Genomic DNA, 57,671 nt, shown 5'->3' on the forward strand with positions numbered 1-57,671 from the left:
TTATGGTTCATGGTATATGAGTGAAAAAGCAAGATTCACTAATGGTAATCAACCAATTGCTGTTAGAATATTAGGACCGTTTAGAAGTTGCCCACACGCTTATGATTTTCAACCTGGTGGTTATTGTGATTATGATGAAGTGATATTACAAGACGAGCATGTATGGGTTGGTTACGATTGGAAAGGACAACGTTATTATTTACCTATTAGAGAATGGAATGGTGTAGTGCCTCCTAATCAAGGATTAGGTGACTTATGGGGAACGATTAGTTAAAAAAGGTTCCATTAAGTGGAAATAATATGTTATGCTATCTATGGATTTCAATCCAGTTTAGTTATAAGATATTTTGAATCCTTACTTTTTTCTCTATTTAGAGGTAGTCCTAGCGACTACCTCTTTTTTTGTATAAAAAATAGTATTAGGGTTTCATTAATTAGAAATAATATGTTATATTACTCATGGATGAGAATCCAACTTGTTTAGTTATAAGAATTATTTTTCGTAAGAACCTTACTTTTCTTTTTCCTTTCAGGGTAGTCCTAGTGACTACCTCTTTTTTTGTATGAAAAATAGTGTTAAGGTTTCATTTGGTAGAAATAAATGTTAAATTATTGTTGTGGGATATTTTTCCACAAAATATAGGCAGTTTCGCCTCATTCTTTGTTATATACTTTGTAGAAGGCAGTCCTCGTGACTGTCTTTTTTTAAAAAAATATGATATATTAATAAACATAAAACCAAAACTTTTTACATTTAGGGTGTCCATTTTGTGGACACCTCTTTTTTTATGTGAGAGTTTTACAATACAAAAAAAGAGCGCTATCTTGTACCGAGAAAAGACAAGATAGCGCATTGCAGTTTAAATATCACAGAAAGGAATGATTTTTTAAGTTCACCTTAAAATATAAAGATGAACTACACAATCATACCAAAATATTTACACAAAATAAACCAAAAAAAGAAAAAAATAGTTGGATGCTTTCTTAATGTGTAGTATAATTGTATTTGTAAGTTAGTTAATGACTTACGAACTTCAAGTGAAGGGAGGTTAAAACCTTGGTTTACTTGATAGAAAAAGCGCTAGAACAACCGATATCATTACTGATACTAGTTCTTCCAGCGCTTATAAAACAACTAAGAATATGGCATCTAAATTATCTAAACATCACTAAAGATAATTAAGACAAGTAATCAACTGGAGCCTTAGGGCTCCTCCCTACACTTGAAGTATATAATAAATTTTGGAGGTTTTCAATTATGACAGGACAAATGTATTTATCATTGTTTATATTAAGCCTACCATTGTTACTATTCATAGGAAGAAAAACGCATTTTTATTATTTAGATAAAAAGAATGGACGTAGATAATATGAGTGACTACAAATTAAAAATAATTGAATTGATCGAGAGTGATATAACAGGGTATCAAGTTTTCAAAGATACAGGGTTAAGCCAAACGGTTATGTCGTCCTTAAGAACTGGTAAGCGTGATGTTGATAATTTAAGGTTGGGAACAACCGAAAAGCTATACGAGTACGCATGTAAAGTGTTATAATACTAATGAGGAAACAGTGTGTAACACTGGCATACTATCATTTGGTATGTATGTTTTATTATGTGTAGAGGACTTGCTTGCGTTTAGCAGTAAGAAGCTGACTGCACCGTTTACTTTTAACCACCCATACATGTCACTGGGTGGTTTTTCTAGTATGTTTCTAGTGATTTTCTAGTTTTGTGACTGACATTGATGTCACTCGCAAATATGCTATAATTAAACAGAAATTGCGGTACACATCTGCGGAGTGTACTTGAGGTAACTGTTGCTGACGGTTGCTTTATTTTTGAGTCACTTAGGATAAACTTATTATAAATTGAGGTATTACATATGAATTGGAAATTAGAAACAGATGTAAATTATTATGTTAAAGATTATTTAGATAAATTAGGATTAGAAAAATTAAAAGATTATAATGATGAAACATCAATGTCTGATTATATGAAAGAGGCCTTAAAAGGAAGCGCGAAGACCGAAAAGAAAACGCGTTTTGGAACACCTGATTTTCATATAGAAAAATATAACATTCCAGTTATTATTGAAAACAAATTAAATTCGAAAAAACTCAAAGTAATTAATAAAACAGGTATAAAAGATGATGAAAAATCAATATCGAATTATGCTGTTAATGGCTGTCTACATTATGCGAGAAATATGATAAAAAGTAATAAATATAGAGAAGTTATAGCTATTGGAATTGCTGGAGACAACAAAGACAATGTAACGATAGATATTAGCTATGTTTTTGGTAGTTCAAAAGATACATACAAGCATGTTGATAATTATACAAACCTAAATTTTCTAGAAAGTCAGAAAAGTTTTGAAGAGTTTTATAATGATGCTATTTTAACTGAAACAGAAAAACACGGAATTCTAATTGATAGTAGAGCAACATTACAAAAATATGCAAAACAATTAAATAGATTAATGCACAATCATAATATAACAGCACCACAAAGAGTTTTGTATGTTTCAGGTATGCTTTTGGCAATGCAAGATATTAATGATAATAGAGGGAATTTAATACAAAAAGGGTTAGAGCCACATGAATTAAAAGGTCTTCAAACAGATACAAAACGTGATGGAAAAGTTATTATTGATCAAATAAAAGAATATTTGCATATGAAAAATATTGAAAGCGGAAAAATGCAATTAATGATTTCTTCTTTTCAAGAAATATCCAAAGATAAACAAAGAGATGAAAAAACAACTTTAGATAAAGAAGTTAGTAAATTACTAAATTCCGAGAGTAGTACTAATAAGCAAATATTCACTTTTATTTATGAGAATATTTATAGTTCTATAGATTCAATGACAGGACATATAGATATTATGGGCGAAATGTATTCAGAATTTCTTAAATATGCTTTAGGTGATGGTACAGAATTAGGGATAGTATTAACGCCACCTTACGTAACTAAAATGATGGCGGAATTACTCGATGTCAAAAAAGAAAGTAAAGTAATGGATTTAGCAACTGGAAGTGCAGGATTCTTGATTAGTTCTATGGAATTAATGATTGAACAAGCAGAATTAGAATATGGAAAAAGAACTAATGCAGCCGAAGAAAAAATAAAAAATATTAAAAGTAATAATCTATTAGGTATTGAATTGAATGCAGAAATGTATACTCTTGCAGCAACTAACATGATATTACGTGGAGATGGTTCAAGCAATATAAAAAAAGCCAATACATTTAATACTCCCAAAAGTTTATATGAAGAATTTAAAGCTACAAAACTGCTGTTAAACCCTCCTTTTAGTTTTAAAGAGAATGGAATGCCATTTATTGAATTTGGTTTAAATAATATGGAGAAAAACGGAGTTGGCGCTATAATTATTCAAGACAGCGCTGGTACAGGTAAATCAGTAAAAACTAATAAATCTATTCTAAAGAAACATACACTTTTAGCGAGTATAAAAATGCCCAGTGATTTATTCCAACCTATGGCAGGAGTACAAACAAGTATATATATATTTGAAGCTAAAAAACCGCATGACTTTGATAAAACAGTTAAATTTATAGATTTTAGGAATGATGGATATAAAAGAACAGCCAGAGGGATACAAGTTAAAGACTCACCTATAGAAAGATATCGTGATATATTAAAAATATACAAAGCGGGTAATAAAGCAAAAGTTAGTGAGAAATTATGGAATCTTAATAAGATTTATATAGAAGACTTTATTGATGATTCAGGTGCTGATTGGAATTATGAACAGCATGTAAAAATTGATAACATACCTCAAATAGAAGATTTTAAAAAAACAGTATCTGAATTTTTATCTTGGGAAATTAGTCAAGTTATAGAAGGAAGAAAACACACGGGAAAGATGTAAGCCCTCGTTTAACAAAATTTAAGGAAGACTTTACTAAAAGCGGGGGCAAATTTACAGAATTTAAAATAAGAGAACTATTTAAGAAAATTAAAACTAAACCTTTGAATTATAAAGCCAGGGATTTAAATAAACAACAACATAGTGAATTTGAAATACCAGCTTTAACAGCAGGTGTGGAAAACCAAGGACTAGCTTATTATGTTCCAAAGGATAATGCTACCATTTTAAATAATGTAATAAGCGTATCTGCAAACGGTGCAAACACGGGAAGGATGTTTTACCAACCACATAATTTTACTGTACTTCAAGATAGCTATGCTATAGAATTCATAAAAGATAAGATCTCTTCAAAAAGTTACTTATATTTACTTGCATGTCTAAATAAGACTATAAGTAACCGCTATGATTGGTCTAATAAAGCGGGATGGAATAGAATAAAAGATGAATCTATAATTTTACCAACTATTAATAATGATATTTGTTTTGAATACATGGGAAAATATATCGAAGAATTGGAAGCAGAACGAATCGAAGAATTAGAAGCATATTTACAGGTGACTGGACTATCTGATTATAAAATCACAAAAAAAGAAGAAGAAGTGCTTGACAAATATTATTCTATGGCCCAAAATTCTAGAGCAGAGCAGAGCAGAGCAATAATGACATTTAATTCTAAAGAATTATTTGGTGATGCTACTAGGGGTAAACGTTTAAAAAGCGCAGACCGTATTCATGGTGACTTACCATTTATTACAGCAGGTGAGTCAAAAACAGGTATTTCTGATTATATAGGTAATGATGTACAAATATTTAATCTAAACACTATTACAATAGATATGTTTGGGTCAGCTAAATATAGAAATTTTAAATATGGAGCAGACGACCATGTAGCAGTAATAAATACTTCTAAATATAATTTAAATGTAGGCTTATTTTTGACAACTGCCTATAATAAAACTGCAAATACAGGTGCATTTTCATATGCCAGAAATTTTTATGCAAAAGATGCAGATAATTTAAATTTATCTTTACCTGCTTGTGAAAACAAAACTCCTGACTATAGATTTATGGAGCAAATAATTAAAATAATTAAAAAACAATATATTAAAAAGATTATGAAATATTTACAATTTAAAACTGAAATAACCAAAAATGTAGTTCGAAATTAAATGTATATTTGACTCATTTGCAAATTTAATTTAACCGTATCTTAACTGGTACGGTTATTTTTATGTTATAATATACCTAACGATAACGTCTTAATCGATACTATATTCTACTAGTCACGTTAATATGAGCGTGGCTTTTTATATGTATAATATGTTACAATTTTATACGGAGTTCCCCAACTCCATAATTGCTTACATTCAACAGTTATCTTCTACCACACTCTTAATTGAGTGTGGTTTTTTTATTTAGGGACTCGGGTCCCTAAAAAGTCCCTAAAAATTGGTTTTATATGGTGTGTTATTAATAGACAAAATAAAAAGAACCCCGTCGTTATGGGATTCTTAATTTTAAAAAGTGTTTAATTTTTGGTTATTAGCGTCCTGGGAGGGATTCGAACCCCCGACCGATGGCTTAGAAGGCCATTGCTCTATCCAGCTGAGCTACCAGGACATTTTTTAACACAAGAATTATTATAGCTAAATAATCAGTAATTAGCAATAGTTATGGCATAAAAAATGTTTATATTTTTCACTATAGTAGTGTTATTAAACAGAAAATCAACTCAAACTTCATTAGGGTTAAGGTTCAAGGCCAATTAAATTGAATACAATTCAGTTTAGTGTGCCTAACTGTTTGATTTTGTAAGCGATTTAACAGTTTTGAGCTCTAATTGTCTAATTAAGAATAAATCTCCAAATAATTGCGTACAAGTTATATAGTATAGATAACAAAACGATAGATAAACAACACGACATCAATAACAACAGTTTTTGAAAGTAACTTTTGAACTATAAATATTAAGGAGTGTTTATTGTGGAAGGTTTAATCAAAGCAATTAAAGATACTGTTGAAGCTGGCGTTAATAACGACGGCGCGAAATTAGGAACGAGCATCGTAGGCATCGTAGAAAACGGTGTAGGTGTGTTAAGTAAATTATTCGGATTTTAATTATAAAAATATCTAAATAAAGGGAGTTTTGAATTATGACAAAATTAGCAGAAGCAATCGCAAACACAGTACAAGCAGCACAAGGACATGACGGCGCAAAATTAGGAACAAGCATTGTAAGCATCGTAGAAAACGGTGTAAGTGTATTAGGTAAATTATTCGGATTCTAAGTCGAAACTAAAAAAACTAAAAAAATCATAAACAATAAAGGAGATTATATACTATGACAAAATTAGCAGAAGCAATCGCAAACACAGTACAAGCAGCACAAGGACATGACGGCGCAAAATTAGGAACAAGCATTGTAAGCATCGTAGAAAACGGTGTAAGTGTATTAGGTAAATTATTCGGATTCTAAGTCGAAACTAAAAAACTAAAAAAATCATAAACAATAAAGGAGATTATATACTATGACAAAATTAGCAGAAGCAATCGCAAACACAGTGAAAGCAGCACAAGGACATGACGGTGCAAAATTAGGAACAAGCATCGTAGGCATCGTAGAAAACGGTGTAAGTGTATTAGGTAAATTATTCGGATTCTAAGTCGAAAATCTAAAACTACAAAATCATAAACAATAAAGGAGATTATATATTATGACAAAATTAGCAGAAGCAATCGCAAACACAGTACAAGCGGCACAAGGACATGACGGCGCGAAATTAGGAACAAGCATCGTAAGCATCGTAGAAAACGGTGTAGGTGTATTAAGTAAATTATTTGGATTTTAATTCATTTAACTATCATTGACCAGGGCAAGCGCTCTGGTCTTTTTTACGTTAAATAAGCAATGTGATGTAAAGTTTGTTATTGTAAATAGAGACTATATGGAACAAGGGAGATTTCAATGACTTACAAAACAATATTATTAGATTTTGACGATACGATAGTTGATTTTTATGATGCAGGAGAGAAAGCATTTTACAATATGGCTAAGCATTTTAATCACAATCCAACAAAAGATGATTTTTATCACTTTAGAAAGGTAAACCAATCTCACTGGGAGGCATTTCAAGAAAATAAGTTAACTAAAGAAGAAGTATTAACACAAAGGTTTGTAAATTATTTTAAAGATTATCAAATAGAGGTAGATGGTAAACAAGCTGATCATATATTTAGAGATGAATTAGCTAAAGCGAAACCAAGTTTCTTTGATGATACTTTAGAAACAATAGATTATTTAAGGGAAAATCACAATATATATATCGTTACGAATGGTGTGACAGAAACTCAACAACGTCGTATAGCACAAACAACATTTAACGAAACATTAAATGGTATATACATTTCAGAACAAACTGGTTTTCAAAAGCCAATGTCAGAATTCTTTGATTACATATTTAAAAAAATAGGTGAACAACAGAGAGAAAGCGCAATAATAGTAGGAGATTCATTAACATCAGATATTTTAGGCGGCTATAATGCACGAATTGCAACATGTTGGTTTAACTTGAGAGGTAAAGAAAATCAAACATCAATTCAACCTGATTATGAAATTAAATCACTTAAGGAATTAATTCATATTGTTGAATAGGTTAAAATAACAGGATATAAGTGTAATAATAAAAGCACGAAGATGAATTTACTCAATTTAAAATCAACTTCGTGCTTTTCGCTTAGGATCAATATATTTATTTATATTTATTTGTATCTTTACGGCTGCCAAATTAAAACATCATGGCCTTCTGGGTTCTTTGCCTTAACGTCTGTGAAGCCTTGGTTTTCAAAATATGATTTTGAGTTATTTCTTGCAATGGCTTTAATAGGAAGATTAAATGATTTCGCAAAATCGATTAATTGTTTAGAATAACCTCTGTTTTGATATTTTTCTAATACTTCTAATTTCCATAATAATAGATAATCATCACAATCAGGGAAGTATGATTCTTCTACTTCACCTTTATTTAATAAGGCCATTCTTGCAGCTAATTTATCACCTACAAATATGCCATAAAATGGCGAGTCAGAACTTGCATCAATCATTTGCCCATTAAATTCTTCAACCATATAAAGATCTTTATTACCAAATTCTCTGAAGTCTTCAAATAACTCATCTGTTTTGTAATTAATTTCTAATCTTTTTACGTCACTCATCATTTTGTCCCCCTTTATATCTTTCTTATATTATACCTTAAACTATATGTTTTTTTCATCGATTTATACTTTATATCAATAATGAAATGTTAAATATCATACATTGGTATTGAATGGAATTTAAGTTATTCAAATATTTTATAAGCCGTAAAATTGTCAGAAGTGAGTATAGTCTTTATACTATATTAGGAATAGTGATACTTAAGGAGAAAAACAATGGACTGTAAAATAGTAAAATTAAACAATGATGACCAGTTTATTTCCAAGATAATAAATAGTGATGACAAGCTCATGCCATTTTACCAATATGATGCGATGTCAAAAGATAGTTACAAAATAAAAATGGGTGCATCTCCAAATGGCAGGGAAAAAAAGCTTGCTGAAGTGATTCAATCATATATGAAAGATTTAACAATGACAGATCAACAAGAAGCGTATATGACATCATTAGCTAATGGAGCTAAAGTTGTTATTGGGGGACAACAAGCTGGTTTATTTGGTGGTCCTTTATATACGATTCATAAAATATTTTCACTCATTACATTGAGTCAACAATTAACGAAAGAATATCAACAAACGGTGGTCCCTATTTTCTGGATTGCTGGAGAAGATCATGATTTTGATGAAGTAAATCACACTTATGCATTTAACTCACAAGATGCACAATTGCACAAAGTTAAATACCACACAATGACACCACCGGAAAGTAACGTTTCACGGTTTGATCCAGACCAATCGCAAATGATAGAAGTATTAAACGATTATTTTAAACAGTTAAAAGAGACAGAACATAGTAAAGATATATATCAAATGTGCATGAATATCATTGAAAATCATCATAATTGGACAAACATGTTTAAAGTACTTTTACATGAAATCTTTAAGGACTATGGTGTGCTATTCATCGATGCACAAAATCACGCATTAAGACAATTAGAAAAACCACTATTAAAAGAAATGATTTTGAAGCATCAAGAAATTGATGAAGCATTTAGAAATAATCAACAACAGACTTTAGACAATGGTTTCTCACAAATGATACAAACTGATACAAATGTTCATTTGTTTTTGCATGAAGATGGTATGCGCCAATTATTAACATATCAAGATGGTGTATTTCATCTAAGTAAATCGACACGCACATATAGTCAGCAACAATTGTTGGATATTTTAGAACAGGAGCCTGAAAGGTTTTCAAATAATGTAGTAACGCGACCAATAATGGAAGAGTGGTTATTCAATACAGTGGCGTTTATTGGTGGTCCTAGTGAAATTAAATATTGGGCAGAATTACATGATGTATTCCAGCTCTTAAATATAGAAATGCCCATTGTAATACCTAGAATGAGAATAACGTATTTATATCATCGAACACAGAAATTATTGAGTCAATATCATCTTCAGTTGGAGCATGTTATTGCAAATGGAATTGAAGAAGATAAACAGAAGTTTATTCGTGAACAAGCCTCCGAGACATTCTTAAATGAAATTGAACATATGAAACAACAACAGGAGCAACTATATCAATCCTTATTTAATGAAGTGAAAGGGAACACGGATAACGAAAATCTAGTAACTAAAAATAATGAGATTCATCAAAGACAATATGATTACTTGAAAAAACGTTACTTGTTAAATATTGAACGTGAAAATGATATTAGCATGAGACATTTTAGAGAAATTAACAATCATCTCCATGTAATGGGAGGATTACAAGAAAGAATATGGAATCCACTTCAAATTATGAATGATTTTGGGAAAGATGTGTTCAACCCCTCCACCTATCCACCACTTTCTTACACTTTTGATCATATAATTATAAAAGACTGATATAACAGGGATTAGACCCGCTTTATCTAAAAGATAAGGCGGGCATTTTTTTATAAAATCAAATATTTTGAACTATTTTTACATAATTAGTGGAGGATAGTGGGGAGATGTGGTAAATTATAGATAAGGTGAGGTGAGAAAAAATGTTCATGGGAGAATACGATCATCAATTAGATACAAAAGGACGTATGATTATACCGTCCAAGTTTCGTTATGACTTAAATGAACGTTTTATTATCACCCGAGGCCTTGATAAGTGTTTATTCGGCTATACTTTAGAAGAATGGCAACAGATTGAAGAGAAGATGAAAACCTTACCTATGACAAAAAAAGACGCACGTAAATTTATGCGTATGTTCTTCTCTGGTGCTGTTGAAGTAGAGTTGGATAAGCAAGGGCGTATTAATATTCCTCAGAATTTAAGGAAGTACGCTAACTTAAATAAGGAATGTACAGTAATAGGTGTTTCAAATCGTATAGAGATTTGGGATAGAGAAACTTGGAATGATTTCTATGAAGAATCAGAAGATAGTTTCGAAGATATTGCTGAAGATTTAATAGATTTTGATTTTTAAATTGGAGGTATGACAGTGTTTCATCATATAAGCGTAATGTTAAACGAAACCATTGATTATCTAAATATAAAGGAAGATGGTGTGTATGTTGACTGTACGTTAGGTGGAGCAGGACATGCCTTATATTTATTAAATCAATTAAGTGATGAAGGTAGACTTATTGCAATTGATCAAGACTTAACTGCCATAGAAAATGCTAAAGATGTTCTAAAAGAACACTTACATAAAGTCACTTTTATACACAGTAATTTTAGAGAATTGACACAAATATTAAATGAATTAAACATTGAAAAAGTTGATGGTATTTACTATGACTTGGGTGTTTCAAGCCCTCAATTAGATGTACCAGAAAGAGGCTTTAGTTATCATCACGATGCGAAATTAGACATGCGTATGGATCAAACACAATCATTGTCCGCTTATGAAGTAGTAAATGAATGGCCATATGAAGCATTGGTAAAAATTTTCTATCGTTATGGTGAAGAAAAGTTCTCAAAACAAATCGCAAGAAGAATCGAAGCGAATAGGGAAAAACAACCTATAGAAACAACATTAGAATTAGTAGAAGTTATTAAAGAAGGTATCCCTGCTAAAGCGAGAAGAAAGGGTGGACACCCTGCTAAAAGAGTGTTCCAAGCAATTCGAATTGCAGTTAATGACGAATTGTCTGCATTTGAAGATTCAATTGAACAAGCAATTGAGTTAGTGAAAGTTAACGGACGTATATCTGTCATTACATTCCATTCATTAGAGGATAGATTATGTAAGCAGATGTTTCAAGAGTATGAAAAGGGACCCGATGTACCAAGAGGGTTACCAGTGATTCCAGAAGCGTATACGCCAAAATTAAAACGCGTTAACCGAAAACCGATCAAAGCAACAGACGAAGATTTAGACGACAATAACCGAGCGCGAAGTGCGAAACTACGTATTGCAGAAATATTAAAATAAGGAGCAATTCAACATGGCTGTAGAAAAAGTTTATCAACCATATGATAATGCAACACAAACCAGTGTTCCAAAAAGACAACCGCAAACCTCTCCACAAAAGCAAACCGTTAAACGTAAAGTTGTCGTTCAACTTACGAAATTTGAGAAGATTTTATACATAACACTAGTCTCTGTTATTGCTATGATTAGTATATATATGCTATCTTTAAAAATGGATGCGTATGATACGCGAGGAAAAATTGCAGATTTAGATCATAAAATCGAACAACAATCTAGCGAAAACAGCGCCTTAAAATCTGAAATTAAGAAAAATTCTTCATACGAACGCATTTACGACAAGGCTAAGAAGCAAGGTATGAGCCTCGAGAACGATAATGTAAAGGTAGTGCGTAATAATGGCGAAACGAAAAATTAAAATTAAAAAAAATAAAATAGGGGCAGTCCTGCTAGTTGGTTTATTCGGACTGCTCTTTTTTATATTGGTTTTAAGGTTTTCATACATAATGATTACTGGACACTCGAATGGACAAGATTTAATTATGAAAGCTAACCAAAAGTATTTAGTCAATAACCAAGAACAACCAGAACGCGGTAAAATCTATGATAGAAACGGTAAAGTCTTAGCCGAAGATGTTGAGAGGTATAAAGTTGTTGCTGTTGTCGATAAAAAGGCAAGTGAAAACAGTAAGAAACCACGACATGTAGTAGATAAAAAGAAAACAGCCAAAGAATTATCAAAAATAATAGATATGAAGCCCGAAGAAATTGAAAAAAGATTAAATCAAAAAAAGGCCTTCCAAGTTGAATTTGGACAAAAAGGTACTGATTTAACATATCAGGATAAAGAAAAATTAGAAAAGAAAAATTTACCAGGTATCACCTTATATCCTGAGACAGAAAGATTCTATCCTAATGGTAACTTTGCGTCTCATTTAATAGGTATGGCACAAAAGGACCCAGATACTGGTGAATTAAATGGAGCTATGGGTGTTGAAAAAATATTCAATAGTTACCTAAATGGTACTAAAGGTTCACTTAAATATATTCACGATATTTGGGGATATATTGCTCCGAATACAAAATCGGAGCAACAACCTAAACGTGGTGATGATGTTCATTTAACTATAGATTCAAATATTCAAGTCTTTGTAGAAGAAGCATTAGACGGAATGGTTGAACATTACAATCCTAAAGATGTCTTTGCAGTTGTTATGGATGCGAAAACAGGTGAAATATTAGCATTTAGTCAGAGACCTACATTTAACCCGGAAACTGGTAAAGATTTTGGGAAAAAATGGACTAATGACTTGTATCAAAACACATACGAACCAGGTTCGACATTCAAATCTTATGGATTAGCAGCAGCTATACAAGAAGGTAAGTTTAAACCAAACGAAAAATATGAATCTGGACATAGAGATATTATGGGTTCACGTATCTCAGACTGGAATAAAACAGGATGGGGCAAAATCTCTGAAACACTAGGATTCACATATTCTTCTAATACATTAATGATGCACCTACAAGATGAAGTAGGTACAGATAAAATGAAATCTTGGTATGAACGTTTCGGTTTTGGTAAATCTACCAATGGTATGTTTGATGGAGAAGCTACCGGACACATCGCTTGGGAAAATGCATTACAACAAAAAACATCTGCATTTGGTCAATCAACTACAGTGACACCAGTGCAAATGATTCAAGCACAATCAGCCTTTTTCAATAATGGAAACATGTTGAAACCGTGGTTCGTAAGTAGTATTGATAACCCGATTTCGAAAAAGAACTTCTATAAAGGCGAAAAAACTTATGCTGGTAAACCAATCACTAAAGACACTGCTAGCAAAGTTGAAACCGAACTAGACAAGGTAGTGAATAGTGAAGATAGTCACGCTAAAAACTATCGTGTAGATGGTTATGATATCGAAGGTAAAACAGGTACTGCCCAAGTAGCAGATTCAGAAGGTGGCGGTTACGTTAAAGGTGAGAACCCATACTTTGTTAGCTTTATCGGGGATGCACCTAAGAAAAACCCTAAAGTCATTGTTTATGCAGGGATGAGTTTAGCTCAGAAAAATGACCAAGAAGCCTATGAAATGGGTGTAAGTAAAGCATTTAAACCTATTATGGAAAACACATTGAAATACTTAAATGTCGGTAAATCTAAAGACGATGCTTCTAAAAATGAATTTAGTAAAGTACCGAATGTAGAAGGGCAATCCATCGACAAAGCCAAGGATAGTTTGAATGCTAAGTCTCTTAAACCAGTTGTCATTGGCAGTGGTAAAAAAGTTAAATCTCAATCAGTAGATGCAGATACAAAAACTTTACCAAATAGTAAAGTATTGTTAGTAACAGATGGAGATTTGACTATGCCAGACATGAAAGGTTGGACTAAAGAAGATATCTTAGCTTTCCAAGAGTTAACAAACATCAAAGTTAAAACAACTGGAAGCGGATTTGTTTCAAAACAATCAGTGACGCAAGGTCAAAAGCTTAAAAAATCTGACAACATAGAAGTGACGCTTTCTGCTGAGTCGACTGACGGTACAACAGATGAAAGTAGTAAACAATCATTAGATAAGTCTAGTGATAAGAAAGATAAATCTAAGGAGAAAGATTCAAGCTCTAGTTAAGACAACATAGATATTAAGCATGTGAGGAAGAGATTGGGATTGATTTTATCCCGCTCTCTTTCTTAATATGTTGTGATTTAACATATAAAAATTGAACCAAAACTGATAAAATATTAAAGGTTATAGATTAAAGATACATATAATAAAATATGTAAATTGACGGATAAAAGAAAAGGAGATCATTATGATTTTTGTATATGCGATGTTATCGCTTCTAATAACTTTTGTACTTGTACCCATACTTATTCCAACGTTAAAAAGAATGAAATTTGGACAAAGTATTCGAGAAGAAGGACCACAAAGCCACATGAAGAAAACGGGCACACCGACTATGGGTGGCTTAACATTCTTAATTAGTATTATTATTACTTCAGTAGTTGCCATTATTTTTGTGGATCACTCGAATCCAATTATTTTATTATTATTTGTGACATTAGGATTTGGATTGATTGGTTTTATCGATGATTACATCATTGTTGTTAAAAAGAACAATCAAGGTTTAACAAGTAAACAAAAATTCCTAGCTCAAATACTTATTGCAGTTATATTTTTCGTGCTAAGTAACGTGTTTAATTTAGTTAACTTCTCAACAACATTACATATTCCATTTACTGACGCTGGCATCCCACTTTCATTTGCCTATGTCATCTTTATCATCTTTTGGCAAGTTGGATTTTCAAACGCAGTAAATTTAACAGATGGACTTGATGGTTTGGCAACCGGTCTATCAATTATTGGCTTTGCGATGTACGCTATCATGAGTTTTGTATTAGATGCACCTGCTATTGGTATCTTCTGTATTATCATGGTATTTGCTTTATTAGGATTTTTACCATATAACTTAAATCCAGCTAAAGTATTTATGGGAGATACTGGTAGTTTAGCACTTGGTGGTATTTTTGCTACCATTTCAATCATGTTAAATCAAGAATTATCACTTGTATTTATTGGTTTCGTATTTGTAGTAGAAACACTATCAGTTATGCTACAAGTTGCATCTTATAAATTAACTAAAAAACGTATTTTCAAAATGAGTCCTATTCATCACCATTTCGAATTATGTGGTTGGAATGAATGGAAAGTTGTAACTGTATTTTGGTCAGTCGGTTTAATTACAGGTCTAATTGGCTTATGGATTGGAGTGCACTAAGATGCTAAATTACACAGGATTAGAAAATAAAGAAGTATTAGTCGTAGGCTTAGCAAAAAGCGGTTATGAAGCAGCAAAATTATTGAGTAAATTGGGTGCGAAGGTAACAGTTAATGATGGTAAAGACTTATCTCAAGATGCACATGCTAAAGATCTAGAAGCGATGGGTATAAAAGTTGTAAGTGGTTCACATCCTACGTCATTACTAGATAATAATCCCATTATTATTAAAAACCCAGGTATTCCATATACTGTATCTATCATTGATGAAGCAGTGAAAAGAGGATTAAAAGTACTAACTGAAGTGGAATTGAGTTATCTTATTTCAGAAGCACCTATTATTGCAGTTACAGGAACTAACGGTAAAACAACAGTAACTTCACTTATAGGAGACATGTTTAAAAACAGTAGACTTACTGGTAGATTGTCAGGCAATATTGGCTATGTTGCTTCGAAAGTAGCACAAGAAGTAAGTTCTAAAGAGTATTTAATTACTGAATTATCTTCATTCCAATTACTCGGTATAGAACAATATAAGCCTCATATCGCAATTATCACTAACATTTATTCTGCACATCTAGATTATCATGAGTCACTTGAAAATTATCAAAATGCTAAAAAGCAAATATACAAAAATCAAACAGAAGATGATTATTTAATTTGTAATTATCATCAGCGTCATCTTATCGAATCAGAAAATTTAAAAGCTAAAACATTGTATTTCTCAACACAACAAGAAGTTGATGGTATTTATATTAAAGATGGCTTTATAGAATATAAAGGCGTACGCATTATAAGTGTAGAAGATTTAGTTTTACCAGGAGAACACAATTTAGAAAATATTTTAGCTGCAGTGTTAGCTGCAATCCTAGCTGGTGTACCGATCAAAGCGATTGCAGATAGTTTAACTACCTTCTCAGGTATTGAACATAGACTACAGTATATTGGTACTAATAGAACAAATAAATACTACAATGACTCTAAAGCTACAAATACGTTAGCTACTCAATTCGCACTTAATTCATTTAATCAACCTATCATTTGGTTATGTGGTGGATTAGATAGAGGTAATGAATTTGATGAATTAATCCCATATATGAAAAATGTCAGAGTGATGGTTGTATTTGGTGAGACACAAGAAAAATTTGCCAAGTTAGGTAATAGCCAAGGTAAATATGTCATTAAGGCTACAGATGTACAAGATGCTGTAGATAAAATCCAAGATGTCATTGAGCCTAACGATGTTGTATTATTATCTCCTGCATGTGCAAGTTGGGATCAATACAACACATTCGAAGAACGTGGTGAGAAATTCATAGAAAGTTTCCGTGCACACTTGCCATCATACTAAAAGGGCGTGAAATCATATGGACGGTAAAACAAATAAAAACAACCATAACAAGCAAACGAATCACGAAAATAATCAAAATGATGATTTAAGTATGTTCCGTAGAAGTAACGACTTTAGAACTAGAAAAAGGAAGAAGTTTAAAGATAAAGTTGACGATGAGCAATCATTTTCATCGAGTTTTGATGACAATGACAAAGAGAGAAAAAATAGGAACAACAATGAAATGGATTCTAGGCAATATGAAGATCATAATACTCATCAGTATGAACATTATGGCCAAAATCAACCTGATGCGGAATCTAAGCACACCACTCAAGAATTGGAACAGTCATATTCAGATGATTATCATGAAACTGAACGTGACATAGAGAAGAATGAATCGTCAAATGATATAAACAGTACTGCAACTAAGACCAAAACAGCTACTAAAAAACATAAAAATAAAGATAAAAAATCTAAAGAGAATTGGTTTCAAAAGTTAACAGGAAAGCCAAAGTCATCTGATAAGGAAGCTAAAACCGATCGCAAACAACAGGATTACGATAGTAAGGTGACACAATTTAATTCACCTACATTAGAAGAAAAAAGAGCACAACGTCGACAACGACAAAAAAGAATTCAATATACAGTCATAACAGTATTGGTGTTATTAATCGTGATATTTTTACTTTATATGTTTACACCATTAAGTAAAATTTCTAATGTGAAAATTGAAGGTAATCATAATGTGAGTAAAAGTCAGATAAATAAGGCATTAGATGTAAAGCCAAGCTCACGTATGTATACATTTAGTAAAAGTAAAGCTCGGAACAATTTGAAAGAAAAAGAATTAATTAAAGATGTTAAAATAACAAAAGTAATACCTAATACATTAAATGTAAACGTAACTGAATATCAGGTTGTTGGCTTGGAAAAATCTAAAGATAACTATGTACCTGTGTTAGAAGATGGCAAAGAATTAAAAGATTATAAAGGCGATATTTCACATGATGTACCAATTATCGATGGATTTAAAGAAGGCAAAAAAGAAAAAATGATACAAGCACTATCTGAAATGTCACCTAAGGCAAGAAATTTAATTGCAGAAATAAGCTATGCGCCAGATAAGAATAAACAAAACAGAATTAAAATTTTCACTAAAGATAACATTCAAGTGATTGGTGACATTACAACTATTGCGGATAAAATGAAGTATTATCCTCAAATGTCAGAATCATTATCTCGAAGTGATTCTGGCGACTTAAAAACAGATGGATACATTGATCTCTCAGTAGGTGCATCATTTATTCCATATAAAAATAGTACAGGTGCACAATCAGAATCTGAACAAAGTGTATCGCAAACATCACAGAAAGAAACAGATGCTAAAGAAGAACTTCAGAGTGTGTTAAATAAAATTAATAAAGATTCAAAAGAAAATAATTAAAAAATTTTGATATTAGTATGTGTTTATAGTTCACAAGCTTATCAACGTATTGTAAACTAAACATAGTGTATTTTAATAGTAACTTGTCAGGAGGTGCCTATCTATGGAGGAACATTACTATGTAAGCATAGATATTGGTTCATCAAGTGTTAAAACAATAGTAGGCGAAAAATTTCACAATGGAATAAATGTGATAGGTACAGGACAAACCTATACAAGCGGTATAAAAAATGGTTTAATTGATGACTTTGATATTGCTAGACAAGCTGTCAAGGATACAATTAAAAAGGCTTCTATCGCTTCAGGTGTAGACATCAAAGAAGTATTCTTAAAATTACCTATCATAGGAACTGAAGTGTATGATGAATCAAATGAAATAGAATTTTATGAAGATACTGAAATTAACGGAACTCACATTGAATCTGTACTTGAGGGTATTAGAGATAAAAATGATGTTCCTGAAACAGAAGTGATTAACGTTTTCCCAATTCGATTTGTTGTAGATAAGGAAAATGAAGTATCAGATCCAAAAGAATTAATCGCAAGACACTCACTTAAAGTGGATGCTGGCGTTATTGCTATTCAAAAATCAATTTTAATTAATATGATTAAATGTGTTGAATCATGTGGTGTAGATGTATTAGATGTATATTCTGATGCATATAACTACGGATCAATCTTATCAGCAACTGAGAAAGAACTTGGCGCATGTGTGATTGATATCGGTGAAGATTTAACACAAATTGCCTTCTATGAACGTGGCGAATTAGTAGATGCTGATTCAATAGAAATGGCTGGTCGTGATATTACTGATGATGTGGCACAAGGTTTAAATACGTCATATGACACGGCTGAAAAGATAAAACATCAATATGGACATGCATTTTATGATTCAGCTTCAAGCCAAGATGTATTCACAGTAGATCAAATTGATAGTGAAGAACATGTTCAGTATACTCAAAAAGATTTAAGCGACTTTATTGAAGCAAGAGTTGAAGATATATTCTTCGAAGTATTTGATGTATTACAAGAGTTAGGTTTAACTAAAGTTAACGGTGGTTTCGTTGTAACAGGTGGTTCAGCTAATCTATTAGGCGTAAGAGAATTATTACAAGATATGGTTAGTGAAAAAGTGAGAATTCACACACCTTCACAAATGGGAATTAGAAAACCAGAATTTTCATCTGCGATTTCTACTATTTCTAGTAGTATCACTTTTGATGAGTTATTAGATTATGTTACAATTAATTATCATGATAATGAGGAATTTGAAGAGGAAGTTATCGAATCTGATGAAAGAGATACTGACTCTAAATCAAGCGGTTTCGATTGGTTCAAACGCAAATCGAACAAAAAAGATGTTTATGAGGATGAGCCTGAAGCACCTCATGAAGAATATGACGACCGCGAAGCTCATCTAGAAGAAGATCATCATAATGCTCAAGGTAAAGACAAAGAAGAAGGTAAATTTAAAAAACTCATGAAATCTTTATTTGAATGATTATTGGCCATTAAAACTAGGAGGAAATTTAAATGTTAGAATTTGAACAAGGATTTAATCATTTAGCGACTTTAAAAGTCATCGGTGTAGGCGGCGGCGGTAACAATGCTGTAAACCGTATGATTGACCACGGAATGAATAATGTAGAATTTATCGCTATTAATACGGATGGACAAGCTTTAAACTTATCTAAAGCTGAATCAAAAATCCAAATTGGTGAAAAATTAACTCGTGGATTAGGTGCTGGTGCTAACCCAGAAATTGGTAAAAAAGCTGCTGAAGAATCACGCGAACAAATTGAAGATGCTATCCAAGGTGCAGATATGGTATTCGTAACTGCAGGTATGGGTGGCGGTACTGGTACTGGTGCTGCTCCTGTAGTAGCTAAGATTGCTAAAGAAATGGGAGCATTAACAGTTGGTGTTGTTACTCGTCCATTTGGTTTCGAAGGACGTAAACGTCAAACACAAGCTGCTGCCGGCGTTGAATCAATGAAAGCTGCTGTAGATACATTAATCGTTATTCCTAACGACCGTTTATTAGATATCGTAGACAAATCAACACCTATGATGGAAGCATTTAAAGAAGCTGACAACGTATTACGTCAAGGTGTACAAGGTATCTCTGATTTAATCGCTGTATCTGGTGAAGTTAACTTAGACTTTGCTGACGTTAAGACAATCATGTCTAACCAAGGTTCAGCATTAATGGGTATTGGTGTTTCATCTGGTGAAAATAGAGCAGTTGAAGCAGCTAAAAAAGCAATTTCTTCCCCATTACTTGAAACATCAATTGTTGGTGCTCAAGGTGTGCTTATGAATATTACTGGTGGCGAATCACTTTCATTATTCGAAGCACAAGAAGCTGCGGATATCGTACAAGATGCTGCAGATGAAGATGTAAATATGATCTTCGGTACAGTAATCAATCCAGAATTACAAGATGAAATTGTAGTAACAGTTATTGCTACTGGATTTGAAGATAAACCATCATCTCAAGGTCGTAAAGCGTCTAGTACTGGATTTGGTTCAAGTGTAAATAGCACTTCATCAACTTCTTCAGTTGGTAAAGAAGAATCAATGAGCAGTTCTGCATCAAGTTCATCATCTGATAGTGTGACTGAAAGAAGTCATACGACTAAAGACGATGATATTCCAAGCTTTATCAAAAACAGAGAAGAAAGACGTTCAAGAAGAACAAGACGTTAATCGTATCTTAACCATAATATTTAAAGTCATCAGAATTATTTCTGATGACTTTTTAATTTATTTGAATAGTGATTTTTAAATAGTCGTTGAAGCATAATTTAATTGTTTTTAAAATAATTAGTTTTAAGAATAAAAATAATAGTTTTAATTTAAATACGAATAAGAATGCTATATAATAGTTCTATAAAACATATTTAGACACTTTAATCGTTATTAATGAAAATTCATACTTAAGGTTGTGAAATAGTTGACTGAAAAATTTATAAAACAAAATCATTTTTTAGCATATAAAGACGATAAAATGACACATACTACTCTTGGTTTTACGACACGTGAGGGTGGCTTAAGTATGTATCCTGAAAAAGCCTTTAATATGGCTAGATATGTTGATGATCGACAAGAAAACATTACACATCATCAAACCATATTAGCTAATATGATTGGCTTCCCCCGTAATGAATGGGTTTTTCCGATACAAACACATGAGAATAAAATTGCTAAGATAACATCGATTGATAAAGGTGTAAATATTGATGCTATTACGAATGATTTACATGGTATAGATGGATTGTATACATATGAGCCCAATATATTATTAACGATGTGTTACGCAGATTGTGTGCCTGTTTATTTCTATAGCGAGAAGCATCATTATATTGGACTCGCTCATGCAGGTTGGCGTGGTACATACGGAGAAATCGTTAAAGAAATGGTTCGACATATTGATTTTGATTTAACTGACTTAAATGTAGTTATCGGTCCAGCTACATCTAATTCATATGAGATTAATGATGATATTAAATTGAAATTTGAAAGTCTAGATATTGATACAACTCAATTTATTGATACACGTGATAGTGATAGACACGGTATAGATTTAAAAAAGGCCAACTCATTATTATTACAAAGTGTAGGTGTACCGGAAAGTAATATTTATATTACAGACTATGCTACATCTGAAAACTTAGATTATTTCTTTTCTTATAGAGTTGAAAAAGGACAAACTGGACGAATGTTAGCCTTTATAGGAAGAAAGCAAGGTGATTCATAATGCGTGAAGTGAAAGAGAATCTCGCACAAATCAATTCAGAAATCAATGACCATAGAGAAAAAAGTAACATTTCAACTCAGCCTAACGTGATTGCAGTAACAAAGTATGTTACAATAGAGCGAGCTAAAGAAGCATATCAAGCTGGAATTCGACATTTTGGAGAAAATAGACTTGAAGGGTTTAAAGAGAAAAAAGAAGCATTACCAAAAGATGCTGTACTTCATTTTATTGGCTCTTTACAATCTAGAAAGGTTAAAGATGTCATCAATGATGTTGATTATTTTCATGCTTTAGATAGAATGAGTTTAGCTAAAGAAATTAATAAGCGTGCCGAGCATACAATATCTTGTTTCTTACAAGTGAATGTTTCAGGTGAATCATCCAAACATGGGATTAGTTTAGATGAAGTAAATGCTTTTATTGATGAAATTAAACAATTCGAAAATATAAAAATAGTCGGTTTAATGACGATGGCACCATATACAGATGACGATGGGTACATACAGTCATTATTTAGAAAATTACGAACAAAAAGAGATGAAATTAAACAACTCAATTTAGAATATGCACCATGTGAAGAATTGTCGATGGGTATGAGTAATGACTATCCAATTGCAATTGAAGAAGGTGCAACATTTGTGAGAATTGGGACTAAACTTGTAGGAGAATAGGAGTGAGCCCCTTGGCTTTAAAAGATTTATTTAATGGATTTTTTGTTGTTGAAGATGAAGAAGAAGTGGAAGTACCTGAGGAACGTGAACCTGAGCGTGATCGTAAACCAGAACGTGAAGTAGAATCGCCAAAAGAACCTGTGCAACAACCAGCAGCATCTAAAACAAGTGCGATTAAATCTGTACCTCAAAAAAGTACATCAAGATATAATACAACTTCGGAAGAAAGGAATTATCGTATGAGTAATAATTCTAAATCGAATACAAGAAATGTTGTAACAATGAATAATAACGTTCAATCAAATTATGCTACACAAGAAAGTTCAAAAATGTGTTTATTTGAACCACGTGTTTTCTCAGATACACAAGATATCGCAGATGAATTAAAAAATCGTCGTGCGACATTAGTTAACTTACAACGAATCGACAAAGTATCTGCAAAACGTATCATTGATTTCTTAAGTGGTACTGTTTATGCCATTGGTGGCGATATCCAACGTGTTGGTACAGATATTTTCTTATGTACGCCTGATAACGTCGAAGTTGCTGGTAGTATTACAGATCATATTGAAAACATGGAGCAACATTACGAATAAGGAGCTAACGTATGGACATTGGATTACTTAATACAATTTTCCAATTTATCATTTGGATTGTCCAAATTTATTATTTTGGTATGATTGTATATTTCTTTACATCTTGGGTACCAAGTATACGTGAATCTAAATTTGGTGAAATACTGGGAAAAATTTATGAACCATTTTTAGAACCATTTAGAAAAATCATTCCTCCGATTGGAATGATTGATATTTCATCAATTGCTGCAATTATAGTATTAGTTTTATTCCATAGAGGACTAGTAACTATTTTTAACATGATTTTAGCTTATTTAGCGAGATAGTTAGAATAAACAGCAATATAGATATGATGATCATAAACGAGGTGATTGGAAGCATTCCATGTTGCCTCGTTTTATTATTGTTTAGATATAAAAATGATATTTTAAATAAATCACATTAAATTTAAGTGAGGGATGAGCAATCGATATTTATCAACATTTTAGAAAAGAAGAACAAAGCATGATTGATATTTTAATTGATAAATGTGAACAAGCTGAACGTCACTATTCGCCTGTACTAACCACATTCCTAGACCCAAGAGGGCAATATATTTTAGAAGTGATAGTCGGCAGTTACGAAGATTTGAAAGTATATTTTAATGGTGGACCGAGAGCAGAACGACAACGTGCCGTGATTGCACCATCATATTATGAACCAGATGAAAGTGACTTTGAACTCACATTAATTGAAATAGATTATCCTGAAAAGTTTGTAACTATTCAACATCAACACGTTTTAGGTACGTTGATGTCTTTAGGAATCGATAGAAGTCAACTTGGCGATATCATTGTTGGAGAACGTATTCAATTTGTTTTGACAAAAGCATTAGAATCATTTATTATGTTAGAATTCACTAGAATCAAAGGTGCTACAATTAAACTTAATTCTATTCCGTTGAAAGATATGATACAATCAGAAGAGAATTGGAAGATTCACAGTTCAACAGTGAGTGCACTTAGACTTGATGTTGTATTAAAAGACATGATTCATAAATCAAGATCTATTGCGAAACAACTTATAGAGAAGAAGAGAGTCAAAGTGAATCATACCATTATTGATTCACCAGATTTTCAATTAGAAATGAATGACTTACTTTCCATACAAGGATTCGGAAGAGCTCAAGTAACCGATATTGGTGGAAGAACGAAAAAAGATAAAATACACATAACCTATCATACATTATTTAAATAGTGTAAAATTAAGGAGGATACACAATGCCTTTTACACCAAGTGAAATTAAAAGCAAAGAGTTTACTCGTGTGAAAAATGGTTTAGAACCTACTGAAGTTGCAAACTATTTAGACCAGTTAAGTACTGAAATAGAACGTTTAAAAGAAGATAAAAAACAACTTGAAAAAGTCATCGAAGAAAGAGATACTAATATTAAGTCTTATCAAGATGTTCACCAATCAGTTAGCGATGCTTTAGTACAAGCTCAAAAAGCTGGTGAAGAAACAAAATTAGCAGCGAATAAGGATGCAGAGGCAACAATTGCTAAAGCACAAGCGCAAGCAGACCAAATTGTTAACGATGCAATCGAGAAAGCACGTCGCTTAGCTTTCCAAACTGAAGATATGAAACGACAATCTAAAGTATTTAGATCACGTTTCCGTATGCTAGTTGAAGCGCAATTAGACTTATTGAAGAATGAAGATTGGGATTACTTATTAAATTATGATTTAGATGCTGAACAGGTCACTTTAGAAGATATTCATCATTTGAATGATAACGATTTAACAGAAGAAGAAAAAGCTATGAAAAATAATGCGCAAAGTCAATCACAATCAACACAAACTTCAGAGACTACATCAACGTCTCAAAGCGATTCAACAAGTACAAGTCAATCCGAATCAACGAGTTTAAAATAATAATTAAATTTGAAGTCAGACACGTAAGAAACACTACACTTATTACAGCGAATTAGGAAATGGTGTGAGCCTAATATAAGACTGTTTCTTATATCACTGACTGATAATGATGAATAAAGAACCAAGAGAGAACTCTAAGTTGAGTTAATCAGGGTGGTACCGCGGTATAACCGTCCCTGTTAATTGAACTTAGAGTTCTTTTTTATAATTAGGAGGAATGAAAGTATATGAATTATAAAGATACGTTATTAATGCCCAAAACAGAATTTCCAATGCGAGGCGGTTTACCAAATAAAGAACCAAAAATCCAAGAGCAATGGGATGCAGACAATCAATATCAAAAAGCTTTAGAGAAAAACAAAGGTAATGCCTCATATATTTTACACGATGGACCACCATACGCGAATGGTAGTTTACATATGGGTCATGCATTAAACAAAATTATTAAAGACTTTATTGTACGTTATAAAACAATGCAAGGTTTTTATGCACCATATGTTCCAGGTTGGGATACACATGGTCTTCCAATTGAACAAGCATTGACTAAAAAAGGTGTAGATCGTAAAAAAATGTCTACAGCCGAATTTAGAGAAAAATGTAAAGAATTCGCTCTAGAGCAAATTGAAATTCAAAAGAAAGATTTCAAACGTCTAGGTGTACGTGGTGACTTTAACGATCCATATATCACATTGAAACCTGAATATGAAGCTGCTCAAATTCGATTATTCGGTGAAATGGCAGAAAAAGGACTTATTTATAAAGGTAAAAAGCCAGTCTATTGGTCACCATCTAGTGAATCATCTCTAGCAGAAGCGGAAATCGAATATCATGATAAACGTTCAGCATCAATTTACGTTGCATTTGATGTTAAAGATGATAAAGGTGTAGTAGATAAAGATGCTCAATTCATTATCTGGACAACTACACCTTGGACAATTCCTTCTAATGTTGCGATTACTGTTCATCCGGAATTAAAATACGGACAATACAATGTAAATGGCAAAAAATATATTATTGCTCAAGCATTAGCTGAAACAGTAGCAGAAGCTTTAGAATGGGATCAAGATACGATTCAACTTGAAAAAGAATTTACAGGTAAAGAATTGGAATATGTTGAAGCACAACATCCATTCTTAGATCGTACTTCATTAGTTATTAACGGTGAACATGTTACAACTGATGCTGGTACAGGTTGTGTTCATACAGCACCTGGACACGGGGAAGACGACTACATTGTTGGACAAAAATATGATTTACCAGTGATTAGTCCATTAAATGATAAAGGTGTCTTCACTGAAGAAGGTGGACCTTTTGAAGGTATGTTCTATGATAAAGCGAATAAAGCAGTAACAGACTTATTAACTGAGAAAGATGCATTGTTAAAATTAAACTTTATTACGCATAGTTATCCTCACGATTGGAGAACGAAAAAACCAGTTATCTTCCGTGCAACACCACAATGGTTTGCATCTATTAATAAAGTGAGACAAGACATTTTAGATGCAATTGAAGATACTCAATTTAAAGTAGATTGGGGTAAAACACGTATTTATAATATGATTCGTGACCGTGGTGAATGGGTAATTTCACGTCAACGTGTTTGGGGCGTACCACTTCCTGTGTTTTATGCAGAAAATGGTGACATCATCTTGACCAAAGAAACTGTAAATCACGTTGCAGATTTATTTGAACAACATGGTTCTAATATTTGGTTTGAAAAAGAAGCCAAAGATTTATTACCTGAAGGCTTCACACATCCAGGTAGTCCAAATGGTGAATTTACGAAAGAAAATGACATCATGGATGTTTGGTTTGATTCTGGTTCATCTCATAGAGGTGTGCTTGAAACACGTCCAGAATTAAGTTTCCCAGCTGACTTATACTTTGAAGGTAGTGACCAATACCGTGGTTGGTTTAACTCATCTATTACAACTTCTGTTGCTACAAGAGGACAAGCACCATATAAATTCTTATTATCTCATGGTTTCGTTATGGACGGAGAAGGTAAGAAAATGAGTAAATCATTAGGTAATGTCATCGTTCCTGATCAAGTCGTTAAACAAAAAGGTGCTGATATTGCACGTCTTTGGGTAAGTAGTACAGACTATTTAGCAGATGTACGTATTTCAGATGAAATCTTAAAACAAACATCTGATGTATATCGTAAAATCAGAAATACATTAAGATTTATGTTAGGTAATGTGAGTGATTTCAATCCTGAAACTGATAGCATTGCTGAAGCGGAGTTATTAGAAGTAGATCGTTATTTATTACATCGTTTACGTGAATTTACTGCAAGTACAATTAACAATTATGAAAACTTTGATTATCTTAATATCTATCAAGAAGTTCAAAACTTTATTAATGTTGAATTAAGTAACTTCTACTTAGATTATGGTAAAGATATTCTATATATCGAAGAACGTTCTTCACATAAACGTCGTAGTATGCAAACAGTACTTTATCAAATCTTAGTTGATATGACTAAGTTGCTTGCACCAATTTTAGTGCATACAGCAGAGGAAGTTTGGTCACATACACCTCACGTTAAAGAGGAAAGTGTTCACTTAGCTGATATGCCTAAAGTTGAAGAGGTAGATCAACAATTATTAGATAAATGGAATACATTTATGAATTTACGTGATGATGTGAACCGTGCTTTAGAAGCAGCACGTAATGAAAAAGTAATTGGTAAATCATTAGAAGCTAAAGTTGTGATTGGTAGTAATCAAGACTTTAATGCTACAGAGTTCTTACAACAATTTGATGATTTACAACAATTATTCATTACGTCACAAGCGGAGGTTGTTGATCAAGTTGATAACGGCGTATCATATCAACATGGTGACATCCGTATTGAACATGCAGAAGGTGAAAAATGTGAAAGATGTTGGAACTATAGTGATCAATTAGGTTCTGTTGGTGAACTAGATCATTTATGTCCACGTTGCCAAGAAGTCGTTAAAACACTAATTTAATCGTTAATGTAATATTCAAACTGTTAGCAAAGTCGAATGATTTTGCTAACAGTTTTTATTTTGCAACGACTTGAGACAGTATGGGTATAAATAAATCGTATTGATAAGCATTGCAATTAAGTTGCTTTTGTTTTGATTTTTTTTGCATAATATTTAAAATATGAGTCATAATTCATAAGTAAAGATAGTTATATAGATAAGTTATTTTGAAAGAGGTACATGGAATGTTTCATAATAAAGATGCAAATTTTGTCAACGGAATAACGATTAATGTGAGAGATAAAGATGCGCTAAAACCATTTTACGAACAGATTTTAGGATTTAATATTGTCAATGAAACGATGACAAGTATTCAATATGAAGTGGGCATGTCAAACCATTTTATTACTTTAAATGAAATTGCTAATGGTAGAGAACCTCTAATGTCAGAAGCTGGGTTATTCAATATAGGCATTATGCTGCCTTCATTATCGGATTTAGCTGATTTGTTAGTACAATTAAGCGACTATGAAATCCCGGTAAATGGTGGGGAACAAAGTGTAGCCACATCTCTATTTATCGAAGATCCAGAAGGAAATGGTTTGAAGTTCTATGTCGATCAAGATTTTGAAGAATGGCATTATGAAGATGACAAAGTGTTACTTAATATCGTACCAATTAATGTACCACGTTTATTAAATGAAGTATCAGATGAAAAATGGCATGGTATACCAGATGACGCAAAAATAGGTACCTTGCATTTGAAGTCGATTCGTATTTCTGAAGTTAAACCATACTATTTCAATTATTTTGGTTTGGAAGAATCTGCGTATATGGATGATTACTCGCTCTTTTTATCCTCACAACATTATCATCATCATTTAGCACTAAATCAATGGATTTCTGGAACCAAACGGGTGGATAATGCACATTCTTATGGCTTAGCGCTTGTAGACTTTCATTATCCTGAAACGACACATTTAAATATCAAAGGACCAGATGGGATATACTTTAGATTTAATTTTATAAAAGAAGCGTGATGAAGTGAAGAAAAGTATTGTTTGGATGTTATTTATTACGATTAGCCTAACGCTAGCAGCAATTTTTGATGGTTTGAATAATCAAGATATGACTGAACCTAAAAATCATTTATTCGATTTTAATCCGATGAAATATAATACGTATCAAAAAGGACAATGTACATATTATGTTTTCGATAAGGTGAGAGAAGACCATCATCAAATTGCAAACTCTTGGCATGACGCTAAAGATTGGGCGAAAAATGCTAAAAAAGATCAATATAAAGTCAATCAACATCCTAAAGAAGGTTCGATTTTACAGACGACTGAAGGGAAATATGGTCATGTAGCCTATATTGAAAAAGTGAACGAGGATCAATCATTATACATTTCAGAAATGAATTTTAAAAAGCCATATGAAATATCAAATAGAACTATACCAGCGAATGACGTTGATCAATATCAATATATTCATACTAAAGAAAATCAACATATATCCTAATGATGAAATGAGTGCAGGCTAGGATATTAATATATTTCAAGTTACATTCATATTTAGGCAGTAGTTGACTTACACATGCGTATTGACTCATGTGTTCAAATTAAGCTTTAGAGGTATACATGAACTAAAGTTCATGCATAAAACCGTCTAAGTAATAAATTACAAAGACGGTCTAATGTACTAAGCTTTTTCATTTCAAGTCAACCTTGCCGTGAGGACGGGCCCCAAACATAGAGAGTTTCGAAAAGAAAATCTACAGACAATGCAAGTTGGGGATGGACAACGATAAAGAAATACTTTTTCTTTAGAAATTAGTATTTCTTATGCATGAGTTTCACTCATGTATTTCTATTTTAAAGTACACATTAGCTGTGGCAAATGCGTAAGAACCACTTCATCATAAATGATTAGTGTTTCTTTATTATTTCTGCCTTACTCCTATATGTTTTAGCAAATATTTATTATGAAGCTAACCTGTTTTTATACTCTTGTTTAAGATATAATGAAAGTTGTTGTAAAAAGTGATGAATGGTTCTGAATGGAGGAACATGAATGAAAAAGAAATATTATGTCGGTATTTCATTACTCGTAGCCTTTTTAATCATAGTCATTGACCAAGTGACAAAATGGATTATTGCTAGTTCAATGAAAATAGGCGATTCTTACGAAGTGATACCCAATTTTTTAAATATAACGTCACATAGAAATAATGGTGCTGCTTGGGGAATATTAAGCGGTAAAATGTTCTTCTTTTATATTATTACAGTGATTATTTTAATTGTGCTCGTATTGTTCTTTATAAAAGAAGCGCAATATAATTTATTTATGCAGTTAGCGATAAGTTTATTATTTGCAGGTGCTTTAGGAAATTTCATTGATCGTTTATTAAATGGAGAAGTTGTTGATTTTATTGATACAAATATTTTTGGATATGATTTTCCTATCTTCAATGTAGCCGATTCAAGTTTAACAATTGGTGTGATATTAGTCATTATTGCACTACTTAAAGATACAACAAATAAAGGTTAGGAGGTCTGATTATGGAAACGTATGAATATACGATTACAGATAGTAATCATGTTGGACAGAGATTAGATAAAGTATTACCAGAATTAAATAGTGATTGGTCACGTAGCCAAATTCAAGATTGGATTAAAGAAGATCTTGTGAAAGTTAATGACAAAGTGGTCAAACCCAATTATAAAGTGAAGCAAAATGACAATATCGTTGTGACTGAACAAGAAGTCGTTGAAGCAGATATCACACCGGAAAATTTAAATCTTGATATATATTATGAAGATGATGATGTAGCTATTGTTTATAAACCAAAAGGGATGGTAGTTCATCCATCACCAGGCCATTACACTGGTACGTTAGTTAATGGGTTGATGTATCAAATTAAAAATTTATCTGGTATTAACGGTGAAATTCGTCCAGGTATCGTGCATCGTATTGATATGGATACATCTGGTTTATTGATGGTTGCTAAAAATGACATTGCACACCGTGGTTTAGTTGAACAATTAATGGCTAAATCAGTTAAGCGTAAATATGTTGCATTAGTTCATGGTAATATTCCACATGACTATGGAACAGTGGATGCACCTATTGGACGTAATAAAAAAGACCGTCAAGCGATGGCAGTAGTAGATGATGGAAAAGAAGCAGTAACACATTTTAACGTTTTAGAACATTTTAAAGATTATACTTTAATAGAATGTGAACTCGAAACAGGCCGTACGCACCAAATTCGTGTGCATATGAAATATATCGGTTTCCCATTAGTTGGAGACCCTAAATATGGTCCTAAAAAAACATTAGATATTGGCGGACAAGCCTTACATGCAGGTGTAATAGGATTTGAGCATCCAGTTACTCATGAATATATTGAAAGAACAGCAGAGTTACCTCAAGAATTTGAAGATTTATTAGCCGATATTAGAAAAAGAGATGCCTAGAAAATGGCATAAAAATAATAAATACTATCACAGCTCTTAAATGATATCCCATTGTCATTTAGGGGCTTTTTTATAATCAAAAGAAATATGTTAAATAATGTAGAAAGTTCATTTATAGAGTAATCATAAAATGAGTTTTAGTTTCTATAGAATAAAATATATGAACATAACATGTAATATGCTATGATATGTTGAAAACAAAGTGAAAGTAGGAACAAACTTTATGGAAACATCGTATCAACCTCGACATTTACAAGAGAAAAGTGCGGGATTTCATGAATTATTTTTTGATTTAATATTTGTTTATGCAATGCAGAAGATGGCACATGTCATTTTAAATGTACATGGGGGGACCATATCATCTGAATTATTTTTAAAGTATATCATTATGAGTGTGTTTTTATGGATATTATGGTCGCATCAAACATTTTATACAAATAGATTTGGAGAAACGACAACTAAAGATGTCATATTTATGATGTTTAACTTGTTTGTATTAGTATTTTTATCAAATAGTTTATATCCTGATTTCGAAAAAACATTCTTTCCATTCTTTCTATGTATTGGAATTCTATATTTGAGTATAAGTATTCAATATAGTTTACATTTAAATAAAACAAAGCATAAATCTGATTATAAAACGTGTCAGGCATTTGCAATTGTTGCATTAATCGTTGCAATCCTTTCATTAGTATCTCTTGTATTACCAAAAAGTATTCATTATATTCCAGGGTTTTTAGGATTATTTATTGCTTCAACAGGCTTGATTCCATACCGAAAATATTTATATCAATCACCTGTGAATTTATCACATTTAGTTGAAAGATTCTCGTTGTTGACGATTATTATATTTGGTGAGGTTTTAGTTGGTTTAACATCTATATTAGTATTGAGCATTTCAATTATATTTATATATTTCAATTTTTAATCGTTGTAAGTTTATTCGGAACATATTGGTTAGTGACTGAAAGTCATATTAATTTACATCAAACGACCATTGGTTTCCAACTCGTTTATACACACTTATTAATTAATATCGCATTAGGTATTTTAAATGCTGCTGTTATTTTTAGTGATTCTCATCAGTTAAGTTCAAAGTTTGAAATCTGTATGATGCATGGTAGTATTTTATTATTTTATATTGGTGTTTGGATTAATACGACATATTTTCATAAAGAACTTAAAAACATCAAATATATTATTATCGGCGCAATACTGTTGGTTTTATCATTTATCATTAGTATGATTTTTAATGGTTATCAAGATGTAATGATTATCAGTATCGCAATTGCAAATACTTTAGTTATGCTTTTGTATTATAAAAATATAAAAAAACGTACCAAGTCTGTGATTAAATAAAATACCGCTAGCGATGCAAATGACATAATATAGTAAACATTTAAAAAATGTTAATCAATCAAGTATTTTATTAGAAAAGACGTTGACTATTTGCAACTTTAGGATTAAACTAATAACAGTTTAAATATAAAAGTAGTCTTTAAAGATAAGTCCAGAGAGGCTTCAAAGACATGAAAATGATACTGATATACATGATTGTTATTAATTTAATGAGATGATAACTAACGATCAATCATTGAATGATTGCATAACAAACAGTTAAGAATATGTGTGGAATATTGTTTAGTTACACTAGGGCTAAATTGATATCACGCATTATCTATATATCAACCTCATGTCTTTGTTAAAGACGTGAGGTTTTTTTGATATGAATAAGAGATAGAGGTGAGACAATGTCTGAACGTATCATAATGGATGAAGCAGCAATTCAACGTACAGTTACTCGAATTGCACATGAAATATTAGAGTATAACAAAGGTACTGAGAATTTGGTATTACTAGGCATTAAAACACGTGGTGCATATTTAGCTTATCGTATTCAAGAAAAAATAAATATGATAGAGCAACAACTTGTACCAACAGGCACAATTGATATTACACAATTCCGTGATGATATCGATCATGTTTCGAAGCAATCATTCGACAAAGCTTTTGAAATAGATGTAGATATTACAGGAAAAGTTGTTATTATCATTGATGACGTCTTATACACTGGAAGAACGGTTAGAGCGTCATTAGATGCCATCTTATTACATGAGAGACCAATTAAAATTGGATTAGCTACGCTAGTTGATCGAGGCCACAGAGAGCTTCCAATTCGCGCAGATTTTGTAGGAAAAAATATACCAACTGCACGCGATGAATCCGTTAAAGTGTACTTAACTGAAAAGGATTCAACTAATGCAGTTATAATAGAATAATATCCCTTTTAAAGCAGTACGAGAGACTGAAAAAGGTGAAATGAATATATGAGCAAAGTAGTTACAATAGAATTATTATGTTAACTACTGTATTTAAATAGCTTAAATACTTCATATCATTCGCTTTAGTCTCTTTGCATAACTGTATGTAAAGAGATTTTTTTATGAAAGGAAATGAATCACCATGGAAAATGAACAAATGTTTGAAAGAACGGTACAACCAGTATTAGATGTACAAGACAAACCAAAGCCAGCACAGTGGGCGTTTTTAAGCTTGCAACACTTATTTGCAATGTTTGGATCGACAGTACTTGTACCATTTTTAACCGGACTGCCTATTTCAGCAGCATTATTAGCATCAGGAATTGGAACTTTGTTATACATACTTATTACCAAAGCTAAAATTCCAGCATATTTGGGATCTAGCTTTGCATTTATCACACCAATCATTACGGGATTAAGTACACATAGTTTAGGAGACATGTTAGTCGCACTCTTCATGAGTGGTTTAATGTACGTCATTATTGGTTTCTTAATGCGTTTTAGTGGGACAGGTTGGTTGATGCACTTATTACCACCAGTTGTAGTTGGACCTGTCATTATGGTCATTGGATTAAGCCTTGCACCAACTGCAGTTAACATGGCAATGTATGAAAATTCTGCAGACATGAAAGGTTATAACTTAAGCTATTTAGTCGTTGCATTAATTACGCTGATTGTAACAATCGTTGTACAAGGATTCTTCAAAGGATTCTTATCATTAATTCCTGTATTAATAGGGATCATAGTGGGTTATATCGTCTCTATCTTTATGGGATTGGTTAAATTTGCACCGATTGCAAAAGCAAAATGGTTAGCATTCCCGGATATTTACTTACCATTTAAAGATTATGTACCTTCCTTCCATTTAGGATTAGTGCTTGTCATGATTCCAGTTGTATTTGTAACTGTCAGTGAGCACATCGGACATCAAATGGTAATCAACAAAATTGTAGGTAAAAACTTCTTTAAAGATCCAGGTTTAGATAAATCAATCATAGGTGACGGTGTATCCACAATGGTTGCAAGTATTATAGGTGGACCACCAAGTACAACTTATGGTGAAAACATTGGTGTATTAGCGATCACGAAAATTTACAGTATCTATGTCATTGGTGGTGCTGCAGTCATCGCAATCGTACTTGCATTCATTGGTAAATTTACAGCACTTATTTCTTCCATACCAACACCGGTTATGGGTGGCGTGTCAATATTATTATTTGGCATTATCGCAGCAAGTGGTTTAAGAATGATTGTAGAAAGCAACGTTGATTTTGCTAACAATAGAAACTTAGTGATTGCATCAGTCATCTTAGTTATTGGAATAGGAAATTTATTAATCAATTTAAAAGGTATCGGCGTTAACTTACAACTTGAAGGAATGGCATTATCAGCTTTATCAGGTATTATCTTAAATTTAATCTTACCTAAAAAATAGTTAGATATTCTGAGGAGGCAAACAATGGAACATTTATTATCAATGGAAGATTTATCAAACGATGAAATTTATAGCTTAGTCAAAAAAGCAAGTCAGTTTAAATCTGGAGAAGTTAATGTACCACAATACAAAGATCATTTTGTAGCTAATTTGTTCTTTGAAAATTCAACAAGAACAAAATGTAGTTTTGAAGTTGCCGAACAAAAACTAGGATTGAATTTAGTTAATTTTGAAACGAGTACGTCGTCTGTACAAAAAGGAGAATCACTATATGATACTTGTAAGACATTAGAAAGTATTGGTGTAAACTTGTTAGTAATCAGACACTCTCAAAATGCATATTATGACGATTTGGAAGGACTAAATATACCTATTGCCAATGGTGGTGATGGTAGTGGACAACACCCGACTCAAAGCCTACTTGATTTAATGACTATTTATGAAGAATACGGAAAATTCGAAGGTTTAAACGTATTAATTTGTGGTGATATTAAAAATTCACGTGTTGCTAGAAGTAATTTCCATAGTTTAAAAGCTTTAGGTGCAAATGTCATGTTCGCGAGTCCTGATGAATGGGTAGATGATACAATAGAAGCATCATACGTTAACATTGATGATGTGATTGAAAAAGTTGATATTGTGATGTTACTTAGAGTTCAGCACGAAAGACACGGCATTACAGGAAAAGCTAACTTTGAAGCTGAAAATTATCATCAACAATATGGGTTAACTAAGGAAAGATATGATAAATTAAAGAAAGAAGCTATTGTCATGCATCCAGCTCCAGTCAATAGAGGTGTTGAAATTGAAAGTGACCTAGTAGAGGCACCTCAATCACGCATCTTTAAACAAATGGAAAATGGCATGTATTTAAGAATGGCAGTCGTTGATGAGCTTTTAAAATAAGGAAGGGGTATTTAAATCATGAAACTAATTAAGAACGGTAAAATTATAAAAAATGGAAAATTAAAAAATACGGATATTCTTATTGACGGTAAAAGAATTAAAACGATTAGCAGTAAAATTGATTCTTCATCTGAAAATATTGAAGTTATAGATGCTAAAGGAAATTTAATCGCGCCTGGATTTGTAGATGTTCATGTACATTTACGTGAACCAGGTGGAGAACATAAAGAAACAATTGAAACTGGTACGAAAGCAGCTGCAAGAGGTGGTTTTACAACTATCTGTCCAATGCCAAATACAAGACCAGTACCAGATTCAGTGGAAAATATAAGAGCGTTAAGAGAAAAAATCAAAGATTCAGCACAAATTCGTGTCTTACCATACGCTTCTATTACAACTAGACAAGCAGGTAAAGAGTTAGTAGATTTCCAAGCTTTAGCAGATGAAGGTGTGTTTGCCTTTACTGATGATGGCGTTGGTGTACAACAAGCAAGTATGATGTATGCTGCTATGAAACAAGCTGCAAAAGTGAAAAAACCTATCGTAGCACATTGTGAAGATAATAGTTTAATATACGGTGGTGCTATGCACAAAGGTAAACGTAGTGAGGAATTAGGTATTCCAGGTATCCCAAATGTATGTGAATCAGTTCAAATTGCCCGAGACGTTCTATTAGCAGAAGCGACAGGTTGTCATTACCATGTATGTCACGTTTCTACTAAAGAAAGTGTTCGTGTCATTCGTGACGCTAAAAAAGCAGGCATTCATGTAACTGCAGAAGTAACACCTCATCACTTATTATTAACTGAAAATGATGTGCCAGGTGATGATGCAAATTACAAAATGAATCCACCATTAAGAAGTACAGAAGATCGTGATGCATTATTAGAAGGTTTATTAGATGGAACAATTGATTGTATCGCAACTGATCATGCACCTCATGCGAAAGAAGAAAAAGAACAACCAATGACAAAAGCATCATTCGGTATTGTAGGTAGTGAAACTGCATTCCCATTATTATATACGCACTTTGTTAGAAATGGTAATTGGTCATTAAAACAATTAATCGATTACTTAACAATTAAACCGGCAACTATCTTTAATCTTAATTATGGTAAATTGCATAAAGATAGTTACGCAGACATCACAATTATTGATTTAGAAAATGAAAAAGAAATTAAAAGTGAAGATTTCTTATCTAAAGCTGACAACACACCATTTATTGGTGAAAAAGTATTCGGACATCCGGTATTAACAATGGTTAAAGGTGAAGTAGTATTTAAGGAGGAAAAATAGATGCTTTCAAAACGTTATCTAGTATTTGAAGACGGCTCTTATTATGAAGGGTATCAATTAGGTTCAGATGAACTTTCAATTGGCGAAATTGTATTTAATACAGCTATGACAGGTTATCAAGAAACGATTTCGGATCCATCATATACGGGTCAAATTATTACATTTACGTACCCATTAATTGGAAATTACGGTATCAATAGAGATGATTTTGAATCTTTAACTCCAACATTGAATGGTGTTGTTGTGAAAGAAGCAAGTACACATCCTAGTAATTTTCGTAATCAAAAGACTTTACACGAAGTATTAGTACAATACCAAATACCAGGTATCTCAGGGGTAGATACAAGAAGTATTACCCGTAAGATTCGTCAACACGGTGTATTAAGAGCCGGATTCACAGATAACAAAGCTGACATTGAAAGCTTAGTCCAACATCTAAAAACGACTGAATTACCTAGAGATGAAGTATCGACAGTTTCTACAAAAACATCTTATGTTTCTACAGGTTCAGATTTAAGTGTTGTCTTACTCGACTTTGGTAAAAAACAAAATATCGTTCGAGAGTTAAACATGCGTGGTTGTAATGTGACTGTTGTACCTTATAACACATCTGCAGAAGAAATCATCAAAATGTCTCCAGACGGTGTAATGCTATCTAATGGTCCTGGAGATCCAGAAGAAATTGATGTTGCTGTGAAAATGATTAACGGTATTCTTGGCAAAATTCCATTCTTTGGTATTTGCCTAGGCCACCAATTATTTGCTTTATCTCAAGGTGCTACATCATTCAAAATGAAGTTTGGACATAGAGGTGCCAACCACCCTGTTAAAAACTTAAGAACAGGTAAAGTCGACATTACAAGTCAAAACCACGGTTATTCAATTGACCGAGATTCATTAGAAAATACAGACTTAGAAGTCACTCATATTGCATTAAATGATGGTACTGTTGAAGGCTTAAGACATAAAACGTTACCTGCCTTTTCAGTTCAGTATCATCCAGAAGCAAGACCAGGTCCAAGTGATTCTAATTATTTATTTGACGAGTTTATTACTATGATGAATGAGTTCATCGAAAAGGAGCGTAATGTAAATGCCTAAGCGTAACGATATTCAAACAATTTTAGTAGTAGGATCGGGCCCAATTATTATTGGCCAAGCTGCGGAATTTGATTATGCAGGAACTCAAGCCTGTCTTGCACTTAAAGAAGAAGGGTATAGAGTGATCTTGGTTAACTCTAACCCAGCTACAATTATGACTGATAAAGAAATTGCAGATAAAGTATATATTGAACCTTTAACACATGATTTTATTGCACGTATCATTCGTAAAGAACAACCTGATGCTTTGTTACCAACTTTAGGTGGTCAAACAGGTTTAAATATGGCGATTCAGTTACATGACAGTGGTGTATTAGCTGCTAATAATGTGAAACTACTGGGAACCGAATTAGAATCAATTCAACAAGCTGAAGACCGTGAACTATTTAGAACATTGATGAATGATTTAGATGTTCCTGTACCAGAAAGTGATATTGTAAACACAGTTGAACAAGCTTTTAAATTTAAAGAAGAAGTGGGTTATCCATTAATCGTTCGACCAGCCTTTACAATGGGTGGTACAGGTGGCGGTATTTGCTATAACGATGATGATTTAAAAGAAGTTGTAACAAATGGTTTACATTATAGTCCAGCTACACAATGTTTAATTGAAAAATCAATTGCAGGTTTTAAAGAAATTGAATATGAAGTTATGCGTGATAAAAATGATAATGCCATTGTAGTATGTAATATGGAAAACATTGACCCAGTGGGTATCCATACAGGTGATTCCATTGTGGTTGCACCAAGTCAAACATTATCAGACGTGGAATACCAAATGCTAAGAGACGTTTCATTAAAAGTTATTCGAGCTTTAGGCATCGAAGGTGGATGTAATGTTCAATTAGCGTTAGATCCAGATTCATTTAATTACTATATTATTGAAGTCAATCCACGTGTATCTCGTTCATCAGCATTAGCATCTAAAGCAACAGGTTATCCAATTGCCAAACTAGCTGCAAAGATTGCTGTTGGATTAACATTAGATGAAATGTTAAACCCAATTACAGGTACTTCATATGCAGCATTTGAACCGACATTGGATTATGTAATCTCTAAAATTCCACGTTTCCCATTTGATAAATTTGAAAAAGGTGAACGCGAATTAGGCACACAAATGAAAGCAACAGGTGAAGTAATGGCAATCGGCCGTACCTACGAAGAATCATTACTCAAAGCAATTCGTTCATTAGAATATGGTGTGCATCACTTAGGATTACCAAATGGAGAAAGTTTTGATTTAGATTACATTAAAGAAAGAATTAGTCATCAGGATGACGAAAGATTATTCTTCATCGGTGAAGCCATTCGTCGTGGTACAACACTAGAAGAAATTCATAATATGACTAAAATTGACTATTTCTTCTTAAATAAATTCCAGAATATTATTAATATTGAACATGAATTAAAAGCACATCAAGGCGATTTAGAATATCTTAAATATGCTAAAGATTATGGTTTCAGTGACAAAGTCATTGCTCATCGATTTGATATGACAGAAGAAGACGTCTATCAATTGAGAATTAACAACAATATTACGCCAGTATACAAAATGGTAGATACATGTGCGGCTGAATTCGAATCAACAACACCATATTATTATGGTACCTATGAAACTGAAAATGAATCCATTGTTACAGACAAAGAGAAAATTTTAGTTTTAGGTTCAGGTCCTATTCGTATAGGGCAAGGGGTTGAATTTGACTATGCAACAGTACATGCTGTGTGGGCAATTCAAAATGCTGGATATGAAGCAATTATTGTCAATAATAACCCAGAAACAGTATCAACTGACTTCTCTATTTCAGATAAATTATACTTTGAACCTCTTACTGAAGAAGATGTGATGAGTATCATTAATCTAGAACAACCAAAAGGTGTCGTTGTACAATTTGGAGGACAAACAGCTATTAATTTAGCAGATAAATTAGCTAAACATGGCGTGCAAATTCTAGGAACATCTTTAGAAGATTTAAACAGAGCTGAAGATAGAAAAGAATTTGAAGCGTTATTGCATACGATTGACGTACCACAACCTCAAGGTAAAACTGCGACTTCACCAAAAGAAGCATTAGAAAATGCACGTAATATTGGTTACCCAGTTGTTGTAAGACCTTCATATGTACTTGGTGGTCGTGCAATGGAAATTGTTGATAATGATAAAGAATTAGAAAACTATATGACACAAGCAGTTAAAGCTAGCCCAGAACATCCAGTGTTAGTTGATAGATACTTAACTGGTAAAGAAATCGAAGTCGATGCTATCTCAGATGGTGAAACAGTAATTATTCCAGGTATTATGGAACATATTGAACGTGCAGGTGTCCATAGTGGTGATTCTATCGCAGTATATCCACCTCAAACATTATCTCAAGAAGAAATTGAGACATTAGAAGATTATACGATTCGACTAGCGAAAGGCTTGAATATCGTTGGATTAATTAACATTCAGTTTGTGATTGCACATGACGGTGTTTATGTTTTAGAAGTAAACCCTCGTTCAAGTCGTACTGTACCATTCTTAAGTAAAATCACTGATATTCAAATGGCTCAACTCGCAATGCAAGCCATTATGGGTACAAAATTATCTTCACTTGGTTATAAAGAAGGTATTCAACCGTATTCAGAAGGGGTATTTGTTAAAGCACCAGTATTCAGCTTTAATAAATTGAAAAATGTTGATATCACTTTAGGACCTGAGATGAAATCAACTGGTGAAGTAATGGGTAAAGATCAAACATTAGAAAAAGCGCTATACAAAGGGTTAACAGGTAGTGGATTTGAAGTTAAAGATCATGGAACTGTATTGATGACTGTAAGTGATAAAGATAAAGAAGAAATTGTTAAAATTGCGCATCGTCTTAATGAAGTCGGTTATAAGATTTTAGCCACTAAAGGGACTGCTGAAAAATTAAATCAAAATGATATTCCAGTAGAAGTTGTAGGCAAAATCGGTGGCGAAAATGATTTACTCACTCGTATTCAAAATGGTGATGTACAAATCGTGATCAACACAATGACAAAAGGTAAAGAAGTGGAAAGAGATGGCTTCCAAATTCGTCGTACTACGGTAGAAAATGGTATCCCATGTCTTACATCACTTGATACTGCAAGTGCATTAACAAATGTTATAGAAAGTATGACATTTACAATGAGAAATATGTAAAACAAGTTCAATTAAATAAGCTAAAGTCTACATTTATTTTAAGATAAGTTCTTCAATTCATAGTTTTTAGCTATGGTTGAAGAACTTTCAATATAAGGAGTTACACGATGAAACAATTACCAATTATTGCATTAGATTTTGAATCAGCTGATAAAGTAAATGCATTTTTAGATCAATTCGATGAACCATTATTTGTTAAAGTTGGTATGGAATTATTCTATCAAACCGGACCTGAACTGATTAAATCTATTAAAGATAGAGGACATAGTATTTTCTTGGATTTAAAATTACATGATATTCCAAACACTGTGAGTAAAGCCATGGAAGGTTTAGCGAAGCTAGATGTAGATTTAGTCAATGTGCATGCAGCTGGTGGGAAGGCAATGATGGAAGCGGCTATTAAAGGATTACGTCAACATAATAAACATACCAGAATCATTGCAGTGACTCAGTTAACATCAACTACAGAGACACAGTTACACGAAGAACAAAACATTCAAACGACAATTGAAGAGGCTGTATTAAACTATGCTAAGTTAAGTCAACAAGCTGGTTTAGATGGTGTGGTATGTTCACCACTTGAAGCGGAGTTAATAACTGCTCAACTAGGTAAAGATTTTATGAAGGTTACACCAGGTATTAGACCAGAAGGTGCCGCTCAAAACGACCAAAAGCGTATTACAACTCCCGAGCAAGCAAAACAATTAGGTTCAACACATATTGTCGTTGGACGACCTATAACACAGAGTGATGATCCAGTTAAAAGTTATCAAATTATTAAAGAAAGTTGGTTAGGTTAAATGGCTAAAGAAATTGCAAAGGCATTATTAGATATTAAGGCAGTATCACTTTCACCCAATGATTTATTTACATGGAGTTCAGGAATTAAATCACCTATCTATTGTGATAATCGTGTTACATTAGGTTATCCACTCGTACGTAATGCGATTAGAGATGGTTTAATCAAATTAATTAACGAAAAATTCGAAGATGTAGAAGTGATATCAGGAACTGCGACAGCAGGGATTCCACACGCTGCATATATTTCAGAAAAAATGGAATTACCTATGAACTATGTACGTTCAAAAAGTAAAAGTCATGGTAAGCAAAATCAAATCGAAGGTGCGAAAAGTGAAGGTAAGAAAGTCGTAGTTATAGAAGACTTAATTTCAACTGGCGGTTCTTCAATAACTGCAGTAGATGCATTAAAAGAAAGTGGTGCAGAAGTATTAGGTGTTGTAGCTATCTTTACTTATGGATTAGCCAAAGCTGATGAAACATTTAATGAAGCGAAGATACCTTTCTATACATTAAGTAATTATAATGAGTTAATTGACGTTGCTAAAGAGCAAGGAGAAATTTCTGAAGATGATATTAAGACATTAGTTGAATGGAGAGATAACTTATCATAAGATAAGAGCATAGGTGGGATGACCATGAAAAAACAAAACAATAATAATAATTTGTATACATCCTTAAAACATTGTAATGCATTTTTAAGTAGAGAAGAGGACTATCGTGAAAATGTATACACCGATGCTCAGACTAATGAATCAACGATGGTTCAATTTCAGAAAGAGATGAGCCGAGATGCGTTTGTGCATTCAAGTGATATTTTTAAAAAAGCAAAGCAAGACTTACGCGTAAAAGGCGAGTTGTAAAAAGGCTTTAGTGAAATTACATCTTAATAAGTAGTATGAAATAATAGAGCGGTGTACAGTCAAAGTGTTTAAACAATGATTGTACACCGCTCTATATTGTATATTGTATTAACGAATAAATATTTTAGTTAATAGCCATCCAATGAGTAGAACAATTACTAATATTAATAAAGGTATAAGTACATGTGTCATGTTATGGCCTCCTTTTCACTTAGTTTAATTTTAACTGTTCATAATGATAAGTCAAAATTTATCAACTCTTGTTCGAAAAAAGTTTTGTGAAAACGACCGATTTATAAATAGGTCTTGGACAGAAAATAATCGTTACACATGTTAAACTATATTAAAGAAAAATAAACATACCTTTAGGGGGATTAAAATGGAAATACCAAAAATAACAACATTTTTAATGTTTAATGATCAAGCCGAAGAAGCTATCAATTTATATACAAGTTTATTTGAAGATAGTGAAATTTTAACTATGGTTAAATATGATGAAAATGGACCAGGCACACCAGGTACAGTTCAACACTCTATATTTACACTTAATGGTCAAGTATTTATGGCTATTGATGCGAACAATGGAGAGGAATTACCTATGAATCCTGCAATGTCACTTTATGTCACTGTTAAAGATCCTATGGAAATGGAAAGATTATTTAGTGGTCTGAAAAAAGAGGGAGCCATTTTGATGCCTAAAACAGAAATGCCTCCGTATAGAGAGTTTGCATGGGTACAAGATAAGTTTGGTGTTAGTTTCCAATTGGCTTTACCAGAAAAACATTAATCGATAACATAAAAAAGCACTGGTTTTGCATTTAATGATGCAGAATCAGTGCTTTAATTTGACTTAATTTAAACTGTCAGATTTCATTTTTTGTATATGATCATAATCAGGTGTAGCATATAATGTTTTTTGATTATCATAGGTAACAAATCCAGGTTTAGCGCCAGATGGTTTATGCACATGGCGAATCTCTGTATAATCAACAGGGATTTGTCCAGAGTTACCTGCTTTAGAGAAATAACCTGCTAACATAGCCGCTTCTTTAATTGTTTCCTCTGATGGTGTGTCGTTTAGTATGACTACGTGTGAACCTGGTATATCTTTGGTATGGAACCATATATGATTTTTTTGTGCTTTTTTATTTGTAAGGTAATCATTCTGTTTGTTGTTTTTACCAACTAAAATAGTGTCGCCATCAGATGATATATAAGATTGTAATTGGATTTTAGCATTTTTCTTCTTCTTAACATTTTTACGTTGCTTCATAAATCCTTGGTCTGCTAATTCATCACGAATATCATCAATTTCATTGACAGTAATATGTTCAAGTTGTTGTTCTATACTTGTAAAGTAATCAATATTTTCTTTAGTTAATTGTAATTGATGCTGGAGCTCATGTTCACGAGTCTTCATGCGATTATACTGTCTGTAATAATATTGAGCGTTCACTGATGGAGATTTAGTTGGATTTAAAGGAATAGTGATTTCCTCATTATTGTAATAATTAAGTACAGTTACAGATTCATCACCTTGTTTTATACGATAAATATTAGCGGTTATTAATTCGCCATAAAGTTGATAGTTATCTTTATCTTTAGTACCTTCGTATTCTTGTAACAATTTACTTAATTTATTTTGATATTTATGAAGTTGTTGTTGAACGAACCGAACTAAATCGTTAGCACGTTGTTTGACACGTTCACGTTCACCTCTCGCATCATAATAACGATCAAGTAATTCATTGAGTGATTCATAGGTAACCTTATCATCATAAAATTGGTTTAATGTCATGAAGTAGAAATCCTCTTTACCTGATTGATGATTCTTATGAAACACAGGTGTTGGAGCTTCAAGTGTTTCAGCCATCACTTCATCATATGCCTCTGGTAAAGTGTCAGGCGTCATGAACTGACGTCGACTTACGATTTCATTTGTAATTAAAGGACTAAAACCTTCAAATGTGTTAAGTAATTGTTTAGCAATTCTACCTGCATTAAAATCGATATATTTTAAAATATCTTTACCTGATACATCATAAGGGTTAAGTTTATGTTGTGTAGGTGGTGCTTCGTATTTAAAACCGGGCATAACTGTGCGATATTGATTTGTATTAGGTGTAAGATGTTTAAAACCTTCGAGAATTTTTCGTTCGTCATCTACTAATATCAAATTACTGTGTTTGCCCATAATCTCTAAAATAATTGTGCGGTGTATCGTATCACCGATTTCATCTTTACTTTGTACATCGATTTCAACTCTTCTGTCATTACCAATTTGACGAATAGCTTTAATAATACCACCTTCCAAATGCTTACGAAAGACACGTGCGAACATTGGGGGATCAAATGGATTATCATATTTTTTATTCGTTAATTGTAATCTAGAGAAGCTAGGATGTATAGATAAAAGTAATTGATGATTTTGACGATTTTGGCGAACAACGATGATGATTGTATCATTTTCTGGTTGATTGATTTTATGAATTCTTCCAGTAACTAAATCTTGTAAAGAAGTCACCATCTTTTTTGTAAATAGGCCATCATATGCCATAATTATCTTCCACCTTCATTTTATTCATTCCCATTATTGTAACATGCATCGTGTTAATGGTCATGATTCGTGTTCAAAACATTGAATAATTGAAAAATGAGGATAACTGCTTAAAGTATCTCTATACAATTTCAAGTGCAATATGATATCATATTTAAATAATAGAAGAATAGCTTAGAGAGGTCGTAAGGCATGGATAATGAAAAAGGATTGTTAATTGTTCTTTCAGGTCCTTCTGGTGTTGGTAAGGGAACTGTTAGAAAAAAAATATTTGAAGATCCAAACACTTCGTATAAGTACTCTATATCAATGACAACTCGTAGCATGCGCGAGGGCGAAGTTGATGGTGTAGATTACTTTTTCAAGACGAAAGAAGAGTTTGAAGCATTAATAAAAGATGATCAATTTATTGAATATGCCGAGTATGTAGGTAATTACTATGGGACGCCTGTTCAATATGTTAGAGATACTATGGACCAAGGACATGATGTATTTTTAGAAATTGAAGTCGAAGGTGCAAAACAAGTAAGAAAGAAATTCCCTGAAGCATTATTTATTTTCCTTGCTCCACCAAGTCTTGATGATTTAAGGGATCGTTTAGTTGGTAGAGGCACTGAATCAGATGAGAAAATTCAAAGCCGTGTTGCCGAAGCACGTAAAGAAGTAGAAATGATGAACTTATACGATTATGTAGTGGTAAACGACGAAGTAGAATTAGCTAAACATAAAATTCAGTCTATTGTCGAAGCTGAGCACCTTAAACGTGAGCGTATAGAAGCTAAATATAGAAAAATGATACTGGAGGCTAAAAAATAATGTTAAATCCACCGTTAAACCAATTAACAGGTAAGATTACATCTAAATATCTTATCGCAACGACTGCCGCAAAAAGAGCTCGTGAATTAGACGAAAGACCAGAAACAGCTTTAGAAACTGAATATCATTCAGCTAAGCCTGTTGGTAAAGCATTAGAAGAAATTGCAGATGGCAAAGTATCACCAGTTATCCCGCAAGAATTTTTAGGATAATCATATACTAATTTTATGACACACCTTTTTGAAGATATTTCATTACAATCTTGTGATGGAAATATCATGTAGATGAGGTGTGTTTTTTTAATATTAGCGACAATTTGTGTATAATTAATATAAATTTGAACATAGATGCGAATATAAATTGTGTGAATATCCTCATTTAAAGAAATGAATTCAGTGAAATGAGAATGTTTTAAGGAGAAGTAGATAATGAAACATATTTTATTAGCAGTAACAGGCGGTATTGCAGCATATAAAGCAATTGATTTAACAAGTAAACTTACTCAAGCTGGTTACGAAGTACGTGTCATGCTTTCAAACCATGCACAAGAATTTGTAACACCATTGGCTTTTCAGTCTATAAGTAAAAATCCAGTATATACAAATACTTTTAAAGAAGAAAACCCGCAAGAAATTCAACATGTGGCATTGGGGGATTGGGCAGATGTCATTATTGTCGCACCAGCAACTGCCAATACAATTGCGAAGTTAAGTGTTGGTATTGCAGACGATGTGATTACGTCAACGTTATTAGCAACAGAAACACAAACGTTTATTGCACCTGCAATGAATGTACATATGTATGAAAATAAGCGCACACAACATAATATTGAAACACTCAAAGCTGATGGTTATCAATTTATAGAGCCAGGTGATGGATACTTAGCGTGTGGTTATGTGGCTAAAGGACGAATGGAAGAACCTTTACAAATTGTTTCAGTCATCAATCAATATTTCCATCAACAAGAGACAATAGTGGAAAGTTCATTTAATGGCAAACATGCATTAGTTACTGCAGGGCCAACGATTGAAGTCATTGATCCTGTTAGATTTGTATCTAATCGATCTTCTGGAAAAATGGGGTTTGCTATTGCTAATGCGTTAAAAAAACGTGGTGCACATGTCACGTTGATAACTGGTCCGACACAATTGGCAGATCCAGAAGGTATTGAAGTTATTCATGTTGAAAGCGCAGAAGAGATGTTTCAGGAAACCGCTAAACGATATGATATGCAAGATATTGTTGTGAAAGCGGCTGCCGTCTCAGATTATACGCCATCAGAAGTTCTAGACCATAAAATGAAAAAACAAGATGGTGATGTAATTGTTAATTTCAAACGAACACAAGACATACTAAAATATCTTGGTGAGCATAAAACACATCAATATTTAGTAGGGTTTGCAGCAGAAACACAAAATATTGAAAAGTATGCACAAGATAAATTAAAACGTAAAAATGCAGATGTGATTATTTCAAATAATGTAGGCGACCACTCAATTGGATTTAGTTCAGATGAAAATGAATTAACGATGCATTTTAAAAATCAAGATATGATCAATATTAAGAAAGGCAAAAAAGTTGAAATTGCCAACGATATTTTAGACGAATTAGAAACTAGGTGGCAATAATGATAGCTAAGGTTATTGTGGACATACCTTCGAAAAGCGTCGACTTTAAGTTTGATTATATCATTCCCGAACGACTGCAATCATTTGTTCAAATAGGTGTGCGAGTGATTGTACCTTTTGGACCAAGAACAATACAAGGCTATGTGATGAGTATTCAAAGTCAACCTGATGAAGGTATTGATATCAGTAAGCTAAAGGAAATTAAAGAAATACAAGATATTAAACCAGAGCTAACACCTGAGTTAATTGAACTCAGTGAATGGCTTAGTCATTATCATTTAACAAAACGTATATCTGTTTTAGAAGTGATGTTACCGAATGCAATAAAAGCTAAATATCAAAAGGCATTTGAGGTTCTTAAAGGTGATGATATACCTGAATTACTTTTAAAGCGATTTAATAAAGAAGGTTATTATTTCTATAAAGATGCTCAAAAAAATGATGATTTAGAAGCGTTGAATGATTTGCTAAAGCAAGACATCATAAAAGAAACAACAATTTTATCGCAAAATATTAAGAAGAAAACGCAACGTGCCGTTAAAGTGACAGAAATAGGAAATCCGGATGAGATACTTAATCATTTGAAAAAAGCGATTAAACAATATGATTTATATGCGTACTTATTAGATGAACGTCATAGAGATGTCTTTTTAAAAGAAATTGAAGAAATGGGATTCTCTAAATCAAGTTTAGATACCCTCATTAAAAAGGGGTACTTGGAAAAATATGATGCTGAAATAGAAAGAGATCCATTTGCGAATCGAATTTTTGAGAAAGAAGATAAGCGTCAATTAACACATGACCAACAAAGCGCTTTTGATGTAATCAAAGAGAAAATAGATGCCAACGAAGAAAGAACCTTTTTATTACATGGTGTGACAGGTTCTGGTAAAACGGAGGTCTATTTACAAGCAATTGAATCCGCTCTAAATCAAGGTAAACAAGCTATGATGCTTGTACCTGAAATTGCTTTAACACCTCAAATGGTATTAAGAGTCAAACGTCGTTTTGGTGATGATGTTGCTGTATTACATTCAGGTTTATCAAATGGAGAACGTTACGATGAATGGCAAAAAATTCGTGATGGACGTGCACAAGTTAGTGTCGGTGCACGCTCTAGTATATTCGCACCATTTAAAAACTTAGGATTAATCATCATCGATGAAGAGCACGAGTCTACATATAAGCAAGAAGATTATCCTAGATATCATGCCAGAGATATTGCTCAATGGAGAAGTCGTTATCACCATTGTCCAGTCATATTAGGCAGTGCGACACCAAGTTTAGAATCGTATGCACGTGCTGAAAAAAATGTCTATCAATTACTTGCATTACCACATAGAGTGAATAATCAAGCATTACCAGAAATTGATATCGTGGACATGCGCGAAGAGCTCGCTGAAGGCAACCGTTCAATGTTCTCATCAACGTTAAGAGATGCGATTCAACATTGTTTAAATAACAATGAACAAATTGTATTATTCTTAAATCGAAGAGGCTACGCTTCATTTATGTTATGTCGTGATTGTGGTCATGTACCACAATGTCCAAACTGTGATATTTCTTTAACCTACCATAAGACGACAGATCTACTGAAATGTCACTATTGTGGATATCAAGAAACACCACCTAATCGATGCCCTAATTGTGAGAGTGAACATATTAGACAAGTTGGTACGGGAACACAAAGAGTTGAAGAGTTATTACAACAAGAATTTGAACAGGCAAAAATTATTCGAATGGATGTTGATACGACTTCACGTAAAGGTGCGCATGAAAAGTTACTCAATGATTTTGAAAATGGTAAAGGAGATATACTTTTAGGAACACAGATGATTGCCAAAGGGCTAGACTATCCAAACATCACTCTCGTTGGGGTGCTCAACGCAGATACCATGCTCAATTTACCTGATTTCAGAGCGAGTGAACGAACATATCAACTATTAACACAAGTAGCAGGTCGTGCTGGTCGACATGAAAAAGAAGGTAAAGTGATTATTCAAACGTATAATCCAGAACATTATGCTATTGAAGATGTTAGGAAAAATGATTATTTAACGTTTTATGAACAAGAGATGACTTATCGTAAACTAGGAAAATATCCGCCGTATTACTTTTTAATTAACTTCACGATTTCACATAAAGAAATGAAAAAAGTAATGGAAGCTTCCAAACATATTCATAAAATCTTATTACAACATCTTACAGATCAAGCGCTTGTTTTAGGACCATCACCTGCAGCACTATCTAGAATTAATAACGAATATCGTTTCCAAATTTTAGTTAAATACAAACGAGAGCCAGAACTTCATAAAGCACTTCAATATTTAGACGATTACTATCATGATCAATATGTTAAAGACAAATTAGCATTAAAAATCGACATTAATCCACAAATGATGATGTAAATAGAAAAGCCATTGTGTGACATAAAGATGACACACAATGGCTTTATTTGTTAGGTTGTAATGCAATGCTAGATTACATTGTCACATTACCATTTTCATCTGCAGGCTTGAATAATGTTAGAATAGCACTAATAATTGCTAATACATGAGGAATCGCTGTCCAACAGAATAAGATGTGTAAGATGCCTTGCATCGTTTTACCAGCATAGAATTTATGAATTCCAAAGCTTCCTAAGAATACGGCTAATAAAATGTAAATGACTTTATTGACTTCCATAATGGTTACACCTCACTTTATAAAAAATAAATTAATGATTTTGAAAGACTTTTCTATTTTCAAAACATACTACTCATTTATATTTTATAAAATATAATATTAAAGTCAAAGACATTGACCTCATCCTTTAGTCTGATTAGGAGAGGTCGCAATTTTGTGCTAATTAAGTTATAATGGTTTGATGAATTTTAATGAGGAGCGTTAAATGTGTCAGTAAAAAAATTAGTAAAATCAGAGCATCCAATTTTTAATCAACCTGCAAATCCAGTTAAACATTTTGATGATCAATTAAAGCAAACGTTAATAGATGTAGAAGATAGTCTATATGCTTTGGAAGGGTCTGCACTCAGTGCTAATCAAATTGGCATTAACCAACAAGTAGCGATTGTAGATATGGAAATGGAAGGATTGCTACAACTGATTAACCCGAAAATAAAAAAACAATCTGAAGAAACCATTACTGATTTAGAAGGGTCAGTCAGTTTGCCAAATGTGTTTGGTGAAGTTGAACGTAGCAAAATGATTGTTGTAGAAAGTAATGATGTCAATGGGAATACTGTTGAACTTACAGCATATGATGATGTAGCTAGAATGATTTTACATACGATAGATCAACTCAATGGCATATTTTTCACAGAAAAGGCTAAACGTATACTAAGTGAAGAAGAAATGGAGGCGTATTTCGAATATGAGTAAAATAATTTTTATGGGGACACCTGATTTTTCGACAAAAGTATTAGAAATGCTAATCGCAGAACAAGAAGTAGTTGCAGTTGTAACGCAACCAGATAGACCAGTAGGTAGAAAACGTGTCATGACACCACCACCAGTTAAAAAAGTAGCATTAGAGCATGATATACCAGTATATCAACCTGAAAAAATAAAAGATTCTGATGAATTACAAACTTTATTAGACATGGATGCTGATTTAATTGTTACAGCTGCATTTGGGCAAATTTTACCTGAGTCTTTATTAGATTCACCTAAATTAGGTGCTATTAATGTACATGCATCTTTATTACCTAAATATCGTGGCGGTGCTCCGATTCATCAAGCGATTATTGATGGTGAAAAAGAAACAGGAATCACGATCATGTATATGGTGAAAAAATTAGATGCAGGAAATATTATTTCACAACGTGCAATTGCAATTGAACAAGATGATAATGTTGGTTCTATGCATGATAAGCTAAGTTTTTTAGGTGCTGATTTACTTAAAGAAACTTTACCGTCTATCTTAGATGGTACAAACGATAGTATTGTTCAAGATGAAGCTCAAGCTTCATTTGCTTCTAATATTAGTCGTGAAGATGAAAAAATTAATTGGAACCAAGATGCACAGGTAATTCATAATCATATTCGTGGCTTATCTCCTTGGCCAGTAGCTTATACCATCATGGATGATAAAAATTTAAAAATATATAGTGCGCACATCGTTTCTGGTAAAAAAGGAGAACCTGGAACGATTGTTGAAACGACTAAAAAAGCAATTGTTGTTGCAACAGCTTCAGATGAATGTATTGCACTAACTGATATACAATTAGCCGGTAAAAAACGTATGCAAGTAGCAAATTATTTAAGTGGTGTTCAAGAATCACTAGTTGGGAAGAAATTAGTATGACAAATTCGATAAGAGGTCTCGCATTTGAGACAATACAAGCAATATTAGATGAAGGTGCATATAGTAATCTAGAAATCAATGAAGTACTCTCTACTTATGAGATTAGTGATTTAGATAAAGGTCTTTTCACTGAACTTGTATATGGGACTGTTAAACGCAAATACACGTTAGATTTTTATTTGAAGCCTTTCTTAAAAACTAAGATAAAAGGTTGGGTACGTGAGTTGTTATGGATGAGTATCTATCAATATGTATATTTAGATAAGGTACCGAATCATGCCATTATTAATGAAGCGGTTGAGATTGCAAAAGAAGAAGGCGGCTATTATACCGGCAATGTGGTTAATGGTATTCTACGTACAATCATGAGAAGTGAATTGCCTGATGTTAAAGATATACAAGATGATAAAAAACGTATCGCCATTCAATATAGTTTACCAAAATGGCTTGTTGATCATTGGGTAACACATTACGGTTTAGAGCAAACAGAAGCAATTGCACAGTCATTTTTAGAGCCAGTAGCAACCACTGTTAGAGCAAATATTACGAGAGGTTCTATTGATAACATTATTAGTGCATTAGAGAAAGAGAATTATACTGTTGAACGAGATGATGTGTTACCATTTTGTCTCCATATTTCAGGCAAACCGATTGTTAATTCAAGAGCATTTAAGGATGGTTTAGTTTCAATTCAAGATAAAAGTTCTATGTTTGTTGCACATATTATGGGCTTAAACAGAGATGATTCAGTCCTTGATGCATGTAGTGCACCAGGAGGAAAAGCGTGTCACATCGCCGAAATTTTATCTCCGGAGGGACATGTTGATGCAACTGATATCCATGACCATAAAATTAAATTAATAGATTTCAATATAAGAAAGCTTAGATTGAAAAATATTAAAGCTTATCAACATGATGCAACTAAACCTTATAATAACCAATATGACAAGATTCTAGTAGATGCACCTTGTAGTGGCTTTGGTGTATTAAGACATAAACCTGAAATAAAATACACGCAGTCGAAAAATTCTATACAATCATTAGTTGAATTGCAATTACAAATATTGGAGAATGTTAAGCATAACGTGAAGCCAGGTGGCTCAATTATTTATTCAACATGTACGATTGAACAAATGGAAAACGAAAATGTTGTCTATACATTTTTAAAACAAAATAAAGATTTCGAATTCGAACCATTCCAACACCCAATGACAGGGGAAATGGTGAAGACATTACAAGTATTCCCTCAAGACTACCACTCAGATGGATTCTTTATCGCTAGAATTAAAAGAAAGGAAAGTTAAAATGATTACTGATAAAAAGAAAAAGAAAAATAAATTCCTTCCTGATTTTGAGAAGCAGTCTATTTATTCATTAAGATATGATGAAATGCAAAATTGGCTTATCGAACATGGCCAACAAAAGTTCAGAGCAAAACAAATATTTGAATGGTTATACCAAAAACGTGTTGATAGTATTGATGAAATGACGAATTTATCTAAAGATTTAAGACAACTTTTAAAAGATAACTTTGCTATGACAACATTAACTACTGTAGTTAAACAAGAAAGTAGAGACGGTACAATTAAATTCTTATTTGAATTGCAAGATGGATATACAATTGAGACAGTATTAATGCGTCATGAATATGGGAATTCTGTATGTGTAACAACGCAAGTAGGTTGTCGTATCGGTTGTACATTCTGTGCCTCAACATTAGGAGGATTAAAACGTAATTTAGAAGCAGGTGAAATTGTTTCACAAGTGCTTACTGTACAAAAGGCGTTAGATGAAACTGAAGAGCGTGTCTCTCAAATCGTTATTATGGGAATCGGAGAGCCATTTGAAAATTATGACGAAATGATGGATTTCTTGCGAATTGTCAATGATGATAATAGTTTAAATATAGGTGCACGTCATATTACTGTATCAACATCAGGTATTATTCCTAGAATCTATGATTTCGCAGAGGAAGATATTCAAATTAACTTTGCCGTTAGTTTACATGGCGCAAAAGATGAAGTGCGTTCAAGATTAATGCCGATTAACAGAGCATATAATGTTGAAAAGTTAATGGAAGCCATTGAATATTATCAAGAGAAGACGAATCGACGAATTACATTTGAATATGGCTTATTCGGCGGTGTGAATGATCAATTGGAACATGCAAGAGATTTAGCGCATCTCATTAAAGGGTTAAATTGTCACGTGAATTTAATACCTGTGAACCATGTTCCAGAAAGAAATTATGTTAAAACACCTAAAGATGACATTTTTAAATTTGAAAAAGAGTTAAAACGATTAGGTATCAATGCTACAATAAGACGTGAACAAGGGTCAGATATTGATGCAGCATGTGGTCAATTAAGAGCGAAGGAACGACAAGTAGAAACGAGGTAAGAGCAATGCTAAATGCACAATTTTTCACTGATACTGGACAACATAGAGATAAGAATGAAGATGCAGGTGGTATTTTTTATAACCAAACCAACCAACAAATGCTAGTTTTGTGTGATGGTATGGGTGGTCATAGAGCTGGTGAAATTGCAAGTCAGTTTGTTACTTATGAGCTACAAAAACGTTTTGAATCAGAAAACTTAATAGAAGAACATCAAGCTGAAGAATGGTTGCGTACAAATATTAAAGATATTAATTTTGATTTGTACAATTATGCTCAAGAAAATCCAAATTATTATGGTATGGGAACGACTTGTGTTTGTGCATTAGTATTTGATAAAACAGTTGTCGTTGCCAATGTGGGTGATTCTCGTGCATATGTTATAAACAGTAGGCAAATCGATCAAATTACAAGTGATCACTCCTTTGTCAATCATTTAGTGATGACAGGTCAAATCACAGAAGAAGAAGCATACCGTCACCCACAAAGAAATATTATTACAAAAGTTATGGGCACTGATAAACGCGTGTCACCAGACTTATTTATTAAGCGCTTAAATTTTTATGACTTCTTACTATTATGCTCTGATGGATTAACAGATTATGTTAGAAATGAGGAAATTCAAGAGGAATTAAAACAAGACGCCTCTTTAGAAGATCATGGTGAGCGTATCATGCGTATAGCATTCGCACATGATTCAAAAGATAATATCAGTTTTATCTTATCTGCTATCGAAGGTGATAGAGTATGATCGATAAACTGATTGACGAACGCTACAAAGTCATCGATAAACTTGGCGGAGGTGGCATGAGCATTGTGTATCTTGCTGAAGATCTTATTCTTAAACGCAAGGTAGCTATCAAAGCGATTTCCATACCTCCAAGAGAAAAGGAAGAAACACTACGTCGATTTGAAAGAGAAGTGCATAATTCATCACAATTGGCACATAAAAATATTGTGAGCATGTATGATGTAGCTGAAGAGGACGACTGTTACTTTTTAGTGATGGAATATATAGAAGGGCCAACATTGTCTGAATATATTCAAAATCATGGACCTTTAAGTATAGAGACAGCAATTCAATTTGCCCAACAAATTCTTGAAGGTATCAAACATGCACATGATAATAGAATTGTACATAGGGATATTAAACCGCAAAATATACTCATAGATAAAAATAAAACACTTAAAATCTTTGATTTTGGAATTGCTAAAGCGATTAGTGAAACATCATTGACACAAACTAACCATGTGCTCGGGACGGTACAATACTTATCACCTGAACAAGCTAAAGGTGAATCGACTAATGAAGGAACTGACATTTATTCAATAGGTATTGTACTCTATGAAATGCTTGTTGGTGAACCGCCATTTAATGGTGAAACAGCAGTAAGTATCGCCATTAAGCATATTCAGGACACGATTCCCAATATCACTACTGAAAAACGTGAAGAGGTACCACAAGCTTTGAGTAACGTTGTACTTAAAGCAACGGAAAAAGATAGAGCAGATAGATATCGTACCATTCAACAAATGCGTGATGATTTAAGTAGTGCGCTACACGAAAATCGTTCAAATGAAGAAAAATATGAGTTAGATCAAACGAAAACAAAGACAATGTCGTTTTCGAAGGATGAAATTTCTAAAAAAATAGATGATACACCAAAAGAAAAAAGCATTGAAGAGACGATGCAAATTCCAATTATGGATCAAAAAGTCAACCATCAACAATTTCAAAGTATGGAAAGTCCAATTTATGAGCCACCTCGTAAAAAAAGTTCTAAGAAAAAGAAATTTTTATTTGCGTTTATTTTCGCATTATTGTTGATTGGTTTGATTGCCTTTATCAGCATGGCTGTATTCGGTAGTAAATATGAGGAAATGCCAAATGTATCAGGAAAAACTGAAAAACAAGCTGAGAAAATATTAAAAAATCACCAATTAAATCTTGGAGATATTTCGAGAGATTATAGTAATAAATATCCTGAAAACCAAGTTATTAAGTCACGTCCAGGTAAAGGGGAACGTGTAGAACGTGGTGACAAAATTGATATTGTTTTATCAAAAGGACCTGAAACAGTCAAAATGCCAAGTGTCGTTGGATTATCAAAAAATGAAGCCTTGAATAAACTTGAAAAAGTAGGGCTTAAAGATGTTGCTGTTGAACAAACCTATAATGCGAATACGCCAAAAGGTTATATTGCTAACCAAAATGTTGCTGCTAACAAACAAGTGAAATTAAATGATCATAATATAAAGATTTATGAATCACTTGGTGTCAGACAAGTTTATGTTAGTAATTATGAAAACAAATCATATTCTACAGCTAAAAAAGAACTTGAATCAAAAGGGTTTAAAGTAAAGGTTTCTGAAACGTATAGTGATAGTGTGAAAAAGAACAATGTTATTTCACAATCACCTAAGAGTAAATCTATTGATGAAGGTTCTACTATCTCATTAGTCGTTTCAAAGGGGAAAGAATCAGATTCTGATGACGATAAATCTAAGGAAGATGATTCAGAGGATTCATCAGCAAAAGACATAAAAAATTACAATGAATCTGTTGAAGTACCTTATTCTGGTAAAAAAGGAAAAAGCCAAAAAGTAGAAGTTTATATTCGAGATAAAGATAATGATGGTTCTGAGGCTATACAATCCTTTGAAATCAAAGATAATAAATCTATCAATATTCCAATGA

At 32.7% G+C, this 57,671-nt stretch carries 56 protein-coding genes, 1 tRNA gene and 2 pseudogenes (2 of these 59 running past the window's edge); 55 read left to right on the plus strand and 4 right to left on the minus strand.

The genetic code is table 11. From position 1 onward, the window contains the following. From ACJQQZ_RS02970 to ACJQQZ_RS03000, 7 genes and pseudogenes are all read left to right on the plus strand, one after another. On the plus strand, positions 1-274 hold the end of the coding sequence (locus ACJQQZ_RS02970) for an SH3 domain-containing protein (RefSeq protein WP_408023058.1). 1,160 nt of this gene lie to the left of the window's left edge; only the last 274 of its 1,434 coding nucleotides appear in the window; its start codon lies beyond the left edge, outside the window; it ends in the stop codon at positions 272-274. 783 nt (positions 275-1,057) lie between these two features. Then, positions 1,058-1,183 carry a hypothetical protein gene (locus ACJQQZ_RS02975; RefSeq protein WP_098905474.1) on the plus strand — a complete coding sequence of 42 codons (126 nt, stop codon included), beginning with the start codon at positions 1,058-1,060 and terminating at the stop codon, positions 1,181-1,183. A 75-nt stretch (positions 1,184-1,258) separates the two neighbouring features. Further along, a complete protein-coding gene (locus ACJQQZ_RS02980) occupies positions 1,259-1,369 on the plus strand; it encodes a hypothetical protein (RefSeq protein ID WP_087671645.1) in 111 nt (36 codons plus the stop codon). Position 1,370: 1 nt separating this feature from the next. Next, positions 1,371-1,556 (plus strand): helix-turn-helix transcriptional regulator, encoded by a 186-nt coding sequence (locus ACJQQZ_RS02985; RefSeq protein ID WP_223266643.1) that lies wholly within the window; start codon positions 1,371-1,373, stop codon positions 1,554-1,556. A gap of 330 nt (positions 1,557-1,886) precedes the next feature. After that, the gene (locus ACJQQZ_RS02990; RefSeq protein WP_408023059.1) at positions 1,887-3,896 is read left to right on the plus strand and encodes an HsdM family class I SAM-dependent methyltransferase; all 2,010 of its coding nucleotides are present in this window, start codon (positions 1,887-1,889) and stop codon (positions 3,894-3,896) included. A gap of 62 nt (positions 3,897-3,958) precedes the next feature. After that, positions 3,959-4,429, plus strand: a pseudogene (locus tag ACJQQZ_RS02995) (restriction endonuclease subunit S); the annotation flags it as partial. A 126-nt stretch (positions 4,430-4,555) separates the two neighbouring features. Continuing rightward, positions 4,556-5,065, plus strand: a complete 510-nt coding sequence (locus tag ACJQQZ_RS03000; RefSeq protein WP_408023097.1) for a restriction endonuclease subunit S — start codon at positions 4,556-4,558, stop codon at positions 5,063-5,065. Between the two features lie 377 nt (positions 5,066-5,442). Here ACJQQZ_RS03000 and ACJQQZ_RS03005 read toward each other — a convergent pair. Then, positions 5,443-5,516 (minus strand) — tRNA-Arg (locus ACJQQZ_RS03005). 363 nt (positions 5,517-5,879) lie between these two features. Between ACJQQZ_RS03005 and ACJQQZ_RS03010 the strand changes: the two genes are divergently transcribed. From ACJQQZ_RS03010 to ACJQQZ_RS03035, 6 genes are all read left to right on the plus strand, one after another. Further along, positions 5,880-6,014, plus strand: coding sequence for a beta-class phenol-soluble modulin (locus tag ACJQQZ_RS03010; RefSeq protein WP_002450639.1), 135 nt, complete (start codon positions 5,880-5,882; stop codon positions 6,012-6,014). A gap of 35 nt (positions 6,015-6,049) precedes the next feature. Beyond that, positions 6,050-6,184 (plus strand): beta-class phenol-soluble modulin, encoded by a 135-nt coding sequence (locus ACJQQZ_RS03015; RefSeq protein WP_002450638.1) that lies wholly within the window; start codon positions 6,050-6,052, stop codon positions 6,182-6,184. A 53-nt stretch (positions 6,185-6,237) separates the two neighbouring features. Continuing rightward, positions 6,238-6,372: a beta-class phenol-soluble modulin gene (locus ACJQQZ_RS03020; protein WP_002450638.1), complete on the plus strand. Its 135-nt coding sequence runs from the start codon at positions 6,238-6,240 to the stop codon at positions 6,370-6,372. Positions 6,373-6,424: 52 nt separating this feature from the next. Next, complete coding sequence (locus ACJQQZ_RS03025; RefSeq protein WP_107546394.1) at positions 6,425-6,559, plus strand: beta-class phenol-soluble modulin; 135 nt, start codon at positions 6,425-6,427, stop codon at positions 6,557-6,559. Between the two features lie 51 nt (positions 6,560-6,610). Next, a complete protein-coding gene (locus ACJQQZ_RS03030; protein WP_002466004.1) occupies positions 6,611-6,745 on the plus strand; it encodes a beta-class phenol-soluble modulin in 135 nt (44 codons plus the stop codon). 116 nt (positions 6,746-6,861) lie between these two features. Further along, the gene (locus ACJQQZ_RS03035) at positions 6,862-7,548 is read left to right on the plus strand and encodes a YjjG family noncanonical pyrimidine nucleotidase (protein WP_408023060.1); all 687 of its coding nucleotides are present in this window, start codon (positions 6,862-6,864) and stop codon (positions 7,546-7,548) included. A 119-nt stretch (positions 7,549-7,667) separates the two neighbouring features. Here ACJQQZ_RS03035 and ACJQQZ_RS03040 read toward each other — a convergent pair whose 3' ends face one another. Then, complete coding sequence (locus ACJQQZ_RS03040) at positions 7,668-8,108, minus strand: N-acetyltransferase (protein ID WP_049425610.1); 441 nt, start codon at positions 8,106-8,108, stop codon at positions 7,668-7,670. 216 nt (positions 8,109-8,324) lie between these two features. On the opposite strand from ACJQQZ_RS03040, the gene bshC reads away from it, so the two are divergent. The 32 genes and pseudogenes from bshC to ACJQQZ_RS03200 all read left to right on the plus strand — a co-directional run bounded on the left by bshC (position 8,325) and on the right by ACJQQZ_RS03200 (position 44,055). Continuing rightward, complete coding sequence (gene bshC / locus ACJQQZ_RS03045) at positions 8,325-9,938, plus strand: bacillithiol biosynthesis cysteine-adding enzyme BshC (RefSeq protein WP_124228381.1); 1,614 nt, start codon at positions 8,325-8,327, stop codon at positions 9,936-9,938. 143 nt (positions 9,939-10,081) lie between these two features. Beyond that, the gene (mraZ, locus tag ACJQQZ_RS03050) at positions 10,082-10,513 is read left to right on the plus strand and encodes a division/cell wall cluster transcriptional repressor MraZ (protein WP_002450633.1); all 432 of its coding nucleotides are present in this window, start codon (positions 10,082-10,084) and stop codon (positions 10,511-10,513) included. 15 nt (positions 10,514-10,528) lie between these two features. Continuing rightward, a complete protein-coding gene (gene rsmH, locus ACJQQZ_RS03055) occupies positions 10,529-11,464 on the plus strand; it encodes a 16S rRNA (cytosine(1402)-N(4))-methyltransferase RsmH (RefSeq protein ID WP_408023061.1) in 936 nt (311 codons plus the stop codon). A gap of 13 nt (positions 11,465-11,477) precedes the next feature. Next, entirely contained in the window at positions 11,478-11,879 is a 402-nt protein-coding gene (gene ftsL, locus ACJQQZ_RS03060) for a cell division protein FtsL (protein ID WP_002450631.1), read from the plus strand. After that, entirely contained in the window at positions 11,860-14,100 is a 2,241-nt protein-coding gene (locus tag ACJQQZ_RS03065) for a penicillin-binding protein (RefSeq protein ID WP_408023062.1), read from the plus strand. Before ftsL ends, ACJQQZ_RS03065 begins: the two co-directional genes overlap by 20 nt. 184 nt (positions 14,101-14,284) lie before the next feature. Further along, positions 14,285-15,250 carry a phospho-N-acetylmuramoyl-pentapeptide-transferase gene (gene mraY, locus ACJQQZ_RS03070; protein ID WP_002450629.1) on the plus strand — a complete coding sequence of 322 codons (966 nt, stop codon included), beginning with the start codon at positions 14,285-14,287 and terminating at the stop codon, positions 15,248-15,250. Between the two features lies 1 nt (position 15,251). Then, positions 15,252-16,601, plus strand: a complete 1,350-nt coding sequence (murD, locus tag ACJQQZ_RS03075) for a UDP-N-acetylmuramoyl-L-alanine--D-glutamate ligase (RefSeq protein WP_002450628.1) — start codon at positions 15,252-15,254, stop codon at positions 16,599-16,601. Between the two features lie 16 nt (positions 16,602-16,617). Further along, on the plus strand, positions 16,618-18,027 hold the full coding sequence (locus ACJQQZ_RS03080) for a cell division protein FtsQ/DivIB (protein ID WP_124228379.1): 1,410 nt from the start codon (positions 16,618-16,620) through the stop codon (positions 18,025-18,027). 103 nt (positions 18,028-18,130) lie between these two features. Continuing rightward, a complete protein-coding gene (gene ftsA, locus ACJQQZ_RS03085) occupies positions 18,131-19,528 on the plus strand; it encodes a cell division protein FtsA (RefSeq protein ID WP_002450626.1) in 1,398 nt (465 codons plus the stop codon). A gap of 32 nt (positions 19,529-19,560) precedes the next feature. Then, entirely contained in the window at positions 19,561-20,736 is a 1,176-nt protein-coding gene (ftsZ, locus tag ACJQQZ_RS03090; protein ID WP_145505170.1) for a cell division protein FtsZ, read from the plus strand. Positions 20,737-20,983: 247 nt separating this feature from the next. Next, the gene (pgeF, locus tag ACJQQZ_RS03095) at positions 20,984-21,787 is read left to right on the plus strand and encodes a peptidoglycan editing factor PgeF (RefSeq protein WP_124228377.1); all 804 of its coding nucleotides are present in this window, start codon (positions 20,984-20,986) and stop codon (positions 21,785-21,787) included. Between the two features lie 8 nt (positions 21,788-21,795). After that, positions 21,796-22,458: a YggS family pyridoxal phosphate-dependent enzyme gene (locus tag ACJQQZ_RS03100; RefSeq protein ID WP_185291350.1), complete on the plus strand. Its 663-nt coding sequence runs from the start codon at positions 21,796-21,798 to the stop codon at positions 22,456-22,458. 2 nt (positions 22,459-22,460) lie between these two features. After that, complete coding sequence (locus ACJQQZ_RS03105; RefSeq protein WP_100066968.1) at positions 22,461-23,054, plus strand: cell division protein SepF; 594 nt, start codon at positions 22,461-22,463, stop codon at positions 23,052-23,054. Between the two features lie 11 nt (positions 23,055-23,065). Next, positions 23,066-23,359, plus strand: a complete 294-nt coding sequence (locus tag ACJQQZ_RS03110) for a YggT family protein (RefSeq protein WP_408023063.1) — start codon at positions 23,066-23,068, stop codon at positions 23,357-23,359. Between the two features lie 178 nt (positions 23,360-23,537). Further along, on the plus strand, positions 23,538-24,269 hold the full coding sequence (locus ACJQQZ_RS03115; protein WP_080496595.1) for a YlmH family RNA-binding protein: 732 nt from the start codon (positions 23,538-23,540) through the stop codon (positions 24,267-24,269). 23 nt (positions 24,270-24,292) lie between these two features. Then, entirely contained in the window at positions 24,293-24,946 is a 654-nt protein-coding gene (locus tag ACJQQZ_RS03120; RefSeq protein ID WP_002450619.1) for a DivIVA domain-containing protein, read from the plus strand. A 227-nt stretch (positions 24,947-25,173) separates the two neighbouring features. Continuing rightward, on the plus strand, positions 25,174-27,924 hold the full coding sequence (ileS, locus tag ACJQQZ_RS03125; RefSeq protein ID WP_124228374.1) for an isoleucine--tRNA ligase: 2,751 nt from the start codon (positions 25,174-25,176) through the stop codon (positions 27,922-27,924). Between the two features lie 224 nt (positions 27,925-28,148). Beyond that, complete coding sequence (locus tag ACJQQZ_RS03130) at positions 28,149-28,943, plus strand: VOC family protein (protein WP_107533195.1); 795 nt, start codon at positions 28,149-28,151, stop codon at positions 28,941-28,943. 4 nt (positions 28,944-28,947) lie between these two features. Then, a complete protein-coding gene (locus ACJQQZ_RS03135) occupies positions 28,948-29,424 on the plus strand; it encodes a CHAP domain-containing protein (protein WP_408023064.1) in 477 nt (158 codons plus the stop codon). A gap of 552 nt (positions 29,425-29,976) precedes the next feature. Beyond that, a complete protein-coding gene (lspA, locus tag ACJQQZ_RS03140) occupies positions 29,977-30,453 on the plus strand; it encodes a signal peptidase II (protein ID WP_075779019.1) in 477 nt (158 codons plus the stop codon). Between the two features lie 11 nt (positions 30,454-30,464). After that, a complete protein-coding gene (locus ACJQQZ_RS03145; RefSeq protein ID WP_075779020.1) occupies positions 30,465-31,382 on the plus strand; it encodes an RluA family pseudouridine synthase in 918 nt (305 codons plus the stop codon). A gap of 223 nt (positions 31,383-31,605) precedes the next feature. Next, positions 31,606-32,741, plus strand: a pseudogene (locus ACJQQZ_RS03150) (low temperature requirement protein A). 392 nt (positions 32,742-33,133) lie between these two features. After that, the gene (pyrR, locus tag ACJQQZ_RS03155; RefSeq protein ID WP_075779022.1) at positions 33,134-33,661 is read left to right on the plus strand and encodes a bifunctional pyr operon transcriptional regulator/uracil phosphoribosyltransferase PyrR; all 528 of its coding nucleotides are present in this window, start codon (positions 33,134-33,136) and stop codon (positions 33,659-33,661) included. A 184-nt stretch (positions 33,662-33,845) separates the two neighbouring features. After that, positions 33,846-35,138 carry a uracil-xanthine permease family protein gene (locus tag ACJQQZ_RS03160; protein WP_124228371.1) on the plus strand — a complete coding sequence of 431 codons (1,293 nt, stop codon included), beginning with the start codon at positions 33,846-33,848 and terminating at the stop codon, positions 35,136-35,138. A gap of 24 nt (positions 35,139-35,162) precedes the next feature. Further along, positions 35,163-36,044, plus strand: a complete 882-nt coding sequence (locus tag ACJQQZ_RS03165) for an aspartate carbamoyltransferase catalytic subunit (RefSeq protein ID WP_145505173.1) — start codon at positions 35,163-35,165, stop codon at positions 36,042-36,044. Between the two features lie 18 nt (positions 36,045-36,062). Continuing rightward, entirely contained in the window at positions 36,063-37,340 is a 1,278-nt protein-coding gene (locus tag ACJQQZ_RS03170) for a dihydroorotase (RefSeq protein ID WP_124228369.1), read from the plus strand. Next, positions 37,341-38,441, plus strand: a complete 1,101-nt coding sequence (locus ACJQQZ_RS03175; protein WP_124228368.1) for a carbamoyl phosphate synthase small subunit — start codon at positions 37,341-37,343, stop codon at positions 38,439-38,441. It begins immediately after the preceding gene. Further along, positions 38,434-41,607, plus strand: a complete 3,174-nt coding sequence (gene carB / locus ACJQQZ_RS03180) for a carbamoyl-phosphate synthase large subunit (RefSeq protein WP_002450605.1) — start codon at positions 38,434-38,436, stop codon at positions 41,605-41,607. The genes ACJQQZ_RS03175 and carB overlap by 8 nt, the downstream gene beginning before the upstream one ends. 107 nt (positions 41,608-41,714) lie before the next feature. Further along, positions 41,715-42,407 (plus strand): orotidine-5'-phosphate decarboxylase, encoded by a 693-nt coding sequence (gene pyrF, locus ACJQQZ_RS03185; protein ID WP_049425264.1) that lies wholly within the window; start codon positions 41,715-41,717, stop codon positions 42,405-42,407. Further along, a complete protein-coding gene (gene pyrE, locus ACJQQZ_RS03190) occupies positions 42,408-43,019 on the plus strand; it encodes an orotate phosphoribosyltransferase (protein WP_002450603.1) in 612 nt (203 codons plus the stop codon). It begins immediately after the preceding gene. Between the two features lie 24 nt (positions 43,020-43,043). Next, positions 43,044-43,268, plus strand: a complete 225-nt coding sequence (locus tag ACJQQZ_RS03195; protein WP_107532444.1) for a hypothetical protein — start codon at positions 43,044-43,046, stop codon at positions 43,266-43,268. Positions 43,269-43,647: 379 nt separating this feature from the next. Then, complete coding sequence (locus ACJQQZ_RS03200) at positions 43,648-44,055, plus strand: VOC family protein (protein WP_049425263.1); 408 nt, start codon at positions 43,648-43,650, stop codon at positions 44,053-44,055. Positions 44,056-44,118: 63 nt separating this feature from the next. Here ACJQQZ_RS03200 and ACJQQZ_RS03205 read toward each other — a convergent pair whose 3' ends face one another. Continuing rightward, on the minus strand, positions 44,119-45,825 hold the full coding sequence (locus ACJQQZ_RS03205) for an Rqc2 family fibronectin-binding protein (RefSeq protein WP_145505177.1): 1,707 nt from the start codon (positions 45,823-45,825) through the stop codon (positions 44,119-44,121). A 192-nt stretch (positions 45,826-46,017) separates the two neighbouring features. Between ACJQQZ_RS03205 and gmk the strand changes: the two genes are divergently transcribed. The 4 genes from gmk (at position 46,018) to priA (ending at position 50,677) form a co-directional block, all read left to right on the plus strand. Then, entirely contained in the window at positions 46,018-46,641 is a 624-nt protein-coding gene (gmk, locus tag ACJQQZ_RS03210) for a guanylate kinase (protein ID WP_002450599.1), read from the plus strand. Beyond that, complete coding sequence (rpoZ, locus tag ACJQQZ_RS03215) at positions 46,641-46,853, plus strand: DNA-directed RNA polymerase subunit omega (protein WP_002450598.1); 213 nt, start codon at positions 46,641-46,643, stop codon at positions 46,851-46,853. Before gmk ends, rpoZ begins: the two co-directional genes overlap by 1 nt. Positions 46,854-47,069: 216 nt before the next feature. After that, positions 47,070-48,269 carry a bifunctional phosphopantothenoylcysteine decarboxylase/phosphopantothenate--cysteine ligase CoaBC gene (gene coaBC / locus ACJQQZ_RS03220; protein ID WP_145505180.1) on the plus strand — a complete coding sequence of 400 codons (1,200 nt, stop codon included), beginning with the start codon at positions 47,070-47,072 and terminating at the stop codon, positions 48,267-48,269. Then, positions 48,269-50,677 carry a primosomal protein N' gene (gene priA, locus ACJQQZ_RS03225; RefSeq protein ID WP_145505183.1) on the plus strand — a complete coding sequence of 803 codons (2,409 nt, stop codon included), beginning with the start codon at positions 48,269-48,271 and terminating at the stop codon, positions 50,675-50,677. The genes coaBC and priA overlap by 1 nt, the downstream gene beginning before the upstream one ends. Before the next feature lie 73 nt (positions 50,678-50,750). On the opposite strand, the gene ACJQQZ_RS03230 is transcribed toward priA, so the two are convergent. Next, on the minus strand, positions 50,751-50,954 hold the full coding sequence (locus ACJQQZ_RS03230) for a TM2 domain-containing protein (RefSeq protein ID WP_002450595.1): 204 nt from the start codon (positions 50,952-50,954) through the stop codon (positions 50,751-50,753). A 207-nt stretch (positions 50,955-51,161) separates the two neighbouring features. On the opposite strand from ACJQQZ_RS03230, the gene ACJQQZ_RS03235 reads away from it, so the two are divergent. The 6 genes in view from ACJQQZ_RS03235 to pknB are tightly spaced (at most 5 nt apart) and all read left to right on the plus strand, a layout consistent with a single transcriptional unit that may run on beyond the window. Next, positions 51,162-51,650, plus strand: a complete 489-nt coding sequence (locus ACJQQZ_RS03235) for a peptide deformylase (RefSeq protein WP_049425259.1) — start codon at positions 51,162-51,164, stop codon at positions 51,648-51,650. Continuing rightward, a complete protein-coding gene (gene fmt, locus ACJQQZ_RS03240) occupies positions 51,643-52,575 on the plus strand; it encodes a methionyl-tRNA formyltransferase (RefSeq protein WP_002450593.1) in 933 nt (310 codons plus the stop codon). Before ACJQQZ_RS03235 ends, fmt begins: the two co-directional genes overlap by 8 nt. Further along, positions 52,572-53,879: a 16S rRNA (cytosine(967)-C(5))-methyltransferase RsmB gene (gene rsmB, locus ACJQQZ_RS03245; protein ID WP_124228364.1), complete on the plus strand. Its 1,308-nt coding sequence runs from the start codon at positions 52,572-52,574 to the stop codon at positions 53,877-53,879. Before fmt ends, rsmB begins: the two co-directional genes overlap by 4 nt. Position 53,880: 1 nt before the next feature. After that, positions 53,881-54,975 carry a dual-specificity RNA methyltransferase RlmN gene (gene rlmN, locus ACJQQZ_RS03250; protein WP_002450591.1) on the plus strand — a complete coding sequence of 365 codons (1,095 nt, stop codon included), beginning with the start codon at positions 53,881-53,883 and terminating at the stop codon, positions 54,973-54,975. A gap of 5 nt (positions 54,976-54,980) precedes the next feature. Then, on the plus strand, positions 54,981-55,724 hold the full coding sequence (locus tag ACJQQZ_RS03255; protein WP_002450590.1) for a Stp1/IreP family PP2C-type Ser/Thr phosphatase: 744 nt from the start codon (positions 54,981-54,983) through the stop codon (positions 55,722-55,724). Next, on the plus strand, positions 55,721-57,671 hold the 5' portion of the coding sequence (gene pknB / locus ACJQQZ_RS03260; protein WP_124228363.1) for a Stk1 family PASTA domain-containing Ser/Thr kinase. It continues 86 nt past the right edge of the window; the window shows 1,951 of its 2,037 coding nt (coding positions 1-1,951); its start codon is at positions 55,721-55,723; the stop codon falls past the right edge of the window. Before ACJQQZ_RS03255 ends, pknB begins: the two co-directional genes overlap by 4 nt.

It is taken from the genome of Staphylococcus sp. KUGN1, from assembly GCF_045984185.1.
Taxonomy (GTDB): Bacteria; Bacillota; Bacilli; order Staphylococcales; family Staphylococcaceae; genus Staphylococcus; species Staphylococcus warneri_A.

Coding starts and splice junctions, on each gene's coding strand:
- rpoZ (WP_002450598.1), top strand. CDS start 46,641: ATGTTAAATCCACCGTTAAACCAATTAACAGGTAAGATTACATCTAAA.
- ACJQQZ_RS03195 (WP_107532444.1), top strand. CDS start 43,044: ATGAAAAAACAAAACAATAATAATAATTTGTATACATCCTTAAAACAT.
- murD (WP_002450628.1), top strand. CDS start 15,252: ATGCTAAATTACACAGGATTAGAAAATAAAGAAGTATTAGTCGTAGGC.
- ACJQQZ_RS03110 (WP_408023063.1), top strand. CDS start 23,066: ATGGACATTGGATTACTTAATACAATTTTCCAATTTATCATTTGGATT.
- ACJQQZ_RS03200 (WP_049425263.1), top strand. CDS start 43,648: ATGGAAATACCAAAAATAACAACATTTTTAATGTTTAATGATCAAGCC.
- priA (WP_145505183.1), top strand. CDS start 48,269: ATGATAGCTAAGGTTATTGTGGACATACCTTCGAAAAGCGTCGACTTT.
- fmt (WP_002450593.1), top strand. CDS start 51,643: ATGAGTAAAATAATTTTTATGGGGACACCTGATTTTTCGACAAAAGTA.
- ACJQQZ_RS02990 (WP_408023059.1), top strand. CDS start 1,887: ATGAATTGGAAATTAGAAACAGATGTAAATTATTATGTTAAAGATTAT.
- ACJQQZ_RS03230 (WP_002450595.1), bottom strand. CDS start 50,954: ATGGAAGTCAATAAAGTCATTTACATTTTATTAGCCGTATTCTTAGGA.
- pyrE (WP_002450603.1), top strand. CDS start 42,408: ATGGCTAAAGAAATTGCAAAGGCATTATTAGATATTAAGGCAGTATCA.
- rsmB (WP_124228364.1), top strand. CDS start 52,572: ATGACAAATTCGATAAGAGGTCTCGCATTTGAGACAATACAAGCAATA.
- ACJQQZ_RS03175 (WP_124228368.1), top strand. CDS start 37,341: ATGCTTTCAAAACGTTATCTAGTATTTGAAGACGGCTCTTATTATGAA.
- ACJQQZ_RS03025 (WP_107546394.1), top strand. CDS start 6,425: ATGACAAAATTAGCAGAAGCAATCGCAAACACAGTGAAAGCAGCACAA.
- ACJQQZ_RS03030 (WP_002466004.1), top strand. CDS start 6,611: ATGACAAAATTAGCAGAAGCAATCGCAAACACAGTACAAGCGGCACAA.
- ACJQQZ_RS03000 (WP_408023097.1), top strand. CDS start 4,556: ATGACATTTAATTCTAAAGAATTATTTGGTGATGCTACTAGGGGTAAA.
- ACJQQZ_RS03015 (WP_002450638.1), top strand. CDS start 6,050: ATGACAAAATTAGCAGAAGCAATCGCAAACACAGTACAAGCAGCACAA.
- ACJQQZ_RS03205 (WP_145505177.1), bottom strand. CDS start 45,825: ATGGCATATGATGGCCTATTTACAAAAAAGATGGTGACTTCTTTACAA.
- ACJQQZ_RS03255 (WP_002450590.1), top strand. CDS start 54,981: ATGCTAAATGCACAATTTTTCACTGATACTGGACAACATAGAGATAAG.
- ileS (WP_124228374.1), top strand. CDS start 25,174: ATGAATTATAAAGATACGTTATTAATGCCCAAAACAGAATTTCCAATG.
- ACJQQZ_RS03035 (WP_408023060.1), top strand. CDS start 6,862: ATGACTTACAAAACAATATTATTAGATTTTGACGATACGATAGTTGAT.
- gmk (WP_002450599.1), top strand. CDS start 46,018: ATGGATAATGAAAAAGGATTGTTAATTGTTCTTTCAGGTCCTTCTGGT.
- ACJQQZ_RS03115 (WP_080496595.1), top strand. CDS start 23,538: ATGATTGATATTTTAATTGATAAATGTGAACAAGCTGAACGTCACTAT.
- ACJQQZ_RS03170 (WP_124228369.1), top strand. CDS start 36,063: ATGAAACTAATTAAGAACGGTAAAATTATAAAAAATGGAAAATTAAAA.
- ACJQQZ_RS02985 (WP_223266643.1), top strand. CDS start 1,371: ATGAGTGACTACAAATTAAAAATAATTGAATTGATCGAGAGTGATATA.
- lspA (WP_075779019.1), top strand. CDS start 29,977: ATGAAAAAGAAATATTATGTCGGTATTTCATTACTCGTAGCCTTTTTA.
- ftsA (WP_002450626.1), top strand. CDS start 18,131: ATGGAGGAACATTACTATGTAAGCATAGATATTGGTTCATCAAGTGTT.
- ACJQQZ_RS03165 (WP_145505173.1), top strand. CDS start 35,163: ATGGAACATTTATTATCAATGGAAGATTTATCAAACGATGAAATTTAT.
- mraY (WP_002450629.1), top strand. CDS start 14,285: ATGATTTTTGTATATGCGATGTTATCGCTTCTAATAACTTTTGTACTT.
- ACJQQZ_RS03130 (WP_107533195.1), top strand. CDS start 28,149: ATGTTTCATAATAAAGATGCAAATTTTGTCAACGGAATAACGATTAAT.
- carB (WP_002450605.1), top strand. CDS start 38,434: ATGCCTAAGCGTAACGATATTCAAACAATTTTAGTAGTAGGATCGGGC.
- ACJQQZ_RS03145 (WP_075779020.1), top strand. CDS start 30,465: ATGGAAACGTATGAATATACGATTACAGATAGTAATCATGTTGGACAG.
- ftsL (WP_002450631.1), top strand. CDS start 11,478: ATGGCTGTAGAAAAAGTTTATCAACCATATGATAATGCAACACAAACC.
- ACJQQZ_RS03040 (WP_049425610.1), bottom strand. CDS start 8,108: ATGAGTGACGTAAAAAGATTAGAAATTAATTACAAAACAGATGAGTTA.
- ACJQQZ_RS02980 (WP_087671645.1), top strand. CDS start 1,259: ATGACAGGACAAATGTATTTATCATTGTTTATATTAAGCCTACCATTG.
- ftsZ (WP_145505170.1), top strand. CDS start 19,561: ATGTTAGAATTTGAACAAGGATTTAATCATTTAGCGACTTTAAAAGTC.
- ACJQQZ_RS03065 (WP_408023062.1), top strand. CDS start 11,860: ATGGCGAAACGAAAAATTAAAATTAAAAAAAATAAAATAGGGGCAGTC.
- ACJQQZ_RS03120 (WP_002450619.1), top strand. CDS start 24,293: ATGCCTTTTACACCAAGTGAAATTAAAAGCAAAGAGTTTACTCGTGTG.
- rlmN (WP_002450591.1), top strand. CDS start 53,881: ATGATTACTGATAAAAAGAAAAAGAAAAATAAATTCCTTCCTGATTTT.
- ACJQQZ_RS03020 (WP_002450638.1), top strand. CDS start 6,238: ATGACAAAATTAGCAGAAGCAATCGCAAACACAGTACAAGCAGCACAA.
- ACJQQZ_RS03160 (WP_124228371.1), top strand. CDS start 33,846: ATGGAAAATGAACAAATGTTTGAAAGAACGGTACAACCAGTATTAGAT.
- mraZ (WP_002450633.1), top strand. CDS start 10,082: ATGTTCATGGGAGAATACGATCATCAATTAGATACAAAAGGACGTATG.
- coaBC (WP_145505180.1), top strand. CDS start 47,070: ATGAAACATATTTTATTAGCAGTAACAGGCGGTATTGCAGCATATAAA.
- ACJQQZ_RS03080 (WP_124228379.1), top strand. CDS start 16,618: ATGGACGGTAAAACAAATAAAAACAACCATAACAAGCAAACGAATCAC.
- bshC (WP_124228381.1), top strand. CDS start 8,325: ATGGACTGTAAAATAGTAAAATTAAACAATGATGACCAGTTTATTTCC.
- pyrF (WP_049425264.1), top strand. CDS start 41,715: ATGAAACAATTACCAATTATTGCATTAGATTTTGAATCAGCTGATAAA.
- pyrR (WP_075779022.1), top strand. CDS start 33,134: ATGTCTGAACGTATCATAATGGATGAAGCAGCAATTCAACGTACAGTT.